Source organism: Tannerella sp. (assembly GCF_030528505.1).
In the GTDB taxonomy this organism is placed as follows: Bacteria; Bacteroidota; Bacteroidia; order Bacteroidales; family Tannerellaceae; genus Tannerella.
The window spans coordinates 1-42,511 of the sequence record NZ_JAUMYS010000021.1 but is presented as its reverse complement, the minus strand read 5'-3'; the positions used below and the strand labels follow the sequence as shown (position 1 = coordinate 42,511).

At 45.4% G+C, this 42,511-nt stretch carries 32 protein-coding genes, 1 tRNA gene, 1 pseudogene and 1 CRISPR repeat array; of the genes and pseudogenes, 21 read left to right on the top strand and 13 right to left on the bottom strand.

The window, feature by feature from the left end; genetic code table 11:
• Positions 1-354 precede the first annotated feature (354 nt).
• The 4 genes from Q4A89_RS04930 to Q4A89_RS04915 are packed head-to-tail and all read right to left on the bottom strand — an operon-like array spanning position 355 to position 3,975.
• On the bottom strand, positions 355-1,029 hold the full coding sequence (locus tag Q4A89_RS04930; protein WP_303184132.1) for a 2-C-methyl-D-erythritol 4-phosphate cytidylyltransferase: 675 nt from the start codon (positions 1,027-1,029) through the stop codon (positions 355-357).
• A gap of 5 nt (positions 1,030-1,034) precedes the next feature.
• A complete protein-coding gene (gene xseB / locus Q4A89_RS04925; protein WP_303184131.1) occupies positions 1,035-1,238 on the bottom strand; it encodes an exodeoxyribonuclease VII small subunit in 204 nt (67 codons plus the stop codon).
• 18 nt (positions 1,239-1,256) lie between these two features.
• Positions 1,257-2,588, bottom strand: coding sequence for an exodeoxyribonuclease VII large subunit (gene xseA / locus Q4A89_RS04920; RefSeq protein WP_303184130.1), 1,332 nt, complete (start codon positions 2,586-2,588; stop codon positions 1,257-1,259).
• Positions 2,575-3,975 carry a S8 family serine peptidase gene (locus Q4A89_RS04915; protein WP_303184129.1) on the bottom strand — a complete coding sequence of 467 codons (1,401 nt, stop codon included), beginning with the start codon at positions 3,973-3,975 and terminating at the stop codon, positions 2,575-2,577. The genes xseA and Q4A89_RS04915 overlap by 14 nt, the downstream gene beginning before the upstream one ends.
• Positions 3,976-4,483: 508 nt before the next feature.
• On the opposite strand from Q4A89_RS04915, the gene asnA reads away from it, so the two are divergent.
• The 19 genes from asnA (at position 4,484) to cas2 (ending at position 25,662) form a co-directional block, all read left to right on the top strand.
• Positions 4,484-5,518, top strand: a complete 1,035-nt coding sequence (gene asnA, locus Q4A89_RS04910; RefSeq protein WP_303184128.1) for an aspartate--ammonia ligase — start codon at positions 4,484-4,486, stop codon at positions 5,516-5,518.
• A 20-nt stretch (positions 5,519-5,538) separates the two neighbouring features.
• The gene (locus Q4A89_RS04905; protein ID WP_303184127.1) at positions 5,539-7,734 is read left to right on the top strand and encodes a glutamine synthetase III; all 2,196 of its coding nucleotides are present in this window, start codon (positions 5,539-5,541) and stop codon (positions 7,732-7,734) included.
• A gap of 72 nt (positions 7,735-7,806) precedes the next feature.
• Complete coding sequence (locus Q4A89_RS04900) at positions 7,807-9,735, top strand: NAD(+) synthase (protein WP_303184134.1); 1,929 nt, start codon at positions 7,807-7,809, stop codon at positions 9,733-9,735.
• Positions 9,736-9,906: 171 nt separating this feature from the next.
• Entirely contained in the window at positions 9,907-12,210 is a 2,304-nt protein-coding gene (locus tag Q4A89_RS04895) for a patatin-like phospholipase family protein (RefSeq protein ID WP_303184126.1), read from the top strand.
• Positions 12,211-12,279: 69 nt separating this feature from the next.
• Positions 12,280-12,353, top strand: a tRNA-Arg gene (locus Q4A89_RS04890).
• Positions 12,354-12,545: 192 nt separating this feature from the next.
• A complete protein-coding gene (locus tag Q4A89_RS04885) occupies positions 12,546-13,181 on the top strand; it encodes an epoxyqueuosine reductase QueH (RefSeq protein ID WP_303184125.1) in 636 nt (211 codons plus the stop codon).
• Positions 13,178-14,212, top strand: a complete 1,035-nt coding sequence (locus tag Q4A89_RS04880; protein WP_303184124.1) for an agmatine deiminase family protein — start codon at positions 13,178-13,180, stop codon at positions 14,210-14,212. The genes Q4A89_RS04885 and Q4A89_RS04880 overlap by 4 nt, the downstream gene beginning before the upstream one ends.
• A gap of 8 nt (positions 14,213-14,220) precedes the next feature.
• Positions 14,221-15,099 (top strand): carbon-nitrogen hydrolase, encoded by an 879-nt coding sequence (locus Q4A89_RS04875; RefSeq protein WP_303184123.1) that lies wholly within the window; start codon positions 14,221-14,223, stop codon positions 15,097-15,099.
• Positions 15,100-15,124: 25 nt separating this feature from the next.
• A complete protein-coding gene (locus Q4A89_RS04870) occupies positions 15,125-15,718 on the top strand; it encodes an RNA polymerase sigma-70 factor (RefSeq protein ID WP_303184122.1) in 594 nt (197 codons plus the stop codon).
• A 230-nt stretch (positions 15,719-15,948) separates the two neighbouring features.
• Positions 15,949-16,749 carry a CRISPR-associated endoribonuclease Cas6 gene (gene cas6 / locus Q4A89_RS04865; protein ID WP_303184121.1) on the top strand — a complete coding sequence of 267 codons (801 nt, stop codon included), beginning with the start codon at positions 15,949-15,951 and terminating at the stop codon, positions 16,747-16,749.
• 25 nt (positions 16,750-16,774) lie between these two features.
• Positions 16,775-17,410: a plasmid pRiA4b ORF-3 family protein gene (locus tag Q4A89_RS04860; RefSeq protein WP_303184120.1), complete on the top strand. Its 636-nt coding sequence runs from the start codon at positions 16,775-16,777 to the stop codon at positions 17,408-17,410.
• Positions 17,411-17,805: 395 nt separating this feature from the next.
• Positions 17,806-19,233, top strand: coding sequence for a type I-B CRISPR-associated protein Cas8b1/Cst1 (gene cas8a1 / locus Q4A89_RS04855; RefSeq protein WP_303184119.1), 1,428 nt, complete (start codon positions 17,806-17,808; stop codon positions 19,231-19,233).
• A gap of 22 nt (positions 19,234-19,255) precedes the next feature.
• The gene (cas7i, locus tag Q4A89_RS04850) at positions 19,256-20,320 is read left to right on the top strand and encodes a type I-B CRISPR-associated protein Cas7/Cst2/DevR (RefSeq protein WP_303184118.1); all 1,065 of its coding nucleotides are present in this window, start codon (positions 19,256-19,258) and stop codon (positions 20,318-20,320) included.
• 1 nt (position 20,321) lies between these two features.
• Positions 20,322-20,996, top strand: coding sequence for a type I-B CRISPR-associated protein Cas5b (gene cas5b / locus Q4A89_RS04845; RefSeq protein WP_303184117.1), 675 nt, complete (start codon positions 20,322-20,324; stop codon positions 20,994-20,996).
• A 1-nt stretch (position 20,997) separates the two neighbouring features.
• A complete protein-coding gene (gene cas3, locus Q4A89_RS04840; RefSeq protein ID WP_303184116.1) occupies positions 20,998-23,298 on the top strand; it encodes a CRISPR-associated helicase Cas3' in 2,301 nt (766 codons plus the stop codon).
• 3 nt (positions 23,299-23,301) lie between these two features.
• On the top strand, positions 23,302-23,841 hold the full coding sequence (locus Q4A89_RS04835) for a DUF6155 family protein (RefSeq protein ID WP_303184115.1): 540 nt from the start codon (positions 23,302-23,304) through the stop codon (positions 23,839-23,841).
• Between the two features lie 7 nt (positions 23,842-23,848).
• A complete protein-coding gene (cas4, locus tag Q4A89_RS04830) occupies positions 23,849-24,379 on the top strand; it encodes a CRISPR-associated protein Cas4 (protein ID WP_303184114.1) in 531 nt (176 codons plus the stop codon).
• A gap of 3 nt (positions 24,380-24,382) precedes the next feature.
• The gene (cas1b, locus tag Q4A89_RS04825; protein WP_303184113.1) at positions 24,383-25,399 is read left to right on the top strand and encodes a type I-B CRISPR-associated endonuclease Cas1b; all 1,017 of its coding nucleotides are present in this window, start codon (positions 24,383-24,385) and stop codon (positions 25,397-25,399) included.
• Positions 25,399-25,662, top strand: coding sequence for a CRISPR-associated endonuclease Cas2 (gene cas2, locus Q4A89_RS04820; RefSeq protein WP_303184112.1), 264 nt, complete (start codon positions 25,399-25,401; stop codon positions 25,660-25,662). Before cas1b ends, cas2 begins: the two co-directional genes overlap by 1 nt.
• A gap of 212 nt (positions 25,663-25,874) precedes the next feature.
• A CRISPR array of direct repeats spans positions 25,875-30,389; the repeat unit is 30 nt; unit sequence CTCTTAATCGTACTATCGTAGAATTGAAAC.
• 188 nt (positions 30,390-30,577) lie between these two features.
• Here cas2 and Q4A89_RS04815 read toward each other — a convergent pair.
• From Q4A89_RS04815 to Q4A89_RS04795, 5 genes are read right to left on the bottom strand one after another with little or no spacing between them, the layout of a single operon-like run.
• Positions 30,578-31,177: a YigZ family protein gene (locus Q4A89_RS04815; protein WP_303184111.1), complete on the bottom strand. Its 600-nt coding sequence runs from the start codon at positions 31,175-31,177 to the stop codon at positions 30,578-30,580.
• 39 nt (positions 31,178-31,216) lie between these two features.
• Positions 31,217-31,435, bottom strand: a complete 219-nt coding sequence (locus Q4A89_RS04810; protein ID WP_124751164.1) for a hypothetical protein — start codon at positions 31,433-31,435, stop codon at positions 31,217-31,219.
• Positions 31,436-31,448: 13 nt separating this feature from the next.
• Positions 31,449-34,322 carry an excinuclease ABC subunit UvrA gene (uvrA, locus tag Q4A89_RS04805; protein ID WP_303184110.1) on the bottom strand — a complete coding sequence of 958 codons (2,874 nt, stop codon included), beginning with the start codon at positions 34,320-34,322 and terminating at the stop codon, positions 31,449-31,451.
• A gap of 32 nt (positions 34,323-34,354) precedes the next feature.
• Positions 34,355-35,329 carry a lytic transglycosylase domain-containing protein gene (locus Q4A89_RS04800; protein ID WP_303184109.1) on the bottom strand — a complete coding sequence of 325 codons (975 nt, stop codon included), beginning with the start codon at positions 35,327-35,329 and terminating at the stop codon, positions 34,355-34,357.
• Positions 35,329-36,651: a gliding motility-associated C-terminal domain-containing protein gene (locus tag Q4A89_RS04795; RefSeq protein ID WP_303184108.1), complete on the bottom strand. Its 1,323-nt coding sequence runs from the start codon at positions 36,649-36,651 to the stop codon at positions 35,329-35,331. Before Q4A89_RS04795 ends, Q4A89_RS04800 begins: the two co-directional genes overlap by 1 nt.
• Positions 36,652-36,812: 161 nt before the next feature.
• Between Q4A89_RS04795 and Q4A89_RS04790 the strand changes: the two genes are divergently transcribed.
• Both Q4A89_RS04790 and Q4A89_RS04785 read left to right on the top strand, forming a co-directional pair.
• Complete coding sequence (locus tag Q4A89_RS04790) at positions 36,813-38,603, top strand: LysM peptidoglycan-binding domain-containing protein (RefSeq protein WP_303184107.1); 1,791 nt, start codon at positions 36,813-36,815, stop codon at positions 38,601-38,603.
• Positions 38,603-39,292, top strand: a complete 690-nt coding sequence (locus Q4A89_RS04785) for a porin family protein (RefSeq protein WP_303184133.1) — start codon at positions 38,603-38,605, stop codon at positions 39,290-39,292. Before Q4A89_RS04790 ends, Q4A89_RS04785 begins: the two co-directional genes overlap by 1 nt.
• A gap of 64 nt (positions 39,293-39,356) precedes the next feature.
• Here the strand turns inward: Q4A89_RS04785 and Q4A89_RS04780 are convergent, their stop codons facing one another.
• The 4 genes and pseudogenes from Q4A89_RS04780 to Q4A89_RS04765 form a co-directional block, all read right to left on the bottom strand.
• The gene (locus tag Q4A89_RS04780; RefSeq protein ID WP_303184106.1) at positions 39,357-40,292 is read right to left on the bottom strand and encodes a DUF4300 family protein; all 936 of its coding nucleotides are present in this window, start codon (positions 40,290-40,292) and stop codon (positions 39,357-39,359) included.
• A gap of 31 nt (positions 40,293-40,323) precedes the next feature.
• A pseudogene (locus Q4A89_RS04775) lies at positions 40,324-40,877 on the bottom strand (IS1595 family transposase); the annotation flags it as partial.
• 254 nt (positions 40,878-41,131) lie between these two features.
• A complete protein-coding gene (locus Q4A89_RS04770; protein ID WP_303184105.1) occupies positions 41,132-41,638 on the bottom strand; it encodes an NUDIX domain-containing protein in 507 nt (168 codons plus the stop codon).
• A gap of 89 nt (positions 41,639-41,727) precedes the next feature.
• Positions 41,728-42,144, bottom strand: coding sequence for a hypothetical protein (locus Q4A89_RS04765; protein WP_303184104.1), 417 nt, complete (start codon positions 42,142-42,144; stop codon positions 41,728-41,730).
• Positions 42,145-42,511 lie beyond the last annotated feature (367 nt).

The following is a 42,511-nucleotide window of genomic DNA, read 5'->3' as shown; positions in this document are numbered from 1 at the left end:
GGCTGAAAGCCTGAATGAAATTCATTCTTATACTTTCTATTGCGGAATCCGGGTTAAACTTTTCGTATGCTGACATCATAGAACTCCGAAGAAAAAGGATGATACAAGAAGTCGATGCTTATGTTCTTTTCCCCTTTGAAGGGAGGGGGGGATGGTCATATCAACGCCATGTCGGCGGTGTGTCATAACGGGCAAACTGCTTCGTTGCTTGCGGAATGAGAGCTCGGTCACATCCCTTAGTATGCTCCCTTACCCTCATCCTTAGCGCCTTGCTTTTTACCCATTCTTACACACCTAAAGAGGGTGGGCCCAAACATTGCATTTTGACACACCCTCCTACATTGCCCCGAAGGGCTAACCATTATAATATTCCGTCAGTATTTCGGCCCATTGCAGATCGATGGGCGTGGTGATTTTGATATTTTCGCGGTTACCGTCGACTAAATGAATGGGATATCCGGCAGCCTCGACGAGTGACGCGTCGTCGGTAAAGTGTGGTTGGTAAGGTTGTTCGTAGGCATCACGCAACCAGTCGGCGCGAAAGACCTGAGGCGTTTGCACGATGCGCAATCGTTCCCGGTCGAACGGACGGCTTTGCGTACCGTCGACTTCGCGCACGGAGTCGATCATGGGAAGGACGGGAACTGCCGCACCGAACTGCCCGGCTGCCGCGAAGCACGCGTCGATCACAGCTTCCGAAACGAAAGGACGTACGCCGTCGTGTACGGCGATCCATCCGTCTCCATCGACCGTTTGCAATCCGTTACGCACCGAATGAAAGCGGGTCTCTCCTCCATGTACTACACGGTGCGGTATCGCACAGTTTAATTCGCGGCAGAGCATCTGCCAATAAGCCTGTTGTTCTTGGGGCAGGACGATGACTTGTTCGGCCGTCGCATCCCAACGGAAGAAAGCGTTCATGGTGTGCATCAGCAACGGCCGACCGTGCAGGGGGATGAACTGCTTCGGCAGCTCGCCGCCCATACGCAGGCCTTTGCCGCCTGCCACAAGAATGACGGTACGTTTCATGTATATTATGCCTGCTCCAATGTCTCGAGAATCTTCTTTACCTCTTCGTCGGCTTTGAGGAGCTTCTCTCTGCACAGCTTAATCAGCCGGCTGGCTTCTTTCACCTTTTCCGAAAGCACGTCTACATCCAGCTCACCGCTTTCGATATCGCGGATGATGCCCCGAAGTTTTTCGATCGCCTTATTGTATGATTCCTTTTTTTCTGCCATGGTCGGTTCTCTATCTGTTTATGTTACTATTTTTCCTTTTCGTTCGCCGTCGGTAAACCTGACGGATATTTCGTCGCCTGCTGATAAGTCGGCCGCATGTTTGACGATTTTTCCATCCTTGAGCGTCAACGTATAGCCTCGTTTCAGGATATGATCCGGCGATGCCAGCCTGATATGCTGTTCGCTGAGTGAAAGCTCGTGCGTATGACGGGTCAGCATCGCATGGACTGCCTTTTGAATATGCGTGGGAGCCTGTTCGAGTTGTTCCGCGTGCTTCTCGAGGAGCTGCGGCACGGACGACAGACGGGCTGCCAGCGTGTGCAAACCTGTCCGATGACGCTCAAGATGTCCGGTGACGAACACCGGAAAACGCGTGGCGAGCATCTGCCAGGTCGTTTTCTTGGCTGTCAGTTGGTTGCGTGTCGCTTCGCAGACGGTTTCCCGCAGCTCGTCGAGCAGAGCAAGTTGCTCCGCCATGCGACTGATGAGAAACGCGGCCACGGCCGTTGGGGTTTTCATGCGTGTATGGGCTACTTTGTCGACGATCGAATCGTCGCGTTCGTGTCCGATACCGGTGAGGATGGGCAGGGGAAATTGCGCGCAGTTGGCAGCCAGCGCGTACGAGTCGAAGCTGCTTAAATCGGCCGCCGATCCTCCGCCGCGAATCAGTACGACGGCGTCGAACAGCTCGCGATGCACGTAGATCCGGTCTAACGCGGCGATTACGCTTTCTTCCGTCTTCTCGCCCTGCATCAGTGCCGGAAAAAGTTTGACGTAGAACGGAAAGCCGTAGTCGTTATGGGTCAGCTGGTTGACGAAGTCTTCGTAGCCGGCTGCCGTCGGGGAGGAAATCACGGCGATGCGTTGAGGGAGTATGGCTAACGTAAGTTCTTTATTCAGGTCGAATACGCCCTCTTCCTGCAAACGGCGGATCACCTCCATGCGTTTTTTGACCATGTCGCCCACCGTGTAGGACGGATCGATATCGTGTACCGTCAACGAAAGTCCGTACAGTTCGTGATATTCGACGGAGACGTTGACCAGTACTTTCAGGCCGGAGATAAACGTTTGTCCCGTTTCGTGCTCGAAATACGTTTTCAATATCGCGAAATTACGCGCCCAGATCGTGCCGCGCGACTTGGCGACGAGTTGTCCCGAAGTCTCGTTCTTCTCCACAAATTCGAGGTAGCAATGTCCGGAGGCCGCGTTGACGCGCACGTCACTCGTTTCGGCACGTACCCAGTACGTTTCGGGCAGCGCCTCGTCGATAGCGGTCTTCACCAACCGGTTCAGCTCCGTCAGCGAGAGAGCGTTCGGCCGTTCGCTTCGGATGTCGTTAAAGAAGTCCATTCATCTCCTTTCTGTATGCTTTGTAGAGGTCGGGCACGCCATAGCCCAGTTCGGCATCCGGACGCTTCGAGCGGGAGGCCGTCTGTCGGATCAGGTCGATCAGTTCCTCGCTTTTGAGCCACGAGAGCGACTGCCAGAGGCATGCGCAGAGTCCGGCCAGTGTGGGCGTAGAAAAAGATGTGCCGTCGACCCATTGTACGCGGCCGGCGGCGTTAATGACGCAGACGTTCGTACCCAAGGCGACGACGTCGGGCTTCACGCGATAGTCGGCCGTCAACCCTGTTGAGCTGAAAGCGCTTTTCGTTTTTTCAGTGGTCACGGCGCCTACGGTGAGTATGTTCGGCGCGTCGGCCGGGAACGTGATTTTCTGCCATTCGTTACTCCCTTCGTTGCCGGCGCTGCAAATAATCAGCATCCCTTTTCGGGCGGCTTCCTGTGCCACACGGGTAATGAATGCCGTTCTTCCGTTCAGGTCGGAGCGAGTATAGACGGGTTCCGCATCGAACTGAAAATAGCCCAGTGAGCAGGTGATGAGATCGACCCCGACACTGTCGGCATATTCCAGCGCCGCGGCATAGAAATCTTCTTCGATCGGATATTCGCCTCTTGTATCTTCGCTTTTGATGAGCAGATAAGACGCGTCGGGCGCTGTGCCGACCATCACGCCGGGCAGGTTGGCCGCCATACACGATAAGACTTTCGTTCCGTGATCGTCTTCACAAAAGACGCTATTGCCGGGAAAGGCCATGTTACGCGTCCCGATAATATCGGTCGAGGCAAACGCCGCGATCTTGTCTACATGCAGAAAACCGGCATCGATAACGGCAATACGCATGCCCTTCCCGTGTCGACCGGCCTCGTGCAGCCGCACGCCGTTCAGCATCTCGATCTGTGTCGTGGCATGTCCGTAATGCGCTTGCACCAAGCGGGTATCGTACGACGCGAAGGTGCTCGTATCGTCCGGACAATCGACGGGTTGCAACCGGTTCTGCCCATTCCATACGCACCGGACGGAATCGACGATCGGCAAGGCTCTCAGGCGGTCGGCGATCAGGCTGTCGGTATGTTCCACCACGACGGTGTTCATCCATTTGCTTTGCGTGATTACCTGTCCGCCCGTAGCACGAATCGTGCCGATATATTCGGGCGAGATCGGGACGTCGGAAACCGACAGCTCGACCCCGCGCCGCGTTCGCCGTTCGACCGACTCGGCCGAGAGATAACGCGGAGCATCGGCTTCGCTCGGAGCCTCCACGCCCTTATCTTTCAAATACACCCGGAAACAGTAACTTACGCTGTCAGCGGCCGGGAGACTCTCCGGCATGCACATGCACCAATAAAGCCCTGTCAGCATGCCCAGATATTTCCATCGTTCGCTTATTCTCACCTTGTTTTCTATTTTCGCACAAAAATAATATAAAACGGCAGGCGCCGGTTTGATCCTCGTTGTATTTTGTTATTTTAACAGTAGAGGTGAAGAAGGATGATCCGGTCGTCCATGAGGATTGCATGGGTAAACCCAATTGCGATCCGTACACCGTTGCACGGACTGTCCGTGCAGTAGTGTACGTTCCGTCCGTGCAACGGTGCACGGACTGTGCTTACAACAGTGTAAGCGCTGTGCTTACAACAGGGGGCGGAATTACCCCTGAATGCTGACGGCTGACGGCTGATCGCTAACAAACATTGTACGGATCGCCCTCATCGAATCGTTTCTTTCCGAAAATCAAATCCTCGATTGACCGGGCAAGCCAAAAAACAGGCATCCGGCATGCCGTATTTCCGGAAGGAATACTACTTTTGTCGGGCGTTAGCGCTTTGTATCGTCTTTACATAGGGGGGTGAGAACGACATTCATCTCCTTAATATACATTAAAACAGAAAACAAGAGTGACATGAAACTGTACATTCCGGCCAATTACCGGCCGACTTTGGCTTCCGAAGATATGGAAGAGGCCATCAAAATGTTGAAACGGGTCTTTCAGGAAGAACTGGCGGCCACGTTGAATCTGCGACGGGTGACGGCTCCGTTATTCGTTTTTTCAGGCACGGGAATCAACGACGATCTGAACGGTATTGAACGTGCCGTATCGTTTCCTATCAAGGATATGAACGACCGTCGCGCCGAAGTGGTGCATTCGCTGGCCAAATGGAAACGGATGAAGCTCGGCTTTTACAAGATCCCGCCCGGTCAGGGACTTTATACCGATATGAACGCGATCCGCGCCGATGAGGAATTGGACAATATTCATTCGATTTACGTCGATCAGTGGGACTGGGAACGTACGATTCGCCCCGAAGACCGTCACCTCGATTTTCTGCGTATGATCGTCGATCAAATTTATGCCGTGCTCAAGACGGTAGAGGAAAAAACGTACCGCTCTTTCCCGCATATTACTCCGTTTCTGCCGGAGAACATCACGTACCTGCATGCGGAAGAACTGCTGGCAGCCTATCCCGATATGTCGCCGAAAGACCGGGAGCATGAGGCGGCCAAGAAATACGGAGCGATTTTCATCATCGGAATCGGGGCGACGCTCTCGAACGGAGAGAAACACGACGGACGCGCTCCGGATTATGACGACTGGTCGACCCCGACGGTTGACGGACACAAAGGACTGAACGGCGACATTATTTTATGGAACCCGATTCTTGATGCACCGCTCGAAATATCGTCGATGGGGATTCGGGTCGACAAGGAAGCGATGCTTCGTCAGCTCGAACTTGAACATTGTATGGAACGCCGGTCGCTGACGTTTCACAAAGCCTTGCTGAACGGTGAGATTCCGCTTTCGATAGGCGGAGGTATCGGTCAGTCACGCCTGTGCATGTACTTCCTCCGTTGTGCGCATATCGGCGAGGTGCAGGCCTCGTTATGGTCGGACGAGATGATCGAACAGTGTAAAGCAAATCATATCATTTTAAAATAAAACGAATCCCGGTAATCGTTATGAGTACGCTACGATTTAAAGCAGTAGAAGAAGCTTTCAAGAAGAAAGCGCTGGACGTGCAGGCGCCGGAAGGGTCGATGTCCGAGTTTTACGGAAAGTATGTTTTTACGTATTCCGTCATGAAAAAATATCTGTCGAAAGATACGATCAACGTCATCAAGGACGCCGTGGAAAAAGGACAGACGTTAGACCGCGGCATTGCCGACCATGTAGCCGCGGGCATGAAGATGTGGGCGATGGAGCTGGGCGCCACGCACTACACGCACTGGTTTCAGCCGTTGACCGATGGGACGGCGCAGAAGCATGACTCGTTCATCGATTACGTGGATGGGCCGGGCGAGAGCATTACGGAAGAATTCTCCGGCAAATTGCTGGCGCAGCAGGAGCCCGATGCTTCGAGCTTCCCGAGCGGAGGTATCCGCAGCACGTTCGAGGCACGCGGATATACGGCTTGGGATCCTTCGTCGCCGGCCTTTGTCATGGACGACACGTTGTGTATCCCCACCATTTTCATCTCTTATACCGGCGAGGCGCTCGACCTGAAAGCGCCGCTGTTGAAGGCCGTCAATGCCATCAACAAGGCCGCGACGGATGTGTGTCATTACTTCGATCCGAACGTAAAAAAGGTGTCGTCTTACCTCGGATGGGAGCAGGAGTATTTTCTCGTGGACGAAGGGTTTTACGCTACGCGTCCCGACTTGTTGCTGACCGGGCGGACCCTGCTCGGACATGAGTCGGCCAAAAACCAGCAGCTCGAAGATCATTATTTCGGCTCGATCCCGACGCGTGTCACGGCCTATATGAAAGACCTCGAATTTGAAGCCTATAAATACGGCATTCCGCTCAAAACGCGCCACAACGAGGTCGCTCCGAATCAGTTCGAGTTGGCGCCGATCTACAACGAAACGAACCTTTCCATCGATCAGAACCAGTTGATCATGTTGCTGATGAAAAAAGTCGCCCGTCGCCATGGCTTTCGCGTCTTATTGCACGAAAAGCCGTTTGCCGGCGTGAACGGTTCCGGCAAGCATTGCAACTGGTCGATCGGTACGGATACGGGCGTGGGGCTGCTCACCCCGGGCAAGACGCCGGAAGAGAACCTCCGCTTTATCACGTTTCTCGTCAATACGCTGATGGCTGTTTATAAACACAACGGTCTGCTCAAAGCGTCCATCAGCTCGGCTACGAACGTGCACCGTTTGGGAGCGCACGAGGCTCCGCCGGCCATCATCTCGGCCTTCCTCGGTACTCACATGAACGATATCCTCGACAAGATGGAGCAAAGCACGACGGAGAAGGTGATCATCCTCGATAAAAAGAAAAAGCTGCGTTTGGGCATTGCGCATATCCCGGAGGTGCTGCTCGACAATACCGACCGTAACCGTACATCGCCCTTTGCTTTTACGGGCAACCGGTTCGAGTTCCGCGCTGTCGGCTCGTCGGCCAACTGCTCATCGGCCATGACGGCGCTCAATGCCGCAGTGGCGGCGCAACTCATGGAGTTCAAAGCGTCGGTCGATGCGAAGATTGCGCAAGGCGAGACGAAGGAGCGGGCTATTTTCGAGGTGCTTAAAGAATATATCCGTATCTCGAAACCGATTCGTTTCGAAGGCAACGGATACAGCGAGGAATGGAGGAATGAAGCCAAGAAGCGAGGGCTGAACTGCGAGACGAGCGTACCTGAAATCTTTCGCATGTATACGAGCCGCGAGAGCGTGGAGATGTTTACTTCGACCGGCGTGATGAACCGTAAAGAACTGGAAGCGCGTAACGAGGTGAAATGGGAAATCTACACGAAAAAGATTCAAATCGAGGCGCGTGTGCTGGGCGATCTGGCCGTTAACCACGTCATCCCGATTGCTACGCGTTATCAGTCGCTACTGCTCGATAATGTGTATAAAATCAAGGCTGTTTATCCTCCCAAGCGGGCGAAAGAACTAGCGTCGATGGACGCTGCGCTGGTTGAAGAAATAGCCGAGCATGTGGGGGCTATCAAGAGCAATGTGGATGCGATGATCGAAGCACGTAAGGTGGCGAACAAACTCACCGACGAATATGCGAAAGCGGTCGCTTACCACGATAAGGTGTGGCCGTATTTCGACGTGATCCGTTACCATGCCGACAAGCTGGAACTGATCGTCGACGACGAGATGTGGTCGCTGCCGAAATACCGTGAGTTGCTCTTTATCCGATAAGCCTGACACGAAGAAAATTCTTTGTAAAGCGTTCGGACTTTTATTAATTTTGCCGGAAAAAACGATACGATGATGAAATACGGATATGTGAAGGTAGCGGCAGGGGTGCCGCTGGTACGGGTGGCCGACTGCCATTACAATACGATGCAGATCGAGCAGATGATTCGTCGGGCGGAAACGCAGGGCGTGCAGTTGATCGTGTTCCCGGAGCTGTCTGTGACCGGATACACGTGCATGGATCTGTTGATGCAGGAATGCTTGCTGCGCGAATCCGAACAGGCGTTGCTGGAACTCGTTCGACGCACGAAAACCGTTGACATCGTCTGTGTGGTAGGCATGCCGCTGGCGGTTGAGAACCGTTTGCTTAATGCGGCCGTCGTTTTCCATCGCGGCGAGATTCTCGGAGTCGTACCGAAAACATACTTGCCCGATTACGGAGAGTTTCAGGAGATGCGGTGGTTCACGTCGGGCGAGGATGTAACGGCGCGAACTGCTCGTATCGGCACGACGATCTGCCCGATGGCGCCACGTTTGCTCTTTACCTCCGGCTCTGTAATCGTGGGAATTGAAATCGGCGAAGATCTCCGGATGCCCGTGCCACCCAGCTCGGTGATGGCTTTACAGGGAGCGAACATCATCCTCAACCTCTCGGCCGATAACGAACAGACCGGGAAGAACGATTACCTGAAGATGCTGATCCGGCAACAGTCGGCACGTTGTGCGGCGGGCTATGTGTATGCCTCGGCGGGGTTCGGCGAGTCGACAACCGACCTTGTGTATGCCGGAAAAGCTTTTATCGCCGAGAACGGGACGATGCTGGGCGAGTCCGAACGTTTTTCGCTGAACGAGAAATTGCTCATCAGCGAGGTAGACGTCGCTGCGTTATGCCACGATCGGCTCGTGAAGACGACTTTCTCGAAAGGCGTTTCCGTATTGCGTTGTGATGAGCCGCTGTGCATTCCTTTTCGGCTGCCCGAAGGAAAGGAAACAGCCCTGACACGGCCTATCGATCCGCATCCGTTCGTACCCTCGACCGATGCCGCATGTGACGAACGTTGTAAGGAAATATTCCACATTCAAACGAGTGCGTTGGCCAAGCGGTTGGTACATACGCAGATCAAGCATGCCGTCATCGGCGTATCCGGCGGGTTGGACTCTACGCTGGCGCTGGTGGCTACGGTGATGACCTTCGATGCCCTTAATCTGCCGCGCAAACAAATTCACGGTGTCACGATGCCGGGCTTTGGCACTACCGGTCGGACGTACCGCAACGCCGTTGCCCTGATGGAAGCGTTGGGGGTCACTATGCACGAGATATCGATCAAGGCTGCCTGTCAACAGCACTTCAAAGACATCGGTCATGACGGCGTGACGCAGGATGTGACGTACGAGAATGTGCAGGCGCGTGAGCGGACACAGATACTCATGGATCTGGCCAACCTTAAGAACGGACTCGTTATCGGTACCGGCGATTTGTCCGAGCTCGCGCTCGGCTGGGCAACGTATAACGGTGATCACATGTCGATGTATGCCCTTAACGCCAGCATCCCCAAAACGCTCGTCCGCTGTCTGGTCAAGTGGGTCGCAACTCATCGGGTAGGGGAGGCAGCCCGCGAGACCCTTCTCGACATTGCCGATACCCCCGTCAGTCCCGAACTGCTTCTGGCCGCTGCCGACGATACGAATCACCAAAAGACGGAAGACCTTATCGGGCCGTACGAACTGCACGATTTCTTCATCTATCACCTGATGCGCTTTGGTGCATCGCCGGCCAAAATCTTCTTCTTAGCTCGTCAAGCCTTCGGAAAAAGCTATGCGCCCGAAGAGATCAAACGATGGCTGGGAACCTTCGTGCGCCGTTTCTTCGCGCAGCAGTTTAAACGAAACTGCATGCCCGACGGCCCGAAAGTCGGTGCCGTCAGCCTCTCACCCCGTGGCGACTGGCGCATGCCCAGCGACGCTTCAGCAGCGCTCTGGCTCAAAGAGGTCGAAAACCTGTAGGGGATAACTGTCAGGAGCTTTGCCGGTATCCGTGAAGCAGGCAGTTTCCATACCTGTCTCATTCGGTTGGGTGCGACGGCATGGACGAACGGGTTATAACAAATCGATTACTTTATGATAATGAAATGAAAAAAACGCTATCTTTGAGGGGCTGTTTATTTGAATGTAACGATGAAACGTCTGAACATACTTTGCCTGTTGTGTATGACGCTTTGCCTGTCCGTACTCAAGGCGCAGACCGTGGGGGTTGTCTTGAGTGGAGGTGGAGCGAAAGGCGCTGCCCATCTGGGGGTGATCAAAGCGCTTGAAGAAAATAATATTCCGATCGATTATGTGACGGGCACTTCCATCGGAGCAATCGTCGGCAGCCTCTATGCAATGGGTTATACGGCCGACGAAATGCTCGAGCTCATGCTCTCGGACGAGTTCGGCTACTGGCAGAAAGGAACCGTCGAGGACGAGTATGTCTATTACTTTAAGAAACCGGACGATACACCGGATTTCATGCACTTCTCGATCGATTTCTCCGATTCCATGCAGATCCGTACCCACCTTCTCCCGCAGAGTATCATCAATCCCATTCAGATGAATCAGGCTTTTATGGCCTTGTATGCGCAATCTACCGCCAAATCGGGATGGAATTTCGACCATCTCTTCGTTCCGTTTCGTTGTATCAGCTCGGATGTCTATAACAAAAAAGCTGTCATCTGGCGCAACGGCGACTTGTGCGAAGCCGTACGTTCGTCCATGACCTTCCCGTTTTTCTTTAAGCCTGTCTGGAAAGATGGTATTCCGCTTTTCGACGGTGGAATTTATAATAATTTCCCGGTCGATGTCATGAAGTCGGATTTCGAACCCGATTTTATTTTCGGATCGTCTGTGGCCGGAGCGGCTAAACCCTCGACCGATCCGATGAAACAGATCGAAACCATGGTCATGCAGGCTACCGACTATCACGTGGATGAAGAGGACGGCATGATGCTGCAATTTGATTTTCCGGATGTTTCGCTGCTCGATTTTCAACGTGCCAAAGAACTGATGGACATCGGCTATCGCCGTACACTCGAAATGATCGATTCCATCAAGCAGCGTGTCCCCAGAGAAGTGCTTCAAAGCGAGCTTAACGAGCTCCGTAAGGCTTATAAAGAGAGCCTCCCGCCACTCAAATTCAAGAATATCTACATCACGGGTGTGACCGATGCGCAGCGTCGCTATGTGCGGGAGCAATTGCATCGCGACATCAACGGAGAATTTTCGATGGAGGAATTCAAACAGGCTTATTTCAAGATGCTCTCGGATTCGAAAATCAAAGAAATCATTCCTCATGCCGTATATAACCGAAAAAATAAGAACTTTGATCTTTACCTCGACATCAGAATCGGAGAAGAACTGAACGTCAGTATCGGTGGAAATATCTCTTCTCATCAGGCTAACCAGCTGTTCCTCGGTCTGGACTATCAGAGTCTCGGCGAACAGGCCGTCGATCTCAATGCGAATGTGCAGATGGGGAATTCGTTCAGTGGTATCTCCCTTAACGGACGTGTTTACTTACAGACTTCCATTCCGATGTATCTGCATCTACAAACTGTTTTCTCGTACCGTAAATATATGCAGAACCAGTCGCTGTTCTATGAAGACCTCCTTCCCGCCTTCATCAAAAAGCGCGAGAAATTTGCCAAACTCAAACTCGGACTCCCTTTTATGACCAAAGCCAAAGCGGAGTTCGGACTAGGATACGGACGATTGAGCGATGATTACTACCAGCGAAGCGACATCTCGTTTGCCGAATCAAAGTTCGATAAAAGCTGGTACGACCTCTTTCACGCATCCGTACGAATAGAGAGCAACTCGCTCAACGCAAAACAATATCCTACCGGAGGTCGGCAGCACGTTCTTATGGCGCATTATGTCTCCGGAAAGGAAACGTATCATCCCGCAGGAGGACGACGCACTAAACAAGCTGTACAAAGCTGGTTGCAGGTGAAAGGACGACTCGAAAACTACTCCGTGATAAGTCGTCGTTTCCGGCTTGGGATGATGGCTGAAGTACTGCTTTCGAGTAAGAATCTGATGAGTAACTATACGGCTTCCATCTTGCAGGCGCCGGCTTTCACGCCGACACCGCACAGTAAGATCAGCTTCAACGAAGGCTTTCGTTCCAATCAATACGTTGCCGCCGGTATCATCCCTGTCATTACATTGAATGAAATGTTGCATCTGCGTATCGAAGGGTACGGATTTCTGCCTCTTTACCCCATCCAAAAGGAGCGGTTTATACCGGAACCTTATACTGATATCCCCCGTTATGGAAAAATGATTCAGACGTTCCATTATATGGGTGAAGCAGCCTTGGTGCTGAATCTTCCATTCGTCTCTGTCAGCTTGTTTGCCAATGGATACAGCTATCCCAAGAACGATTTTAACGTAGGGGTGAATATCGGCTTTCTCATTTTTAATTCGGGATTTTTAGAATAAAATCATTTTTTTGTTTGGTAGTTTCAAAAAAAGCCTTACCTTTGCCGTCGAAATTTTGAAAGAGTAATTGGCCGCGTAGCTCAACTGAATAGAGTAGCTGACTACGGATCAGCCGGTTACAGGTTTGAATCCTGTCGCGGTCACTCTTTTTGTTTCTCTTTTCTCTACTTTTTCCTTGCTTTAACAAATTGACGTTTCTTTCAAGGCATTCATATCGTTTTATCAGCTTATGTATGCCGAGGCTTTGTGATTTTTATGTTCACCCACTTGGAAACACCTCTATTTTTACCTACTTTTGCTGCCTTAATCAAACATCCGATATGTTGCCGACGAAAATGAAACGATCGAAATCTCCCATTCTCATTCCCGAAGGAACGGATAAGGTGCTGCTACATGCGTGTTGCGCGCCTTGTTCGGGTGCCATTGTCGAATGGATGGTAGAGCAGAAGCTTTATCCGACGTTGTTTTTCTGTAATCCGAACATCTTCCCGTACGAAGAATACGTAAAACGTAAGGAGGAGTTGATGCGTCATGCCGATCGAATGGAGGTACCCTTTGTCGATGCCGATGATGATCATACGGAGTGGCTTATACGTATACGCGGGTTGGAGCACGAGCCGGAACGTGGAGCACGGTGCCGGCAATGCTTTATCGTACGTCTCGAAGCAACGGCAAAGTATGCGCATGAGCATGGGTTTAGAGTCTTTACGACGACGCTGGCGTCATCGCGCTGGAAGAATCTTGAGCAGATCACCGAAGCCGGCCAAATAAGTGCCGCCGGATACCCCGGACTGATGTTTTGGGCACAGAATTGGCGCAAAGGCGGACTAAGCGAACGGCGAAACGCGCTTGTCAAATCTTACGACTTTTATAATCAGACGTATTGTGGCTGTGAATTCAGCCTCTCTTCGGCACGAAGAGAACAGCAAAAGCGTATGGCAAACTATTTATCATCTAATTGTAACGAATGAATCGAATTGTTTTTCCTGCCGAATGGGCTCCACAAAGCGCCGTGCAACTGACTTGGCCGCATGAGCAGACCGACTGGGCGCCGATCCTTCATGAGGTAACGCCTTGCTTTGTTGCCATCGCTCGCGAGATCGTGAAACGCGAAAACCTGCTGATCGTCTGCCCGGACGCTGCCGAGGTACGTCGTCAACTCGGTGACATTGATGAACAGCGTATCATCTTCCGTGAGATGGAAACGAACGATACGTGGGCACGCGACCACGGGGGAATCACGGTCTTTGCCGAAGGGGAACCGATGGTTTACGACTTTGTCTTCAACGGTTGGGGGATGAAATATGCCGCGTATCACGACAATCTGATTACGCGCACGCTTGCCGCTACGGAAACATTTGCCGACGAAGTCCGTGTGGTAAACATGCAGCCCTTCGTGCTCGAAGGGGGAAGTCTTGAGTCCGACGGCAAAGGAACGCTGTTGACGACATCCGAATGTTTGGAGTCTCTCAATCGGAACGAATATCTGAACCGCGAACAGCTCGAAATCCATCTGAAGGAAATCTTTGGCCTCGACCGTATCCTCTGGCTCGAAAACGGCTACCTGGCAGGCGACGATACCGACAGTCATATCGATACATTGGCACGCTTTTGTAACCCGGAAACAATCGCTTATGTGCAATGCTCCGATGAGACGGACGAACATTTTGCCGAACTGCAAATGATGGAGGAAGAACTGAAAGCATTCCGTACCGTCGACGGAAAACCTTACCGTCTCCTGCCGCTTCCTATGGCTGATTACATCGTTGAGGAGGGAGAACGACTGCCGGCTACGTATGCGAATTTTTTGGTTATCAACGATGCCGTGCTTGTTCCTTTCTATCGTAGCGAGAAAGATGAAATCGCACGACAAACGTTGCAAATCGCTTTTCCGGACCGTGAAATCGTAGGCATTGACTGTCGGCCGCTTATCAAACAACATGGGTCGCTGCATTGCGTAACGATGCAGTATCCTCTTTCGGTAATCAACAATCCCACATGATAAAAGCAATGAAAATCGGAATTATACAACAGCAAAATTCGGCTTGTACGGAGACAAATATCGCGAACTTGTCACGAAAAATACGCGATTGTGCTCAGCAGGGTGCGGAACTGATCGTACTACAGGAGCTACATAACAGTCTCTACTTCTGTCAGACGGAAAATACGGACATCTTTGACCTGGCCGAAACGATCCCGGGGCCTTCGACCGAACATTTCGGGGCGTTAGCTCGTGAATTGCGCGTTGTCCTCGTGCTCTCGCTCTTCGAGAAAAGGGCGGCCGGACTGTATCATAATACGGCTGTCGTCATCGAAAAGGACGGAACGATTGCCGGCAAGTATCGAAAGATGCACATCCCCGATGATCCGGCTTATTACGAAAAGTTCTATTTTACTCCGGGTGATATGGGGTTTGTTCCTATTCGTACTTCGGTGGGGAGGCTCGGTGTGCTTGTCTGCTGGGATCAGTGGTATCCAGAGGCGGCACGCCTGATGGCACTTCAAGGAGCCGAGTTGTTGATTTATCCGACTGCCATCGGATGGGAAAGTAGCGATACGACCGACGAGCAGCGGCGACAGCTTGATGCATGGCGCACCGTGCAGCGAGGCCATGCCGTCTCCAACGGATTGCCTGTTATCGCGGTCAATCGTACGGGACACGAGCCGGACCCGTCGGGACAAACCAACGGCATACGTTTCTGGGGAAATAGCTTTGTTTGTGGACCGCAGGGCGAATTGCTCCGTGAACTTCCCAACGACAGTGAAGCAACCTGTGTGGTTGAGGTGGACTTGAAACGTAGCGAACAGGTCCGTCGCTGGTGGCCATTCTTACGCGACCGCCGAATAGAAGAATTTAATCTGCTCACGCGCCGCTATATTGACGACTGACAAATAAACTCTTCGAAATGTATCCATGAAACAGACATACATGATAGACGAGGAGGTGATTCGGCGTATTAATCGGGGAGATACGAATGCTTTCAGTGAATTGTATAAAGCCTATTATGTCTATCTGTGTGCCGTAGCAACAAAATACGTTTTTGATCCGGAGGTGGCACAGGAGATTGTCAATGACGTGTTTCTGAATGTTTGGCATCACCGGTTTTCTCTTACGAATCCTGTGACGGCTTACCTTATTCGTGCCGTACAGAATCGGAGTCTGAACCATTTGCAGCGGAAACGAACGAGGGAACTTCCGCTTTCCGACGTACAGGAACAGTTACTGGCGATCTGTGAGCAAGCCGTTACTGCCGAAGAACACCCTTTGGCGTATTTGGAAAACCTTGAACTCGAAAAGCATATTGCCGAAGCTGTCGAGGCGCTTCCTGACAGGTGCAGAACGATCTTTAAACAGTACCTCTATCAAAACCGAACGTATGATGAAATTGCTCATCTCAATGGTGTTACGTCGAGTACAGTCAGAGGGCAAATCAGAATCGCACTATCGAAAATCGGCGAGTCGATCCGAAAATATTATATCTCCTTGTTTTGGGGCTGTATATTATGAGGATCACAGAGGAGTTTGTTTGAAAGATAACAGTCTAATACTGGAAAAATAATACAAATAAGAGAAAAATTGATTATCATTATGATGTAAAGCTGCTTGTTCTGTTTCAGACTATTTGCTTTGGATCGGTTTTTATTGTTTGCATGTAAAAAAATACATCTATTTTTTTTGACAAGTGAAAAAATGTTTTCATCTTTGCAAAAAAAAACGAATGAAGAATAAGAACTACCATGAGATTTAAATTAATGCTTACAGTCGACCGTCGTGCATTCGGCGACTTACTGCCAATTAATTACCAATATGAACAGTCGGCTGTGATTTATCGTGTCCTATCTCGTGCCAGTGAACAATATGCCGATTGGTTGCATCAGAATGGTTTTCAACTTGAGTCTGGACGGCCGTTCAAGCTGTTTACCTTCTCCCGTTTGAAAATCGATAATCGACAAATCTTACCGCGGAATGAACGGATACGTATTTTGTCCGACTCGGTCGAATGGCAAATCTCTTTCCTGCCCGAAAAAAGTACGGAAAAATTTATTCAAGGACTCTTCACCAATCAGGTGTTTGAAATCGGAGACCGCCAATCGACCGTTCGTTTCATTGTGAAAAATATAGAAGTCTTGCCTACTCCTGCTTTTACTGAAGAGATGGAATTTACAACCATGTCGCCGATCTGTTTGAGGATGAGACGTGAAGATCGAGGCTTTGACTATCTTTCGCCTGTCTCTCCTTACGCAAGCAATGCGATACTAACCGGTTTGTCGAGGCGATATGAAGCGTTCTACGGAAAACCTTATGCCGGAGAGAATACCTTTGACTTTACCGTGCTTAACGAACCCAAGTCTGTGTTAGTGAAAATCAAATCCGATACTCCGGCACAAACAAAAGTGCGCGGTTACATGTGCCGGTTCAGGATGAAAGCCCCACTTGAATTAATGAAAATTATGTACGAAAGTGGCATTGGAGAAGAGTGTAGTCAAGGCTTCGGTTGTGTGAAAGAGACAGATGTAAAACGAAGAGCGGATCAATAAAATAGAAATTCAACATATTAGTTCCATGGCATTTATATTTAAAATCAAGATCGACGGCAGTGCAAAACCTCCGATATGGAGAAAAGTGAAGGTGAACGAATCGATGACGTTCGATGATTTCCATTTAGTTATTCAAATTCTTTTCGGATGGACCGATTCACATCTGTTTGAGTTCACACCTAAAGGATGGGGTAGCAATCCGAGAATAACACTCAGCTTTGACGAAGAATATGAGCCGGATGAAAGTTTTTCGGAGCGGGACACATTCCCTTATGGTGAACTTTACCGTGCCGACGAAATCCGACTAAGCGACTATTTTAAGGAGGTCAAACAAAAGATCGTCTATATCTACGATTTTGGTGACGATTGGCAGCATATTGTTGAATTGGTGGATATCACCGACGATACGGTTCTTCTGCCGCTCTGTCTTGCCGGAAAAGGCTCTAATCTGGAGGAGGATTGTGGCGGTATTGGAGGCTTTTACAATATGGTGGAAGCCGTAAACAACCCTAAACATCCTGAACATAACGAATACCGCCAATGGCTCGGTATGAAGAAGGGTGAAAAATGGGACATAAACTTCTTCGACCTCGAAGAAACAAATGAAGTCTTAAGGGAGGTCTGGACGAGTATTGAGAGAATGTGTAGGAGTAAAAACTGAAAGTAAGATGTTTAATTCGTTTGATCAAATAGGAATTAGCAATGTTAAAAGATTTGCTTTAGCTTGGATTGATAAAAAAAATCCTTTTCAAAATAAAAATGAAAAGGATTGACTCTTAATTGATTTATGTCAATTTTTCAAATCCAATATTGGGACGATTGTGTATCAATTAAAAGCGATGCAAAGATATAGAAGATTTTTCTTTGATAAAAAAAGTCAATCATTTTTTATGATAATAATTGATTTATATCAATTGGATTTTGTATTTTTGCGGTATTAATTAATCATGAAAATAAATTCAGAGATTGATTTGTTGATATGAGAAATATATATAATTATAATAGAACCAAGATGTTGTATTTAATGTTTTTGTGGTTGGTTTTATACAAATCCTTATGAAAAAGAATTGTAAGACAGTTGATTATGATTGGTTGATTCGCCTTACCGGTGATCCTTTTGCCGATGTTGGTGGATACGTGATTAAATATTTGTCGGAGAAATATCCCGACAAAGATATTTTGGAGTTGATAAAACTAATTGCCGATATCTATGTGAAGAAATGGGATGGAAAAATCAATCCTTTTTTTCTTAATTCGGCGATTACTCAGCCGGCCTTTAAAGGAGAACGCAAAATTGATGAAACCATAAAATATTTTTCATCATTAATAGATGAAACAATACCTTGTGAAGAGGGTTATTGTCGGATTTCAGGACAGCAGACCAAATTATTTAAATCCGGCAGAGACAACACATTGTTGTCCGGATCGGGTGGGTTTGTGAATTATCACCACTCTTTTCAGGTAGGACTGATGTTATCCAAAGAGATGTTGATTCGTATGTTTTTCATTCCTTTTGGATCTACATTCATTGGTGGACGAATAGGTGTGATTCAGAGTAATAATGATTCTGTAAATGAGTTTTTTGTGATTCAAACTTGCAAAGAGAACTTTGCAAATTTGGCTATTTCTGCGTCGGATGGAGTTTTGAAATCGGATTATGGTATTCCGGCAAATGCACTTTTTCATTTTATTGATGATTTATTTACCAATAAAATAAAAGAAGTCATGGATAGTTTAGAGGGTTTCGCAATTACACTGTATCATTTTACTAATTTTGGCGCAAGTCCCGAAATAAGTATCTATACGTTGCCTTCCTCCGTTTTCAGATTTTATTCAACATGTCAAAATGCAATGTTTAGAAAGGATTGGCAATCATTCCTCTTCGCTCATTACCGAAATTCAAAGTTCAAAAATGCAAAATACAATATTTCATCCACGGCATACGAATTAGAGAGAAAAGGGCAAATTGACAAAGTTGAATATAATGACTATAGGACATGGAAGAATATTGTATTGGAAAGCCTATTGGACGGAAAACCACTTTTAAAGCTCTTTTTGAATTGGGGTAAACGTCATAAATTCCCCTTGTCTATCGTTGAAATTTATCAAATAAACATACAGTATATGAAAAAAGAAACATTAAACAAAATCAAGGAATTGGCACTTTTTCTTACGGCAGGTAATGAAGATGCTATAAAAAAGAATATCCGTAAATTGGATGGAGCTAAAACAGCTTACGACTTACGTAGATTCTTTTTGAAAAATGTAACTGGAAAGAATTATAATGATGGGGCGCAGGATCCTATAATTACTGTTGAAGAACTAGTGTATTACTTGTTCCCCGATGATTTATCCTGGAAAGATGTTCGGGATATTTTACTTTTTGCAGTTTATCAAGAACTTCATGCAAAAAATATCCGCGTGATAGAGGAGCTTTTGAACTCAGAAGAGGAAAACAAAGATGAAGATTTAGAGAATAACTAATTAATAAAAAAAACAATAGAATATGAAAAATATTAAAACTCAGGGGTTTGTTCTTATTGATGTAGATGTGGTAGCGTTAAACAACGCCGGTAAGAATAATCAAAGCAATTTTGATAATGCGGTTGAAACCAAAAAAATCTACAAAGAAGGGAAAAGTTATGTTTATGTATCGGGACAAGCGTGGCGCTATTGGTGGCGTGATACCTTGCAAAAAACATTTAATTGGGATTTGTCGCCCATAACACGCGACAGTAAAGTTGCCTTTACGGCTGCTAATCCGATTAAATATGCCGATGACGACATCTTTGGATATATGAAAGCCGCATCGGAGGAAGTGATTGATAAAAAAGGCAAAACAAAAAAAGAAAATGTTACTGTAACAAGGGTTTCTCCTCTCAAAAATTCGGTATTAATTTCTGTCGGTTCTGTTCGTCCAATTGAAAACTGGTCGAGTATGGCACGGCAAGATGGAGATTCTGTTCCTTATGGAAAACAAGAATATAGTGCCGTTATGAAAGGAATGTTCAGCTTGGATTTGGAACAGGCTGGTACGTTTGCTACGTACAATAAAACGGGTTATAAAAATTTAACGGAGGCTCTCAAGAAAGAAGCGTTGGAAAATCAAGCCGCAGAAATTGACGATCCATATATGAAAGATGAAAAGGGAAATCCTTATAAATTGGTTCGCTTGGACAAAAACATTCGTCAAAAAAGAATATCCGAAACAATTTTAGCATTGAAGAATATATCGGGTGGTGCAATGCAAACGAATAATTTAGGCGATGTAACACCTAAATTTATTGTTCTTGCCACATTTGATAGCGGAAATCATCCCTTTTCTCACATTGCTTCGGCAAGTGGGAAAGACAATGAAGTTGTTAATTTAAATATTGAAGCTCTAAAAGAGGTGCTTTTGGATTACAAAAATAATATAAAAGGTACTGTATTTATTGGTCGTAGGAGTGGATTTATGGATGAAAAAGCGACCGAATTGGCAGCGTTGGAGAAAGAGTTAAATAACGTGAAGGTGCTTACAATCAATGAAGCCATAGACCAATACACCGAACAGTTAAAAACACAACTCTAAAATGGAAGTTTTTAAGATTGACATAACAGCGTGGACTTCAAGTTTCAAATATCCTAATTTAATATCGGGATACCAACCTACACTTGAAGTCCCGCCAATTAGCACAATTTTAGGACTTATCAATGCTGCGGCGGGTAAATACATCAAGCACAAAAAGTTGACAATCGGTTATTATTTTGAATTTAAATCAAAGCAAGTAGATTTAGAGACAATTTATCAAATTGAATTGCATGATAAGGGTTATCCCAAAAATACTTCCAAATCTAATGTCATAAACAGAGAGTTTTTGTATGATAATCATTTGGTGGTTTATTTAGCGGATAAAGATTTGGCTGACCATTTCAATAGACCGGTATTTCAACTGCTTTTGGGGCGTTCCAGTGATTTAGCAACCATAAATAGTATCGAAAAGATAGAGATGGAATCCGTAGGTAATGCATCAAAAATAAAAGGGCAAATCATCCCTTTTAATGGAAATCATCTACCCGGAACTATCCAACCTTTACCTAAATATTTTACAAATACTATTCCCCGAAAAAATATCGGAACGGAAGCTTATTCAGTCATAAATTTTAAGACAATGGATATCCCTACGAGTTTACCCGCATACATTGACTTTCCCGATAAAGAACGAGAAGTGCACATCTACTTTCACGAAATTAATTTTAGTGAATAAGATGAATGATACAAATAAACTGCAGGTTTGGGCAAAATCCGAACCTGCGGTTACTTTGAAAGAGCATATTGACGATGGGCTAAGAGTCTTGGATTGCCTGCAAACAAGTTTTCCTATTCTGACAAAACTTTGTTCTGAAAGATTTTGGGACATTTTACGTATTTGCATTATTTGCCATGATTTAGGCAAAGTGCATTCCGAATTCCAGCATGTGTTAAGAGGAGAGAAAAACCGGTGGTTTTCACAGCGACACGAGCTATTTTCAATACCATTCATCAATAGTATGTATATAGATGCCAGTGAAAAAGAGATTGTCAGATTGGTTGTAGCTGGACACCATAAAGATTTCAACGAATTATTTCTAAGGATTGAAAAAACTTATCGGCAAGCAAACGGATTTAATTTTGGTTTTGAGAATGAAGATGACGGGAAACTCAGTTATGAAGATGAGTTTAAGAAAAATGTCAATGTCAAGTTTGTAGAAGAGCTATTGATTTCTTTTGATTTAGCATTTGGACCTCTCAGTAGCTCATTGCCACGCAAATTCATTTTGGACTATAAGCGTAACCCTGTGATGCTATCCGAATCTCGTTATTTAGATTTGCTTTTGATGTCGGGAGCGTTCAAACAATGCGACCATTTGTCGTCAGCTGGTATTTCTAATATTGAAAACTTAAGTACAGCCGATTTTAAGTTCCTATCGGAAAAAAGGCGACTTCTTAAGCAATCGGGATTTGACTTCTATTCACACCAAATTCAAGCTGATCGACAGCAAGGAAATGTCATTTTGACGGCACCTACGGGTTCCGGAAAAACAGAAACGGCTCTTCTTTGGCTTCAAAACCAACTAAAATGTTCTGGACAAGGGAGAGTCTTTTATGTGTTGCCTTTTACTGCATCCATTAATGCAATGTATGAACGCTTGGGAAATGATATAGGAAATAAAAATAAAGTAGGGCTGCAGCACGGGAAATTGAGTGAATATCTTGAGAACTTGATTGAGCGAAGGAACTCCACCATTTCTTCATCTGAAAGACAGTATTTGGTGCGTAAGTTAAAAGAAGATTATCAAACAATAGTAACACCATTAAAGGTTGTAACACCTTTTCAGTTGTTGAAAAGCATTTTTGGCTTGAAAAACTTTGAAAAAGGTTTATTTGAATGGGCTGGCGGTTATTTTATATTCGATGAAATACATGCTTATCAACCAGATGTATTTGCCCAGATAATTGTTTTGATAGAATTTGCGATAAAATATTTAAAAGTAAATATTTTTATAATGACAGCAACACTGCCCCATTATCTGAAAACAATATTGAAAGAGGCGGTAGGAGAGCATTGTGAGATTAAAGCCACAGATGAATTATATCATCAATTTACGCGACACCGAGTTGTGCTCTTGGACGGACTGCTGGAAAATAGTGTAGATATCATACAAAACGATTTAAATAGTGATAAGAAAGTATTGGTTGTGTGTAATACCGTAGAGCAATCACAGCAGGTATATGACCGAATTTTTTGTAAGAATAAGGTTTTATTACACGGAAGTTTCAATGCGACTGACAGGAATTTTAAAGAACAAGAGTTAGGAAAGGAAAATGTGAAACTATTAGTTGGTACACAGGCTATTGAAGTGAGTTTGGATATTGACTTTGACGTGATTTACACTGAACCTGCTCCTATTGATGCTTTAATACAGCGCTTTGGGCGGGTTAATCGGAGACGGCGAAAAGGGATATGTAGCTGTTATGTTTTCAAAGAGCGAAATAAAGCGGACAAATACATTTACAAAAGTCAAGAAATTATTGACAGAACGCTTGAAGCTCTTTCTATATTCGACGAGTTTGTTGATGAAAAGCGTTTACAAGAAGCTATTGATTTTGTATATCCTGATTGGAATGAAAAAGAAAAAGATGAATTCGAATTTATTTACAGAGAGTTAAGCAACTTGACGAAAACACAATTAGCTCCTTTTATGTTTTCCTCGCAAACAGAGGAAGATTTCTATGCTCGATTTGATGGAATCAAAGTTATTCCCATAATTCATGAAGAAAAATATAAATCATTGTTGAATGAATATGAGTTTATTAAGGCAGAATCTTTAAAAGTACAGATATCAAAAAGAAGATTTGTAAGTTTGCTACAAGTAGGAACCATAGAAAAAAGAGTCTGTGAAATAAATAAAAATGGAAGAAGCTTCCTGAATACTTATTTTGTAATTGATAGAAAATACACTTCTGAATTAGGTCTTCAAATTAAAGAAAATGAGGTAGAAATGCATATAACTAATAATATTTTATAATCTATGTCCAAAATCAGTCTCAAAAAACTCCTCGAATCTCTCACGAAAGAACAAATCGTCGAGGTGGTGTTAGATGCTTACGATAACAGTAAAGCCGTCCAAGAGTACTTTGATTTTTATCTTCAGCCGAATGAAAAAGAAAAGATAAAGAAGTACAAAGCCATTATTGAAAAAGAATTTGGTATAAGAAATCCGATGAAAGCCGGATTGAAGTATTCTGTTGCCAAGAAGGCGATATCCGATTTTGCTTCGTTGAAACCCTCGCCTGATGCTTTGGCCGATTTAATGCTCTCCTTACCGGAGGCTGCTTGCCGCTTTACTCGTGAGTTTGGCGATATGGACGAGCCTTTTTACAATGGTGCCGCAAATAATTTCAAGCGAGCCTTGGACTTTATGGCAAAGCATGGTTTGTTGGAAAACTTCAAACTTCGCTGCACCGATTGCGTGAAGTATGCATCATTTTGTGGATACGGTTTCGCCGATGAAATGGCGGAACTCTTTTTGATTTATTACGGAGAGTCGGCGCAGTACGGAAACTCATAAACACTCAATGAACCTCACAGCAACACATATCAACTATCTTGAAGTTTGCAAGCGTAAACTTTGGCTTTTCGCCAACGGCATCAATATGGAACATACGTCCGATACCGTGTACGACGGGAAATTGTTGCACGAAAGTTCCTACCCGCAACGTGCCGAACGTTACGAAGAGATGCTCATTTCTGCCGAGTACGAAGATGTTACGTTGTTAGGACAAATCGATTATTTCGATGCACGGAATAAGGTTATTCACGAAATCAAGCGTAGCGACAAGGTGGAAGAGGCTCATATACGGCAAGTGAAATTCTATCTTTGGCTTCTGGAGCTTAATGGAGTTGATGGAGCGACGGGCATTTTGGAATATCCCAAACTGCGAAAAACGGACGAAGTCCTATTCTCGTCCGAAGACCGGGAAGGATTGCAGAAATCGGTTGCAGAAATCCGATCCCTTATTGAAAACGAATCCTGTCCGGCGACGCTCAATACAAAAATTTGTAAGAGTTGCAGTTATTTTGATTTTTGTTACTCAAAAGAAGAATAAATCATGAAAAAGACTTACTATCTTTTCAATCCCGGTCGCTTGTCGCGCAAAGACAACACTTTGAAATTCGTGCCGATGGAGGAGGACGGAAACGGTATCGAACGGGAAGGACAGCCGAGGTATATTCCGGTCGAAACCGTCGACCAATTCTATGTTTTCGGCTCGCTCGATGCCAATAGCGCTTTGTATAATTTCCTCGGACAAAATGATATTGCCTTGCACTTCTTCGATTATTACGAGAATTATACCGGATCGTTTATGCCGCGGGATTCGTTACTTTCGGGGCGAATGATTTTGGCACAGACCAAAGCCTTTCAGGATAAAAAACGGCGCATGGCAATCGCCCGGCAGTTTATTCACGGAGCGGCCTATAATATGCAGAAAAATCTGCAATATTACAATCGGCGAGGCAGAGATATGGAACCATTATTAGAGCAGATAAAAATCTATGCCGATGGTATTGAGCAAGCATCCGCCCCAGACGAACTGATGGGTATCGAAGGAAACATCCGTCAGGTTTATTACGATGCATTTGAGCTTATACTCAACGATTTTGAGATGGGGGGGCGTACGAAACAACCTCCACGAAACGAAGTGAATGCCTTGATCTCATTCGGAAATATGATGTGCTATTCACAGTGCTTACGTGCCATTCATCAAACGCAGCTTAATCCTACGGTCAGCTATCTGCATACACCCGGCGAGCGGCGCTATTCTCTGGCGTTGGATATCTCCGAAATCTTCAAACCGATTCTTGTCGACAGGGTTATTTTTAAACTTCTTAATAAGAAAGAGATACAGGAACGTCATTTCGATAAGCGATTAAATAGTTGCTTATTGAATCCTTCCGGGAAGAAGGTTTTTGTGAAAGCGATGGAGGAGCGTCTTAATGAGACGATTAAGCATCGGTCGCTTAATCGCAGCGTAAGTTACAAACACCTGATTAAGCTCGAATGCTACAAGTTGGCAAAACATCTGCTTGGGATGGAAGACTATAAACCGTTTAAAATGTACTGGTAATGTATGTGATCCTGGTCTATGATTGCGGCGAGAAACGGGTTGGGAAAATGCTCAAGCTCTGTCGGAAATACCTGAATTGGATCCAAAATTCGGTTTTTGAAGGTGAAATTAGCGAAGTTAAATTAAAAGAGTTAACTTTGAAAGCCGAGAAAATAATGAATAGCGATGAAGACTCTTTGATTGTTTTTTCGAGTCGACAAGAAAAATGGTTGGATAAACAAATCTTTGGAAAAGAGTGGAGTAGTGTCGATAACTTTTTGTAACCGGTTGTCGGTGGACGTCTCTTCCCGAAAAAAGAATGGGAGCATCGCTGTTATGCGTTCTTTGACATATTGAAAATCAGAATATAAAAACAGTTGTCGAAGTGCGGGGTTTTTTCTATCTTTGCACTTCGACAACTTTACTTGTTGAATTGTTTATGTATTTAAAAGCTGATTGCTTGAAAATCAGTTATATTTTTTGTCGTTTCTAACGGCTCTTAATCGTACTATCGTAGAATTGAAACATTAAAAGTCTTGTGTACAATTCTTCTTTTTTCAATCCTCTTAATCGTACTATCGTAGAATTGAAACTCGACAGCTTAACCGGCGGAGCGCATAAGGAGTATGACTCTTAATCGTACTATCGTAGAATTGAAACAGCTACAACGCTTCTATAAATCAGGAAGGTATATTAACTCTTAATCGTACTATCGTAGAATTGAAACCGTTTACGTTCGACGTCGAGCCGGCAACGGCTTCGCTCTTAATCGTACTATCGTAGAATTGAAACCTCTTCATTGTTTGTATAAAGAGTTAGTATTTGGTCTCTTAATCGTACTATCGTAGAATTGAAACACCGTGATACGGATCGACGAGTCGCTGTTCGTAAACGCTCTTAATCGTACTATCGTAGAATTGAAACGATAGCATATCCGGTATGCTTAAACTTTCTTCTTAGCTCTTAATCGTACTATCGTAGAATTGAAACGTTTTATACAGACTTAAAAGAACCGAATAAAATGCTCTTAATCGTACTATCGTAGAATTGAAACATATTGGAATTGAATATCAGAGAATATACGATATTCAACTCTTAATCGTACTATCGTAGAATTGAAACGTACGTATTGCCCGGCGATGCCAAACTCGTTCCCGGCTCTTAATCGTACTATCGTAGAATTGAAACTTTGCTCGGCGACGTTTTCCGGAGCCGAAGCCGAACTCTTAATCGTACTATCGTAGAATTGAAACGCTTTTCTATCCATTTACTCTGAATGTCGGTTTTTTTCTCTTAATCGTACTATCGTAGAATTGAAACGCCGTTTTTCGGGCAATGAAAGCCTGCCGTGCAGCCTCTTAATCGTACTATCGTAGAATTGAAACTTAGAAGAGCTGTTAACTGGCTCGCCTCCTCAGCATACTCTTAATCGTACTATCGTAGAATTGAAACTCCCTGTATAGTGAAAAGAGCAACCTCTTTCGATGTCTCTTAATCGTACTATCGTAGAATTGAAACCGATGTTCGGGGTCTTTCAACCGCGAATACATATCCACTCTTAATCGTACTATCGTAGAATTGAAACTCGTGGCCGGAACGCTACACGCGCGAGGATTGCTTGCTCTTAATCGTACTATCGTAGAATTGAAACCCTCGTCTTCTTCCTGAAGTGGAGCGGGTAAGGCTTCTCTTAATCGTACTATCGTAGAATTGAAACGTAAATCTCCTAAAGTGTTAAACTCACCTGTAAATTCTCTTAATCGTACTATCGTAGAATTGAAACACGAATACCTGATTAAGCTGAAACCCGTAATCATGGACTCTTAATCGTACTATCGTAGAATTGAAACTGGCTTCTCGTGCGATTCGGAAGCAAGCGAAAGAGGCTCTTAATCGTACTATCGTAGAATTGAAACATACTAGAAAAAGAAATAAGCTTAAATAAAGCATACTCTTAATCGTACTATCGTAGAATTGAAACAAGCACACGTCTTTATTTTTTTATACCTCATGTACTCTTAATCGTACTATCGTAGAATTGAAACGCGGCATAAGCAGACATTTTTTCGCGCACGTTCTCGCTCTTAATCGTACTATCGTAGAATTGAAACCTCGGATATGATCGGGCGGGTAAAAGATCGGGTGCCTCTTAATCGTACTATCGTAGAATTGAAACATGGGAAGATTTTGAAGTACTCGTTTGACGTCAAGACTCTTAATCGTACTATCGTAGAATTGAAACTTCTTCGCCGCTTTTAGTCGCGTGAACATCAAATCACTCTTAATCGTACTATCGTAGAATTGAAACAATTTTAGTTTTGACGAAATGAAAGGCGTAGCGGCCAGCTCTTAATCGTACTATCGTAGAATTGAAACTTAGAAGAGCTGTTAACTGGCTCGCCTCCTCAGCACTCTTAATCGTACTATCGTAGAATTGAAACCGGCGATCGTCACCTCTACAAGAGGCTCCGGCGGCGCTCTTAATCGTACTATCGTAGAATTGAAACCCGGCCTTTGCAGAACGGTTTCCGCTACTTTGCTTTCTCTTAATCGTACTATCGTAGAATTGAAACGTGATCCTTATGCGATTGAGCTTGTACAGTACTGCTCTTAATCGTACTATCGTAGAATTGAAACAAAGATGAAACTTTCGCAATGAAGGCCGGACATTACCTCTTAATCGTACTATCGTAGAATTGAAACATTCGAGGTCGCTTTCCTGAATTTCTACTTTTACTAACTCTTAATCGTACTATCGTAGAATTGAAACTGAATCATATACCCGCATTTGCTACACTCGCAGACCCTCTTAATCGTACTATCGTAGAATTGAAACGTGGGTTATCCTCTTACCCTCTCTCATCGCCTGTATCTCTTAATCGTACTATCGTAGAATTGAAACAATCCGGAAGTTTTAACAGCCCGTGCACCTCTTTTGCTCTTAATCGTACTATCGTAGAATTGAAACTACGATGATCAACACGAAAAAGCATAAGGATGAGCTCTCTTAATCGTACTATCGTAGAATTGAAACAATTGCAATCGCGATTTTTTCGTAGAAGTTGAAACTCTCTTAATCGTACTATCGTAGAATTGAAACCAGTCACTACGCCGCGCTGCTGATGCAGGCGGATCAGCTCTTAATCGTACTATCGTAGAATTGAAACACGCGATCGGCATCCTCGAACGTATCGCGCCGCTGACGCTCTTAATCGTACTATCGTAGAATTGAAACTCTTTAATTGTCATTCTTTTCATAAAACTTTCGGAATCTCTTAATCGTACTATCGTAGAATTGAAACGCTGCTCTCGCAAATGACCTTCGACGGACTGCATCTCTTAATCGTACTATCGTAGAATTGAAACATGACATGTCTTGCGATATTGATATAGAAATAACAATCTCTTAATCGTACTATCGTAGAATTGAAACCAATAAACTGCACACCGTTGCACCATGCCTGCTTTGCGCTCTTAATCGTACTATCGTAGAATTGAAACTGAGCGTGGGGCGAATTTAAAGATTGCACGGGCGCTCTCTTAATCGTACTATCGTAGAATTGAAACATTCCCTTCCGTTCCGGTTTCAAATCGACCTTTCAGCCTCTTAATCGTACTATCGTAGAATTGAAACGCAAGACGGAACAGCTGTTCGCGCTGATCTGTCCCTCTTAATCGTACTATCGTAGAATTGAAACACCGTGCGCTCTACAAGCACTTCTCCTTTTACCCCCTCTTAATCGTACTATCGTAGAATTGAAACACGGGCAGACGCTCGTGTTTCCCGAAGCCGGTGCGGCTCTTAATCGTACTATCGTAGAATTGAAACGCAAGACGCGAGATCGTTATTTCTGTCAGAAATCTCTCTTAATCGTACTATCGTAGAATTGAAACCGATTCGGGCGACGTCATATCCGATCGCTTTTTTTACTCTTAATCGTACTATCGTAGAATTGAAACGCATACGCAAGAATATTCGTCACACCCCTTACATTTCTCTTAATCGTACTATCGTAGAATTGAAACGACCTTGACCCCGGATAGCCTGGCAAGGCTACCCATCTCTTAATCGTACTATCGTAGAATTGAAACCGAAGAATCGAAAGAGCAGGGGATGCTGCTTGAAGCTCTTAATCGTACTATCGTAGAATTGAAACATCAGATCGTGCATCCGTTTTTTTGGGGCGACAAAGTCTCTTAATCGTACTATCGTAGAATTGAAACGCGTTCCGGGAGCTGGAAGCGTGGGGCGAAGAAAACCTCTTAATCGTACTATCGTAGAATTGAAACGCGGAGGCATAGACTTTGCAAGACTGTAAACAACTCTCTTAATCGTACTATCGTAGAATTGAAACGCGGGCAGGCCGCTCTGTCCCGGTTTTTGGGGATCGCTCTTAATCGTACTATCGTAGAATTGAAACATCTCTATGATCTAAAAAAAACGGCCCTGAAAAAGCTCTTAATCGTACTATCGTAGAATTGAAACTGGCCTGGTCTGCCTGCTTCTTGGCTTCCGCCTTGGCTCTTAATCGTACTATCGTAGAATTGAAACTCTTACACCTAAGCTTGATAGACGAGCTACTTCCTGCTCTTAATCGTACTATCGTAGAATTGAAACGCGTAATGCCGCGCTTTAGCAACTCCTCTCTGAGCCCCTCTTAATCGTACTATCGTAGAATTGAAACGATGGTTGGGGAGGCATCCCGTCGTGCGGCCGATGTCTCTTAATCGTACTATCGTAGAATTGAAACACTTTTTTCCGCTATATCCAGATCGTAACCGGCCACTCTTAATCGTACTATCGTAGAATTGAAACCCCTTCGACATAAGCTGCATACACCACCACTCGAACTCTTAATCGTACTATCGTAGAATTGAAACGCTCCGAAGTCGGACAAAAAAAAGCGTAAGCATCCTCTTAATCGTACTATCGTAGAATTGAAATACTATTGTTTTTACAACAGAAGACATAGAAACCCCGTTTTTAATCGCACTATTGTAGAATTGACCAGTTGATACTCTTTACCAGAAATAGATGATAACCATCAGAGGTTATAACTTCAAAAAATATCTACTGATTGATTTTGGCCTATATGGCTACTTGCTGTGTATTGGTTAGATTGCTAAATGATGAAAAGATACCTTCATAAGGTGAGTAGGGGAGTGATGGGCGATGGTTGCCCAGCAGATTGCTTCGGATTAGCCGTCTTTTAGATAAGCTCCTTCGATCATGCATAAACGGTTCTTTAACATCTCTTCCTGACTTTGGCGGATACGGAGTGTCATCTCGCAATTCGCTTCGAAGGTCTGTGAAACGATAGCGGGTTGCACCTCTTTTACTACACGCATGATGTCATTCAAAGAAGGGTATTCGAAAACCACGGTACATTCTGCATCTACCGTACGCTCTTCTATTTCGGCAGCCGCGATCGCTTCGGCCGCGGCCGAGCGATAAGCAACGATCAGGCCGCTCGTACCGAGTTTGATACCCCCGAAATAACGCACGACAATGACAAGAATGTCTGTCAGTTCGTTTGAATTGATCTGTCCGAGTATCGGTTTGCCGGCTGTCGACGAAGGTTCTCCGTCATCATTGGCTCGAAATGTGGAACGGTCAGGACCGAGCATGTAAGCCCAGCAGACGTGACGCGCATCGTAATATTTCTTTCGGCAGGCCTCCACCTGCACCTTCACCTCTTCGGGTGTACGCACAGGGATAGCGAACGAAAGAAAACGGCTACGCTTCTCCGTATAATAGCCTTCGCTTGCGGCACGAATGGTTTTGTAAAGATCGGACATCGTTACGGTTATCCTGCGTTGTTTTCTCTCGTCAGCAGGTCAGTCTGGCACGTGCGTTTGCTGTTCTTCCAAATAGGCGCGGAAGTCTTTCATGATTTCTTCGATCTCTTCGATAAAACGCGGATCTTTCACCTTGTCTTTGACGTTTTCGTAATAAGTTTCGATGGCAGGAAGCGCACAAATATCTTGACCGCGCAACAGAAAGTAGGGTTCGTCCTTCTCGTTGCATTGCTTGATCATCTGTATCGGATTCTTCATTTTTTGAATGTTTTTATTTAATATGAATATTGTCAGTTAGTTCTTCTTTTAGAAACGGTGCCGTAAAACTCTTTGTATGGGCTTTTACCAGTGCTTCCGGTGTTCCGGCAAACAGTACCTGGCCGCCTTGCTTTCCACCGTCAGGACCCATATCGATAAGGTAATCCGCACATTTGATGATGTCCAGATTATGCTCGATCACGATAATCGTGTTCCCTTTGTCGACGAGTTTATTCAGTACGCCAAGCAGCACGCGGATATCTTCGAAATGCAATCCTGTAGTCGGTTCATCCAGAATATAGAGTGTGCGTCCCGTATCACGCTTCGACAGTTCGGCCGCAAGTTTCACCCGTTGACTTTCTCCTCCCGACAATGTTGTCGAAGGTTGCCCCAATTTGATATACCCCAATCCTACATCTTGCAGCACTTTGATTTTATTTAGAATAGAAGGTATATTTTCAAAAAATTCGACAGCCATGTTGATGGTCATATCCAGCACGTCTGCGATCGATTTGCCGCGATAGCGTACTTCCAGCGTCTCACGATTATAACGTTTGCCGTGACAGTCTTCGCAAGGAGCCAATACATCAGGCAAGAAGTTCATCTCAATCGTTTTATATCCGTTTCCTTTACACGTTTCACAACGTCCTCCCGACACATTGAACGAGAAACGTCCCGGTTTATACCCGCGTATCTTCGCCTCCGGCAGTTCGACAAACAGATTACGGATATCCGAAAACACTCCGGTATAAGTGGCCGGATTGCTGCGGGGAGATCGTCCTATCGGCGACTGATCCACATCCACCACCTTATCGATATGTTCCAATCCTTCGACCGACTGATAGCCGAGAGGCGAGCGGAGCGAACGGTAGAAATGTCTGCTCAAAATCGGTTGAAGGGTGGCATTGATAAGGGTCGATTTGCCGCTTCCCGAAACGCCGGTGACGCAAATCAGCGTACCCAGCGGAAACGACACGTCGACCTTCTTCAGGTTATTTCCTGTAGCTCCTTTCAAAACAAGCCAATGGCCGTTTCCTTTACGGCGAACGGCTGGTACATTGATCGATCTTTTTCCGTTCAAGTATGAAGAAGTTAGCGTGTCGGTTGCAATCATTTCTTGCGGAGTGCCGGCAAAGACGACTTCCCCACCCAGACGACCGGCCTTAGGCCCCATATCGACCACGTAGTCGGCATTCAGCATCATGTCTTTATCATGTTCTACCACAATGACCGAGTTGCCCATGTCACGTAGTTCCTTGAGCGAATCGATCAGCCGCTTGTTATCCCGCTGATGTAATCCGATGCTCGGTTCGTCGAGGATGTACAGTACATTGACCAACCGGCTACCGATTTGCGTAGCCAGTCGGATGCGCTGGCTCTCTCCGCCCGAAAGCGTGGCCGAAGGTCGGTTCAGAGACAAGTAATCGAGGCCGACTTCCAGAATAAATTGAAGTCGGGAGCGAATTTCTTTCAATATCTCCACCGCGATTTTCTGTTGCGATGGCGGCATCTTTTTCTCTACCGCGTTGATCCATCTCGCTAATTCGGCAATATCTATCTGAGCCAGCTCGGCAATATTTTTTCCATCGATACGATAATGTAAGGCCTCTTTATTGAGGCGTTGTCCATGACATTCGGGGCATTCGGTCATGCTGATAAACTGCTCCGCCCATTTCTGCGCCGAAGCCGGAGCATCATCTTCCTGCTGCATCAGAATGTATTTGGCAACTCCTTCGTACGAATAAAAATAATTGGAGCTACCCAATGATTCGTTCCGAATATGAATCCGCTCTTCGGTACCGTTCATAATCTCATCCATAGCCTCTTCGGGAATATCTTTAATGGGCGTTTTGATCGTGACGCCATGCTTTTCGCAAAGCGCCTCGATCTGCCAGAAGATGAGTGATTTTTTATATTTCCCTAATGCCACGATGCCTCCGTTATAAATACTCAGTGAAGGATCCGGGACAATTTTTTCCATATCCAGAATATTCACTTCTCCGAGTCCTTTGCAGCGCGGACACGCGCCATGCGGAGAGTTGAACGAGAAGTTATGCGGCGCCGGTTCACTGTAAGATAGTCCCGTCACGGGGCACATCAATCGCCGGCTGTAATAGCGTGTCTGGCCACTGTCGGGATCGAGCAGAAGAATCAATCCGTCGCCTTGCTTCATCGCCGTACGGAGACTTTCTTTCAGGCGTTGTCCGTCGGTTGCGGAAACAATCATCTTGTCGACCACCACCTCGATACTGTGCATCTTATAACGGTCCAGCTTCATGCCGTGACGTATCTCCTGCAATTCGCCGTCGACACGGACATTCAGATAGCCTTTCTTGCGTATCTGTTCGAACAGCTCCTTGTAGTGCCCTTTCCGGTTACGCACCAGCGGAGCAAGCATATACGTTTTTTTGCCTTTATATTCCTGTAGAATCAGTTCCAGAATCTGCTCTTCGGTATATTTGACCATCTTCTCTCCGCTCAGATAGGAATAGGCATCGCCGGCACGCGCATAGAGCAGACGCAAGAAGTCGTATACCTCGGTGGTTGTCCCCACTGTCGAACGCGGGTTCCGGTTCGTCGTTTTCTGTTCGATCGAGATGACCGGGCTCAATCCGGTTATCTTATCGACATCGGGCCGTTCGATGGCTCCTAAAAAGTTCCGGGCATAAGCCGAAAACGTATCGATATAACGCCGTTGACCTTCGGCAAAAATCGTATCGAACGCCAACGACGATTTACCGCTTCCACTCATTCCCGTGATCACGGATAAACTGTTACGGGGCAGTACGACATCAATATTTTTCAGGTTGTGAACACGTGCTCCCCAGACGCCGATACTTCCCTTTTCGACTTGCTCGCTTTGACTGTTTTCTTTCTTTTTCGCCATAATTATTTACCGAAACATTTCATAGCCGGTATTTACCGTACCACCCAACGTTTGTCGTGCACCGTTTGATTCGGTTCGTTATAATACATATCTTTTTTGCGCGGAATTGAGATGGTGAAACTTTTCCCGTTAACAACTAATTTCGTATCTCTCAGCCACGAATTAAAACGTTTCAGGTCGGCATACGTGATGTCATGCGATTTGGCAAATGCCACCAAATCGGGAATATCGTTCGATACGACTACTTTTTCGCAGGAAATCGGACGGTATAAGTCTTTCGCATGCATCACAAAACCATATTTATACGGATTCTCGAAAATCTGCTTGATAGCGAAAATCCGATACACATAGCGGGATGTCTCTTCGACTAACCATAAATTCAGCGCTGAGGCTTCGTTCTGACGGGCATATTCGTTTGAAATGCGTCCCATTCCGGCATTGTACGAGGCGGCTACCGAAATCCAGTCACCATACTTGGCATACGCGTCTCTGAGGTAACGGCAGGTGGCTTCCGTAGCACGTTCCACATGGTACCGTTCGTCTACTGTCTGGGTAACGGTCAATTGGTATTGTTTGGCGGTCGCCTCCATAAATTGCCACATGCCCGCGGCTCGTGCCGGAGACACGATGCGCGGATCGAGATGACTCTCGATAACGGCCAGGTACTTGAAATCGTCCGGAATGCCATTGGCTTTCAGAATCGGTTCGATCACGGGGAAATAACGGTTCGCCCGTTTGATCATCAGCATGGTCGTTGAATGAAAGTAGGTGAAACTGCTTAACTCCCTGTCCATGCCTTCATACATATTGTATCGTGTCAGATCGACTGTTTCTCCGCAAAACGTAACGTGCGTAGGGACAGCAGGCGTCATGGTGACTGACGAAACGGCCGGCCGTTCCTGCATTACTTGTTCCGAATCTTGCGAACCGACCGACAGACATGCTGTCAGGCCAATTCCACCGGTCAGCAAAATCGCTAAGCTTATTGTTTTTATATCTTTTTTCATTAAGGTGTTTGACTGTTTATTCTACTAGATCTTACTACATTAATATCTCCACTCAGTTTATGTGTTTTTCCGTCGGTTCCTGTATATTCAATTACATAATAATAAGCTCCCGCAGGCACATACTTTCCGCGATATTTACCGTCCCATCCTCCATTCGGGTCAGTCCAGTGATATAACTCATTCCCCCAGCGGTTGAAGACCCACGCCCGAAAACGCACGACCGACTTATGAACCACCTTGAAAATATCGTTTACCCCCGGCGAGTCACCCGGAGTAAAAACATTCGGCACCTTGACGATGGTCTCCGTAATGTGGATGTTGTATGATGTTTCGTTGTGCGTACATTTTCCTGAGCGATCGCTTACTTCGAGCGTTACCTTATATTCTCCCGCTGTGTCGAACGTATAATCCATCTCTGCCTCAGTAAAGCGTACGAGCGGTCTGTCGCCTGTGGGCTCTTTCTTTACAATCTGCCAGACGAACAGCGAAGCGACAGGAGTATTGGCATAAGCTTTGAAATGAACATCAGCCGGAGCCAGCAACTCGCCGGCCTTTCGTGACAAATTCGTTTTACTTTCCGACGAAACAAGCGTATCGGCATGTACCTCGATGGCAACGGTTTCGAATAAATCGATCGCAGCCGATTGCTCTACTCCAAAGTGGCGTGCAAACAAGTCGCCTGTCAGCTCGATTTTTGTATCGCGCAGAGGCGGACGAATCTGTGTTGCGAAGGGATTGCCCCTGAGCGTATCGATGGCCAGCTCTTCGATAAACTTTTTGCCGGATTTACTCCATGTTTGCGTCAGGTAGCTCACTTCAAATTCGCGTTTCACTTCCATCTCTTTACCGTCTGGAAGGAAATATTTCAATGTTGGCATATCTGTCGAGCCGTCCAACCGCAGACCGGAGCAGCGGTCGGACGATTCGCCTACCTTCAGATGACTGATTTTAAACGGATATTTGCTGTAATCAATCAGCCAGATATAATGTTTCATCCCGCCGTCGTTCACGAAATAACCATACCCTTCGCTCAGATTGGTTATGGTCGAAGTAGTGCCGTTTTGCATTGAGGGAACAGCTTCCCATTCATCTTCGACGGCTGCTTTTGTTTTATAGCGGTACCAACGGTGCGAAGCAGATGCCGAGGTATAACTGAGCGTCACCCCTTCCATGCCGTAGACCAAATAAACCTGCAACTTATATGCCGTATTTTCTACTACTCTCAGAGGCTTTTTAGCGCCACCAGCTACCTGATACTGCGCCCAGAGTGTAGCTTCCGAAAGCATCAGTGCGAGCATACTGCTCATGATCATCCTAAACATTCTTTTTCGCATACTCATTTCGAATCAGCTTACAAAAGTACAACATTATCCCACAACGACAAGGAGGCTTCACCAACTTTCCCTCACGAGCTTTTTTCTTCCATTGGTTGCTCGGATGAAAAAATATATGCTATCTTTGCCTAAAAAACAATTGAAGAACAATGAACAGATTTACCATTCATCTGCTTACCTTATTATTTAGCTTGTCGATAGCGTTCGTTTCGGCACAGGAAAATCGGTCACAAACTCATACGAATAACGCACAAGACGAAAATATATTTCACCATACGGTCGAACGCGGACAGACGGTATATGCTATTTCGGCCATGTATAATGTTGATAAAGAAGATATCTATCGACTCAACCCGACAAGTCGAGACTATATCAAAGTGGGTGAAAGATTAAAAATTCCTCAGAAACACGTCGCTGATCATCCTGCTACGGGAACAGAAGAATTACATACGTATCATACCATTCGCGCCGGTGAGACATTGTACGGCATATCGAAACAATATAACGTGCAGGCTGAGGCCCTCACCAAGGCTAATCCCGGATTGACGTCTCTGACTTTCTCTGCCGGAAAGACGATCCGTATTCCCGCCACCCAAATCGAGTTGTTACCGACGAAAGCGATTCAAAAAATTACGAAAGAAATTGAATATAAAGTCAAAAAGAAAGAGACGATGTATCGCCTCTGCAAGAAATTTAACACGACCAGCACCGAGTTGATCAAACTCAACCCGGAGTTGAAAGGTGGGCTGCAAGCAGGGATGATCATCAAGGTCCCGGTGGAAACGGAAGAGACCGTCACGACACAAGCCCATGAAGTGAATGAATTCGATATCAATGCTCTGATCAAGTACCGGAAAGAAATGCAACGGGTAGACGTAGCAAAGATAGCTTTGCTGCTACCGTTTCAAACGGGCGATACCAAGAATTCAGCTCGTATCATCGAATATTATGAAGGCTTTCTGCTGGCGGTGGACAGTCTGAAGAAGATGGGCTATTCGATCGACCTATCGGTGTTTGATATCGGCGACGGCACGCAGAAGACGCAGGAAGTCCTCAAGAATGACCGTCTGACGGACGTGCATCTGATGATCGGAGGGGTTACGAACGAACAAATCGAACTGATTGCCAATCATGCCAGAAAGCATGAAATCAAATACGTGATCCCGTTATCGTCGAAGAGCGATCGTGTGACATCGGGAAATGCCTATGTTTTTCAGGTCAACACCCCACATTCGTATCTGTATTCGCTGGCTACGATGCGCGCCTGCACGTTATTTGCGAATTACAATGTGATATTGGTTAATACGGGCGACAAAGATCCTAAAACGGAGTTCATTCGCACGTTTAAGGCCGATATGTCTCAGAGAAATATACCGTTCCGTGAGATCAACTACAATGAGCGGACGTTCCGAAATGATATCGCGGGCATGCTGAGTACCACGAAACCGAATCTCGTTATGCCTTTGTCCGGGTCGCTCGAGGCGCTCGTGAAAATTAAAGGACCGTTACGGATGTTGGCCGACAAGAGTCAGGGCTACCAATTGACGCTCTTTGGCTATCCGGAATGGCAAACGTATGCCAATGAATGTATCGAAGATTTCTTTGCGCTCAATACCTATATTTATACGCCGTTTTATGTGAACAGCCTTTCGCCTCAGGCACAAAATTTCAACGCTAAGTACAGATATTGGTATAAGAAAAATATGAGCCAGACGTATCCCCGCTATGCAATGTTGGGATTCGACACGGGCATGTATTTTATGAGTGCAATCAGCAAGCTTGGCTCCAATTTCGAAGACCATCTCCGGCAGATGCAATATAATAGTTTACAGACCGGTTTACACTTCGATACGCGCACCAACAACTGGGGGGGATTCATGAACATGAACCTTTATTTTGTGCGTTATAATAAAGACTTATCCATCATACGAGCCGAATGATGAAAGGATTGGTCTTTCTCTTTGTCGGTCTGACGTTCGTCTTCTTTCCTCCAGCCCAAGCACAGGAAACGTTTCGTAAGGAGTGGGCAGCCGGAGTTTCGGGGGGGCTCAACGCTTCGTCCGTCTTTTTTGCTCCCAAGGTACAACAGCAGTTGATGATGGGGTATAACGGCGGATTCACTGTACGCTGGATTACGGAAAAAAACCTTGGTTTGCAACTCGAAGCCAACTTCAAGCAGCAAGGTTGGAACGAACGCTTCGAAGTGCCCGAAGGCTATCCGAATCCTGAAACGTATCCCGATTATCGGTATATCCGCCGGATGAATTATCTGGAGCTGCCGTTTCTGACGCATATCTATTTCGGTAGCGAGCGGGTACGTTTTATCTTCAATATGGGCCCTCAGATTGGGTTGCTGATCGGTGAGAGCACCGAAGAAAATCTTCGCGGCGCAACCCCGAACAAGACGAACGCCCAGCATACGATGGCGGCCGAAAAGAAATTTGCGTGGGGACTATGTGGCGGACCGGGAGTTGAAGTGCGTACCGGAATCGGCTGTTTCCAGCTCGAAGTACGCTACTACTATGCGTTAGGTGACTTCTATAACACTCGCCGTCAAGACGTTTTTTCCAAAGCCTCGTCACAGGTATTCTCAGCCAAACTGTCTTACCTGATCCCGTTTCGTCGGTGATGCCGACTGACCGATCGAAACGTATAGAACAGCTTGGCCGAGCTAAAATTCTTTGTCCTCGTTTTCAGTTCTCTGTTCTCTTATCGGGATTGGGGCGGTAGCCTTCGAGCAATTCGTCGTTTTCCATCAGGATAGGCGATGCGGTGGGCTGATTCCATTCGACGTCGTATAATCTCATCAGGTAATCGTTCAACTCACTGCGGTTGTTGAAACGGATGGCCTGATAGGGCGTCTGAAATGCCAGCTTTTCGACAAAGAGCAGTTGCTTGCCTGTCGGAATCAGGACACCGACGTGTCCGACAAAAAGGTAGCTCTCATCGGGCGTAATGGCCGAGTGCAGCACTACGGAAATCAGTGATGCTTTGGTCGAATCACCCTTGTGAATGAAGCGGATGCCTCTGCTCTGCCAGTAACTTTGCATGTTTTGCAGGTGTTTGTCGATGTCTTTTTTGTAAGGCGTGGGCACAGGGGCAAAAAGCGTCCTGAAAGCTTTCCGCTCTGAGGGTGAAAAGAGGGTGCGACCGCAATTGTCGAGCGTTTCTTCGTCAAAGTTCAATATGGTCGAACGTTCATCGAGCGGTTGGTCTACGGTAATAAAGTCGTGCAAGAGGTCGAAAGAGGTGATGCGGCAATTGTAACCGAAGAAATGCGGATGCTTCTCATTCCACCGTGTTTCGATGGTCATCTCGTCGTAATGAGGCAGAAGGGTGTCCAGTTTCACGAAACCGCTTGACACCAGATTCTGCCCTTCGACGGCATCGTTGAATTGGTTGACGTTTTGCAGAAACGATGCGACGTTTTCGGGCGATATGCCCGCCTCGCTCATGACTTGTGCCACTTCTTCCTGCGTCGGCTTATCCAGCAGGTTCGAATAAGTAACTGTCAGACTGTCTTGCGTAGTTTCCGAAGCGTTGTTTTTTTGCTTATTGCTCTGGCATCCCCAAACTGTCGTTATCACAAATGCCAAAGTTATTGCGATATAAGTGTAATTTCTGTTCATAATTATTTGTATGTATGTTTAATTTATATGATTATCCGTATTTATACCTAAATTCATTTCTATAGCTTACGCAAGCTACGAGCAATCTTCCAAAGAGTGCTTCTCCCCCATATCTGCGATTAAACTTGTAACAGAATTTATCCAGGTAATTTTGCAGGAATTCGGGCTTGATGTCATGGAACGTATTTATCAACTGTCTCTTAGCATTGCTGATGGCGATATGAACTCAGGGCAAGGCTTCCCCCACTTTCTCTTTGGGGATAACCTGAGAGTTGTGTCTCCAAGTACAAAGTCTTTCAATTCCACATAAGAGGTAGAGTGATCCGTGTCAACTTCCCGCACATCTGCGGCTAATTCCTTAACCGCCTCATTGATCGTTTCTTTCTTCAAGTCATCGATTACTTTCATTTTCAAATAGCCGACACTGCGGGGTTTTTGACCCCTTGCGGGCGATGCAACCATTTCATTTTCCGCCATAACCAGCACTTTGCTTTTTCTTTGGCTGCCACGTCCCCGTTTCAAGGGCTTATCTTTTTCCGCTTCAGGGGTCTCTGTGGAAAAATAACCTTCGTCCAGTTTATTTATTTCTTATGAACTGCAAAATTACTACTTTTATTTTAATTCGGCTACAATATCAGGAAAACACCTTCGGCACTTTTCTGTTATCGTGAGGTACGCTGTTTGTTTTAGCTTGCACCCAACGGTTTGCACCTATACGCAGGTGGAGCTTTCTTGTACCAAACATTCCTACGAAGAACTACACTTCAAATATAGCACTTATTTTTCATTCGAAGGACTGAACCCCCATTTGCGTATAGGTACTGTTAGCTGCTGCTTTTCTATGAAAACAAATCCAATTGCCTACCTTTATTTGTATTTGGTTGTCTAACGACAGGATAGATTTCCGAATTACTTAATTTAAGTAAATCAATTAACTTATCAACAAATGAGAATTGGCTTGGATGAATTTTGTTTTTTGCTTCATTGTAAATAAACCATTCAGCCTTGTCCATTTCAGGGAACTGCTGAATCTTGCCTGATTTTGGTGGCCATTCTAAATCAAAAAGGTTACTTTTGAAAAGGGAAATATCAAAGCCTCCTTCCTTTGCCCAGCAATAAACTAATTTGCCACTTTTCATTTTTATTTCACCTAAGTAAAGCAACTCATCCGATAAGGTTAAACCAGTTTCTTCCTTGAATTCTCTTAATGCTGCAATTTTGGGGTCTTCATCTTCAAATTCTCCTTTTGGAATTGACCAAACTCCCAAGTCTTTTTTAAGATAAAATGGTCCCCCAGGATGTAGTAGTAGAATTTCTAAATATCCATTTATTAAACGATAAAGCAATATCCCTGAACTTTTTTATTCATTACATTTGTATATTTTAAATTGTTTGACCATTATTTACTAAATTCAAATACCCTTCTAAAAGTGTATCATAATAACCATCTTTTTTTGTACGGAATTACCTCAAAAGCAAAACTCTTGCCCATTGGCACTTTATAGGCTTTTGTTTCAATTTGAATTTTGCCATATGGCTTGTCATAATCCATTATTATTGTACTACCAAAAGGAATAGAATTGTGAACTTTTAAAGTTAATTTTTTTTGAGCGGTTGAAGAAAGTTTACTTTTAAAATTTTTAATTAATGAAATGCCATTTTTAATATCCTTAATTATATCTGCTTTTTCTTTTTCAAATACAGAACATAAAGATTCCATAAGACAATCTTTATCTGGATTCAAAAAGGATATAATCGCTTCAAAGTTTTTTTGCCTACTTTCAAGCTTTTGCTCAAGAACTTTTCTTAAATCATCAAAATTAATCCCTTTTACTAAGCTTACGCTTACCATTATTAACTTCTTTTGAGCAGAGGCAACGTAAGCATGAATACTATTAGCATCACTTCTAAAATTGTAATAATCTCTAGATGGGAAAAAAGCTTTAAGACCAGTTTCTTTTATTAAATAATCAGGAATTAATTGTTCTCTTTCTAAATTTTGTATGTATGTATTTTATCTTCTTTTAATTCTACTAACTGTTTAAACTTTGTATTAAATACTTCAGCAGCTTGTTCTGCTTTTGAGGGTAATTTCGAAACAGCACTTTTTACATCATCAAGAGCAATAGGCTCTTCTATATTTGTTGATACTCTTAAGTAATTATTACGTGAGTTCGGGATAATGTTTATTAGAATAATACCATCTGTTTAGTTTGTTA

Excerpts from the sequence above, each read along its gene's own strand:
- Q4A89_RS04930 (WP_303184132.1), bottom strand. The coding sequence starts at position 1,029 with ATGAAACGTACCGTCATTCTTGTGGCAGGCGGCAAAGGCCTGCGTATG.
- xseB (WP_303184131.1), bottom strand. The coding sequence starts at position 1,238 with ATGGCAGAAAAAAAGGAATCATACAATAAGGCGATCGAAAAACTTCGG.
- xseA (WP_303184130.1), bottom strand. The coding sequence starts at position 2,588 with ATGGACTTCTTTAACGACATCCGAAGCGAACGGCCGAACGCTCTCTCG.
- asnA (WP_303184128.1), top strand. The coding sequence starts at position 4,484 with ATGAAACTGTACATTCCGGCCAATTACCGGCCGACTTTGGCTTCCGAA.
- Q4A89_RS04905 (WP_303184127.1), top strand. The coding sequence starts at position 5,539 with ATGAGTACGCTACGATTTAAAGCAGTAGAAGAAGCTTTCAAGAAGAAA.
- Q4A89_RS04900 (WP_303184134.1), top strand. The coding sequence starts at position 7,807 with ATGAAATACGGATATGTGAAGGTAGCGGCAGGGGTGCCGCTGGTACGG.
- Q4A89_RS04895 (WP_303184126.1), top strand. The coding sequence starts at position 9,907 with ATGAAACGTCTGAACATACTTTGCCTGTTGTGTATGACGCTTTGCCTG.
- Q4A89_RS04885 (WP_303184125.1), top strand. The coding sequence starts at position 12,546 with ATGAAACGATCGAAATCTCCCATTCTCATTCCCGAAGGAACGGATAAG.
- Q4A89_RS04880 (WP_303184124.1), top strand. The coding sequence starts at position 13,178 with ATGAATCGAATTGTTTTTCCTGCCGAATGGGCTCCACAAAGCGCCGTG.
- Q4A89_RS04875 (WP_303184123.1), top strand. The coding sequence starts at position 14,221 with ATGAAAATCGGAATTATACAACAGCAAAATTCGGCTTGTACGGAGACA.
- Q4A89_RS04870 (WP_303184122.1), top strand. The coding sequence starts at position 15,125 with ATGAAACAGACATACATGATAGACGAGGAGGTGATTCGGCGTATTAAT.
- cas6 (WP_303184121.1), top strand. The coding sequence starts at position 15,949 with ATGAGATTTAAATTAATGCTTACAGTCGACCGTCGTGCATTCGGCGAC.
- Q4A89_RS04860 (WP_303184120.1), top strand. The coding sequence starts at position 16,775 with ATGGCATTTATATTTAAAATCAAGATCGACGGCAGTGCAAAACCTCCG.
- cas8a1 (WP_303184119.1), top strand. The coding sequence starts at position 17,806 with ATGAAAAAGAATTGTAAGACAGTTGATTATGATTGGTTGATTCGCCTT.
- cas7i (WP_303184118.1), top strand. The coding sequence starts at position 19,256 with ATGAAAAATATTAAAACTCAGGGGTTTGTTCTTATTGATGTAGATGTG.
- cas5b (WP_303184117.1), top strand. The coding sequence starts at position 20,322 with ATGGAAGTTTTTAAGATTGACATAACAGCGTGGACTTCAAGTTTCAAA.
- cas3 (WP_303184116.1), top strand. The coding sequence starts at position 20,998 with ATGAATGATACAAATAAACTGCAGGTTTGGGCAAAATCCGAACCTGCG.
- Q4A89_RS04835 (WP_303184115.1), top strand. The coding sequence starts at position 23,302 with ATGTCCAAAATCAGTCTCAAAAAACTCCTCGAATCTCTCACGAAAGAA.
- cas4 (WP_303184114.1), top strand. The coding sequence starts at position 23,849 with ATGAACCTCACAGCAACACATATCAACTATCTTGAAGTTTGCAAGCGT.
- cas1b (WP_303184113.1), top strand. The coding sequence starts at position 24,383 with ATGAAAAAGACTTACTATCTTTTCAATCCCGGTCGCTTGTCGCGCAAA.
- cas2 (WP_303184112.1), top strand. The coding sequence starts at position 25,399 with ATGTATGTGATCCTGGTCTATGATTGCGGCGAGAAACGGGTTGGGAAA.
- Q4A89_RS04815 (WP_303184111.1), bottom strand. The coding sequence starts at position 31,177 with ATGTCCGATCTTTACAAAACCATTCGTGCCGCAAGCGAAGGCTATTAT.
- Q4A89_RS04810 (WP_124751164.1), bottom strand. The coding sequence starts at position 31,435 with ATGAAGAATCCGATACAGATGATCAAGCAATGCAACGAGAAGGACGAA.
- uvrA (WP_303184110.1), bottom strand. The coding sequence starts at position 34,322 with ATGGCGAAAAAGAAAGAAAACAGTCAAAGCGAGCAAGTCGAAAAGGGA.
- Q4A89_RS04800 (WP_303184109.1), bottom strand. The coding sequence starts at position 35,329 with ATGAAAAAAGATATAAAAACAATAAGCTTAGCGATTTTGCTGACCGGT.
- Q4A89_RS04795 (WP_303184108.1), bottom strand. The coding sequence starts at position 36,651 with ATGTTTAGGATGATCATGAGCAGTATGCTCGCACTGATGCTTTCGGAA.
- Q4A89_RS04790 (WP_303184107.1), top strand. The coding sequence starts at position 36,813 with ATGAACAGATTTACCATTCATCTGCTTACCTTATTATTTAGCTTGTCG.
- Q4A89_RS04785 (WP_303184133.1), top strand. The coding sequence starts at position 38,603 with ATGAAAGGATTGGTCTTTCTCTTTGTCGGTCTGACGTTCGTCTTCTTT.
- Q4A89_RS04780 (WP_303184106.1), bottom strand. The coding sequence starts at position 40,292 with ATGAACAGAAATTACACTTATATCGCAATAACTTTGGCATTTGTGATA.
- Q4A89_RS04765 (WP_303184104.1), bottom strand. The coding sequence starts at position 42,144 with ATGGTAAGCGTAAGCTTAGTAAAAGGGATTAATTTTGATGATTTAAGA.